Origin of the sequence: Paraplanobispora siamensis, from assembly GCF_016863175.1 — a bacterium.
Lineage (GTDB): Bacteria > Actinomycetota > Actinomycetes > Streptosporangiales > Streptosporangiaceae > Planobispora > Planobispora siamensis.
The window spans coordinates 112927-170339 of record NZ_BOOJ01000040.1; the positions used below are offsets into that span (position 1 = coordinate 112927).

A 57413-nucleotide genomic window follows, 5' to 3' on the forward strand; every position below is an offset into this window, starting at 1 on the left:
GCCGCCCGCTCCGCGACGGCGGGCCAGTCCGGATCGTTGCCCAGCCGGGAGGAGAAGTCGCTGAGAAGGTCGGCGATCTGCTCGGGAATCTGGCTGTAGGGGATGGGACGGTCCGCGAAGTCGCCGGCGATGGCGGCGGCGAGACCGATCACGGGATCCAGCGCTCGATATGCGTACAGAGATCCGATCGGATTCCAGGCTGGGCCTTGGCTGTCCATGCCGCACCGTCCTAAAAGAGCATTTTGCGGAGCGAGGAAACACCGATGGATGTAGACGCCGACGTACCCCCGCTGCACAAATATAAAGAGCGAGATGAATCAGGTGAAGCCCTCACGGAAAGAACGCCCGACGGGATGTGAGGGCGGGTCGCCTGGCCGAGATCCCTGCAGCGTGTCGGATTGCGGCACGGGGCCGGGCCGCTGGCGGTTCCAGCGTAGCAATGCGATGAGGAGGGCCGGCAGGGGGTCCGTCACGATTTTCATGGGGTGTTTGATTTGAGCTAATTGCGCCTTTTGTCCTTGCGTTCCGATGGTAATCAGAGATCTTTCCGGATAATGACATCTATTGATCTTGGCTGGTTTCCGGGTGACCCGGATCGGGCGGCCGCGGCCGGCTGTGCGCCGTCGTCGTCTCGCCCACGGTGGCCCGTAGACGAATGTTCTGGTACGTATGCGCGTATGGACTTGCTGCGCACTCCCGACGAGCGCTTCGCCGACCTGCCCGACTTCCCCTACCCGCCGCGCTACGTCGATCTGCCCGGCGGCCCGCGCATGGCCTACGTCGACGAGGGCGAGGGCCCCGTCGTGCTGCTCCTGCACGGTGAGCCGTCGTGGTCGTTCCTGTACCGGCACGTCATCCGGGTGCTGGTGGAGGGCGGCTGCCGGGCCGTGGCGCCCGACATGATCGGCTTCGGCCGCTCCGACAAGCCGGTCGCGATCGCCGATCACACCTACGCCCGCCACATCGCCTGGACGGCCGCGTTCGTCGACGCCCTCGGGCTCAAGGACGTCACGCTCGTCGGCCAGGACTGGGGAGGCCTCATCGGCCTGCGCCTGGCCGTGGCCGACCCCGGCCGCTATGCGCGGATCGTGGCCGCCAACACCGGCCTGCCGACCGGGGACTTCCCGATGCCTGAGACCTGGCTGCGCTTCCGCGAGGCCGTGCGCAGCGCGGGCGCGAAGTTCGACGTGCCGCGCGGCGTCCAGTCGGGCTGCACGGGCACGCTGCCGCCCGAGGTGCTGGCCGCCTACGACGCGCCCTTCCCCGACGAGACCTACAAGGCGGGCCCGCGGGCCATGCCGGGCCTGGTGCCCGCCGAGCCGGACGACGTCGAGGCCCAGCCCAACCGCGACGCCTGGGAGGTCCTGCGCGCCTGGGACAAGCCCTTCCTGGTCGCCTTCAGCGACCGTGACCCGATCACCGGCCCCATGGCGGGGGTGTTCCGGAGTCTCGTGCCGGGCGCGCGGGGGATCGACCATCCGGTGCTGGAGGGCGCCGGCCACTTCCTGCAGGAGGACGCCGGCGAGCGTCTCGGCCACGAGATCGTGCGTTTCGTCCGGACCTGACGGGCCGCGGTCGCGCGGCCCGCCACGGCCCGGTCGCGCCGCGCGCCGTACCGGCCCGTCTCAGGGCAGGTCCTGCAGCGCCGCCAGCGCCTGGTCGATGTAGTCGCCCAGCGGGCGCACCCGGCCGTCGAGGTGCCACTGCTCCAGCGAGCCGAAGTACACCCCGAACCAGTAGGCGCGGGCGGTGACGCGCGCCTGCGTGGCGGACATGCCCTTCTCGCGCAGCAGGTCGGTGAAGCGCCGGCTGCCCTCGTCCAGCGCGGCGTACACCGCGGCGCGTACCGCCGGCTCCTGCAGCACGTAGTGCATGCCGCGCCAGGGCGGTCCGGCGCGTACGGCGACCTCCTCCGGGGGCGGGTCGGTGACGGCGGCGACGATCCGCCGCAGGGTGCCGGGCAGGTCGTCCAGATCGATGTGGGGCTGTATCTGGTCGGCGCCGATGACCGCGTACGGGTCGGTGGTGAACAGCCCTTCCTTGGAGCCGAAGTAGCGGTAGAAGGTGCGCGGTGACACGCCCGCGGCGGCGGCGATCTGCTCGACGGTGACCTGTCCGTAGCCGTGCTCGTCGAACAGGTCTATCGCGGTGTCGATGATGTGGTGCGCCGCGGCCAGCCGGTTGCGCTCGCGAAGGGGCAGTGCCATCGCTCCAGGTTATCAAGCCATGTCATCTTGGCAATTAGTGACTTCTTGACAGAGTCTGCCAAAACGGAAGATGCTGTCTGCAGTCCCGATCTCCTGGAGGTTCCCGCCCATGCCGGTCCACGTCCTTGCCGGTCACCTGGTGATCGTCACCGCCCCGCTGGCGGCTCTGCTGGCCCTCGTCTACGCCTGGCGCCCCGCGGTACGGCGCGGCATGCGCCTGCCTCTGGTGGCCGCCGGGGTGCTGAACCTGGCCGTGGCCGTCTGGGCCGAGCAGGCCGGCTCCGCGCTGTACGAGGAGTTGACGGCGGCGGCGGATCGGGCCGGGCAGCAGCTGCCGCCGACGGTCCTGTCCCACGCCCATCAGGGCGACGCCCTGACGGTGTCCTCCTTCGCGCTGGCGGTGACCGTGCTGGCCGTCGTCTGGCGCTCTCTGGCACCCGGCCGCGAGCGCGGTGCCGGGTCGCTCATCGCCTCCGGCGTGCTGACCGCCGCGGTCGTCGCCGTGTGGGTTTTCACCGCCACCACCGTGGTCCAGGCGCTGCAGGCGGTGTGGTCCCACCACACCCTGTGGCAGAGCTGAGAGGGGAAGAGGACCGATGCCGATCCACCTCAGCGCCCCGTTCTACGCGATCAAGCGGTGGATGTACCGCCACGGCCGCCCCGGCAGGCTGGCGCGGGCCCTGATCCGGCTGGATGTGCTCCAGTTCGCCTGGGGCCGGCTCATGCCCCGCCGCGCCGTGGTCCTGGAGGTACGCGGCCGCACCAGCGGCCGGACCGTCGCGGTGCCCGTGGTCGTGGCCGATCACGGCGGCGGCCGGTACCTGGTCTCGATGCTGGGCGAGGACGCGAACTGGGTCCGCAACGTCCGCGCCGCCGGCGGCCACGCGGTCCTGCGCCGCGGCGGCCGCCGCACGGTCCTGCTGCGGGAGGTCCCGGTGGAACGGCGTGCCCCGATCCTGCGCCGCTATCTCGCCCTGGCCCCGGGCGCCCGCCCGCACATCGCGGTCAGCCGGCGTGCGCCGCTGGAGGCCTTCGAGGCCGTCGCCGCGCACCATCCGGTCTTCCGCATCGACCCGGCCCCGTCACCGGACTCCTGACAGGCCGCTCGCGGCGGGGCGGCGATCCCGTCTCAGAGGTCGGCGGGCTGGATGGGGAAGTTGGCGCGGAAGACGTTGTCGGGGTCGTAGACGCGCTTGACCTGCCGGAGCCGGGCCAGGTTGGCGCCGAACGCGTCGTGCAGGCGTTCGGGCCGGGGGTCGGTGTCGAAGGACAGGTAGAGGCCGTCGGTGTGCGGGGCGACCTCGGCGTCCCACAGGGCGTCGAGCGAGGCCTGGGTGGTGCCCATGGCGCTGAGCAGGAAGTTCTGGTGGCGGTGGGGGTAGGCGGTGGCGTCGGGGGCCAGGTCGTGGGCGGCGCCGCCGGTGGCGCGGATCTGCAGGAAGTGCGACAGCCCGGAGCGCGAGACCGTCTCGAACGCGCGCGTCACCTTGTCGTCGAGGTGGGTGACCAGGCCGGAGCGCACGGCGGGGTCCCCGCCGCCGGTGTAGTGCTTCTCGCCCGGCTGGACCACGCCGGAGTAGGGCATCACGTATCCCCGGTGGTCCAGGAGCGGCCCGGCCTCGGCGAGCCGCTCCAGCTCCCTGACCGCGGCCTCGGTGTCGCCGCCCGCGTAGAGGGACAGGAGCTGGGCGACCGCGCCGCGGCCGCGGGCGGCCGGGGACAGGATGAGGAAGCTGGTCAGCTCGCGGGGGGCCTGCTCCATGGCGGCGCCCCAGCGCCGGAGGAGCCCGGCGGTGTCACGGGCGTCGAGGACCATCTGGGAGAAGACGATGTCGCCGAGTTCCATCGCCTCGATCTCGACCCAGGTGACGACGCCGAGGTTGCCTCCGGCGCCGCGCAGGCCCCAGAACAGGTCGGGGTTCTCCTCGGGTGAGGCGTGCAGGATCCGGCCGTCGGCGGTGACGACCTGCGCGGCGACGACGTGGTCGACCGTCAGCCCGTACCTGCGGCCGAGCAGGCCGATCCCGCCCGTGGTGGCCAGGCCGCCCACCCCCACGCCGCCGTAGTCGCCGGAGCTGATCGCCCACCCGTGCGGCACGAGCGCCTCGGCGACCTCGCCCCAGGTGGCGCCGGCGCCCAGCCGTACCCGGCGGGTGGCCGGGTCGACGACCTCGACGGTGTCGAGCGCGCCGAGGTCGAGCACGATGCCGCCGTCGTTGGTGGAGCGGCCGCTGATCCCGTGCCTGCCCGAGCGGACGCCGAGCGGCACGTCCTGGGACCGGGCGTAGGCCAGTCCCTCGGCGACCTGCCCGGCCGTCCGGGGCCGCAGCACCAGCCCGGGCGATCCGGTACGGAGATAGTTGTGCCGCACCGACTCGTAGGCCCGGTCCCCGGGTTCGACGGCGTCGGCCGCCAGGCTAGCCGGCACCCCGCCGTAGTCGATCGCGTCGCGGCGCAGGGCGAGGGCGGCGGTTCCGCGGCGGGCGGCCGCGGGACGGGTGCCGGCGGCCGACCGCTCGCGCGCCACCGCCTCCCGGACGGCGGGAGCGATCTCCTGCCCGAAGATCTGGATGAACCGGGGATCGTCCGCCCCCAGGATGAACGTGCCGATGCCGTCCTCCAGCGCCAGCGCCGACAGCTCCTCCACCCACTGCCCGACCGGCCCCTGCAGGAAGCCCTGCGAGGTCTCGGCGACCGCGCCGCCGATGTTCAGCAGGCGGCGCACCTGGGCGGGGTCGCGCCCGGCCTCCTCGGCCGCCTCATCGATGATCTTGTTGCCGCGCCGCAGGTCGCCCTCCTGGAGATAGGCGAGCGAGGGCAGCCAGCCGTCGGCCTCACGCGCGAGCAGGCGCTGCATCCGCGGCTTGTAGGCGCCGACCCAGATCGGGATGTCGTGCGCGGGGGCCGGGCCGCGCTTGGCGCCGGAGACGCGGTAACGCGTGCCGTCCACCCGCAGGACACCGCGCCCGTCCGCGTCCCAGATGCCGCGGATGATCGCCAGAGCCTCCTCCAGCGCGGTCACGGACTCGCCCGGGGTCAGGCGGGTGCCGCCCATCGCCTCGATCGCGTCCCAGAAGCCGCCCGCGCCGATGCCGAGCGCGAACCGGCCGCCGGACAGCAGGTCGAGGGAGGCCGCGGAGCGGGCCAGCACCGCCGGGGGCCGCAGCGGCAGATTGAGCACGTTGCCCGCGATCGTGATCCGCTCGGTCCGCGCGGCCACCCACGACAGCAACGTCCAGGTGTCCAGGAATCCCGGCTGGTACGGATGGTCCTGGAAGGTCACCAGATCCAGCCCCGCGGCCTCGGAGGTCTGGGCGAGCCGTACCGGCGCCTGCGGATCCCGGTTCTGCGGGGTCAGGAAGCTGCCGAAGGTCAGTTCGTGGCCGTAGTCCATCGTGCCGGGCCTCTCTGGAGGAACGAGATAATCTGCCGCACAGACTATATTGGCTACAACTCATCGTGTTAGCAGCATATTTCCGGATATGGTGGAGGGCGTGACCACCCGCGACCCGGCCGGCCTCCCCGCCCCGCCCGCCAGCCCCTCCACGCTCGGGTGGTCCCTCGGCGTGCTGCTGCGGGAATGGAGCGACCGCGTCGAGAAGGTCTCGCGCGACCTGCCCCACGGGGTGCGCGGCTACCAGGTGCTCGCCGCCGTGGTCCACGACGCCCCGCCCACCCAGGCCTCACTCGCCGCCCGGCTCGGCATCGACCGCACCGTCATGACCTACCTGCTGGACAAGTTCGTGGAATGCGGCCTCGTCGAACGCCGGCAGGACCCCGTCGACCGCCGGGCCCGCCGCATCGTCCCCACCGGCCACGGCCGCGGCGTCCTGGCCGACCTGGACGCGGCCGTCGCACGGGCCGAGGACGAGCTCCTGTCCGGGCTCGCGCCCGAGGAGCGGCGCGTCCTTCTCGCCCTGCTCGAGCACGCCGCCTCCGGGACCGCGCCCGACGAGGACCGCTGCGCCGCCGTGGCCGGAACGATCGGGCCGCCGCGGCACGCCTGACCGGTACGGGGCCGGCCGGGACGTCGCCTCAGGCCGGGACGTCGCCTCACGCGGGGACGTCGTCCTCGTCCCACTCGATCTCGTTGACCACGTCGACCACGCCGTTGACCCGCAGCGCCATGCGCGCGGCGATCCGGGCCTCGCTGCCGTGCCGCATGTGACCGGCCATCGTCACCACGCCCCGGTCGACCGCGACCTCCACCCGGGAGGTGTCGGTCCACACGGAGTGGTCCAGGATGTTCTTGCGGATCTCCGCGGCGATCGTCGCGTCCGGCCGTACGAACACCTTGATCAGGTCATGACGGCTGACGATGCCCTGCAGGACCCCGTTCTCGTCGACGACCGGCAGGCGCTTGACGCCGTGCTCGTCCATCAGCCGCATCGCGTACACCACGGCGGACTGCGGGCGGGTGGTGACGGCGGGGGAGGTCATCAGCTCGGCGGCGGTCTCGCCGCGCGCCTTGTCCCGGCCCCATCCCTTCTCCTGGTTGAGGCGGTGGCGCAGCCGGGCACGCAGCGGCGGCCGGTAGCCCTCCCCGTAGTACTGCTCCTTGAACTCCTCCTTGCACAGCAGGTCCGCCTCCGAGACGACGCCTATGACGCGGTTCTCTCCGTCGACGACCGGCACCGCGCTCACGCCGTTGGCGATGAGCGCCTCGGCGACATCCTTGAAAGAGGCCTCACCGGTGACGGACGCCACCTCGTACGTCATGACCTCGCTGACCTTCACGCGCATCGTGCTCTCCTGTAACCCGTGGATTTCCCTCCCCCTCATTGCACCTCCGCCCCGGGGGTCACGGGCAGGGCCGTAAGTCCTCAACGGCCGGGCCATCGTGCTGTTTTCGCAGGTCTCCGACCTCATCGCGGCCCCCGCCGGGACAGGCGGGGGCCGCGATGAGGCGCGATCACATCTCGAAGACCAGCCGGGCCGGGACGGCGCTGCCGAGCACCTCGGCGAAGGAGTCGTTGATCTCGTCGAGCTTGCGGGTCTGGTAGATCACCCTGGTCCGCCCGGCGGCGTGCAGCCGGAAGACCTCGGCCAGGTCGGCGCGGGTGCCGACGATGGAACCGATCACGCTGATGCCGCCCAGCACGGTCTCGAAGATGGGCAGGCTCATCGCGTTGTCCTTGGGCAGGGAGACCAGCACCAGGCGGCCGCCGCGTCGCAGGCAGGCGTACGCCTGCTCCAGCACGCGCGGGCTGGCGGCCAGCACGATCGCCACGTCGACCCCGCCGAGCGCCTTGATCTCGGCGACCGGGTCGCCGGTGGCGGCGTTGACTGTGTGGGTGGCGCCCAGCTGCTCGGCCAGGCGGAGCTTGTCGTCGGTGATGTCGACGGCGACGGTCTCGGCGCCGAAGATCTGCGCGTACTGCTGGGCCAGGTGGCCCAGGCCGCCGATGCCGAAGACGGCGGCGCGCTCGGCCGGGCGCAGGCCCGAGACCTTCACGGCCTTGTAGGTGGTCACCCCCGCGCAGGTCAGGGGGGCCGCCTCGACGGGGGAGACCCCCTCGGGGACCGGGACGACGTAGTCGGCGTGCGCGACGGCGTACTCGGCGTGCCCGCCGTTGAGGGCGTAGCCGGTGTTCTGCTGGGACTCGCACAGGGTCTCGCGTCCGCTGACGCAGTACTCGCAGGTGCCGCAGGCGTACCCCAGCCACGGGATGGCCACCCGCTCGCCGACGGCCCGGCCAGTGACCGCCGAGCCGATCCCGGTGATGACGCCGACGCCCTCGTGGCCGGGGGTGAAGGGCGGCGTCGGCTTGACCGGCCAGTCACCCCGGGCGGCGTGGATGTCGGTGTGGCACAGACCGCTGGCCTCGATGCGGACGAGGACCTGGTGGGGCCCGGGCTCCGGAATGGGGATCTCCTGGATCTCCAGAGGCTGGTCGAACGCGGTGACGACGGCGGCGCGCATGTTCATGTCTTCTCGCTCTCCTCGATCTCGTCTCCGAGCCTCCGTCCGGACGGCCCGGCGGGGACAGGGCCGAAGGTCCTGGAGGAAGGTGCTGTTCGGCCCGGTCATCCGGTACGGCGGCAGCCCGGCGGGGTGGGTTCGAACCGGGACCGGCTCGGATACGTGATGAGGACATGAGATACCGGTCGCTCGTCGCCCCGCTGCTCCTGGCCGCCGCCGTCGTCGTGGCGGTGCCCGGTACGGCCTGCGCCTGCAGCTGCGTCGCCCTGGAACCGGCCGAGCAGGTGGAGAACGCGGAGACCGTCTTCACCGGGACGGTGGTGGCGGCCCGCCGGATTCCGGGAGACCGGTCCGGACCCACTCCGCCGATCGTCTACCGCCTGCGGCCGGACCAGGTCTACAAGGGGGCGCCGGCCGCCGAGGTCGAGGTGGCGACCAACCCCGACGGAGCCTCGTGCGGGTACGCCTTCACCGTCGGGTCCCGCTATCTGGTGTTCGCCAGGGGCGGGGAGTCCGGCATGTTCGCGACCGATCCGGGCGTGCCGCTGCACACCTCGCTGTGCGACGGGAACCGGCAGGTCCGCCCCGGTGACGGGCCGCTGCGCGGGGAGGACGGCGTCCAGGGCGGTGAGCCGCTCGGGCGGGATCTCCTGAGCGCGCTCGGTACGGCGAGGCCGCCGTCGACGGCTCCCGGGAGCCCGCAGGAGACGCCTTCCCCGGAGGCGACGGAGTCTCCTGAGACAGGACTTTCCCCGGAGGGGGAGCCTTCCCCGGAGGGGACGATGACCGCCTCTCCCGTGGCCGGCCGTACCGACGACGGGCCGTCCGTCCCCTGGGCCCCGATCGGCGGGGCCGCGGCCGCCGCCGCGCTCGCCCTGGCCGGACGGCGACTCCTGCGGCGCAGGGTACGGCGGGCCCCGGAGGGCTGATCGCATCGGATCGGCAACGGAGACCGGTGCCCCATGGACAACACGGGCTCCAGACGGAGATTCTGTCGCCCAAACCCCCAGCGGTAAGGATCGCCCGTGGATTCCGCTCTGACCAGTGTCTTCCTGCCCGCCGCCCTCGCCGTGATCATGTTCGGTCTCGGTCTCGGTCTGACCGTCGCGGACTTCCGCCGCGTCGTCGTCTACCCCAAGGCCGCCTTCACCGCCCTGGCCTGCCAGATCGTCCTGCTGCCGCTGATCTGTTTCGGGCTCGTGCTGGCCTTCGGCCTGGCCCCGGGCCTGGCCGTCGGCATGATGCTGCTGGCCGCCTCGCCCGGCGGCACCAGCGCCAACCTCTACAGCCACCTGTTCGGCGGCGACGTGGCGCTCAACGTCACCCTGACCGCGATCAACTCCGTCCTGGCGGTCTTCACGCTGCCGCTGGTCACCAACCTCGCCATCGCCCACTTCCAGGGTGGAAGCGGCCAGGTGGGCCTGCAGTTCGACAAGACCGCGCAGGTCTTCCTGATCGTCCTGATCCCCGTCGCGATCGGCATGGTGGTCAAGGCCCGGTTCTCGGCCTTCGCCGACCGGATGGAGAAGCCCGTCAAGATACTGTCCGCGGTGATCCTCCTCGCCGTGATCATCGGAGCGATCGTCAAGGAGGCGGCGAACCTCGGGGACTACATCGCCTCGGTGGGCCTGATCACGCTGGTCTTCAGCGTCATCAGCCTCACCGTCGGCTACTGGGTGCCCCGCCTGGCCGGAGCGGATCCCCGCCAGGCCATCGCCTCCTGCATGGAGATCGGCATCCACAACAGCACCCTGGCCATCACCGTGGCGATCAGCCTGCTGGGCAGCACCGAAGTCGCCATCCCGGCAGCCGTCTACGGCGTCCTGATGTTCTTCACCGCGGCGGCGGCGGGAGCGCTCCTGCGGCGACGCGTGGTGCGAGACGCGGACGTGCCCGTCTGAGGCCGCAGGCGACGCGGACCGCAGGTACCGGCGGCCGGCGGGCCGGGCCGACCGGCGACGCGGGACCTGGTCGTCAGCGATCGGGGGTCCGGCTGTCAGCGATTCTGCGGAGGACGGTCGACCTCCAGGAGGACGACCTGCGGCGGTACGGGCGCCTATCTTCCCCTGACCGAACCCGCACGCTCCGGTGCGGGCTGACACAGGGAAGGTCTCATGTCGGTTCTCTCCGACCCGCACGGGTTCCGCAGGCGGGCGGCCGGGCTCTGCCTCATAGTCGCACCGATCGTCTACGTCGCCGGCCTGCTGGTCGACCCGGCCATCCGGCAGGGCGGTGATCCCGTCGGGATCTACGGCGCCCACCCGGAGCAGGTCTCGGTCAGCGCCGCGCTCCTGCACTGGAGCTGGGTGCTGCTGATCCCCGGGATCATCGGGATGATCCACCTCGTCCGGGACCGGGCAGTGGTGCTCGGCCACATCACCGGCGGGCTGGCCCTGCTCGGCGTCGTGAACTTCTCCGCGCTGATGCTGGGCGACTTCTTCTACTCCATGCTCGAACGCGCCATGCCACCGGCCCAGGGATCGGCGCTCGGCGACGAGGCGCTGGCCGACCCCGGGCTCGTGTTCGGGTTCCAGATCCCGGGCTTCGCCGGGCTGCTGGGTCTGTTCGCCCTCGGGCTGACCCTGGCCTACGCCGGCCGGGCGCCGTGGTGGGCCCCCTTCGCGATGCTCCTGGGCATCTTCGGCGCGCCGATCTATCCGATCGGCACCGTCGTGGGCGGCTCGCTCTACCTGGCCGGGGCCGGCGTGATCGGGCTGCGGATGCTCCGCATGAGCGACACCGAGTGGGCCGGGGCGAGGCCGGTTCAGCCGGCCTCCACCGAGACGCGGAGCGGGAACCGGGCGGCCACGGCGTAACCACCGTCCGGCAGCGGGCCGGCGGACAGCTCACCACCGTGCGTCGCGGTGCGCTCACGCATCCCGATGAGCCCGTGCCCGCCGCCCGAACCGCGCCCGGCCGGATCCCCACGCTCCAGGCCCGAGCCGCCCAGGTCGTGACCGGCCGAGTCTCGACCGTCTGCACCGCGACCGGTCGGACCCTGGCCGTCCGGACCGCACGGCTCCCCGCCCGGATCGAGCCCGGCGGAGCCGGACACGGACACGGACCCGCCCGCCTCCGCCCCGTCGTTGACGACCTCCGCCACCAGCTCGTCGCGGCCGTAGGTGACGACGACGCGGGCACCGGCACCCCCGGCGTGCTTGCGCACGTTCGTCAGGGCCTCCTGGATCACGCGGTAGGCGGACAGGCCCACCTCCGGCGGCAGCGGTCGCGGTTCACCGGCGATCCGGAGACTGACGTCCAGCCCGGTGCCCCTGACCTGATGGACCAGCTCGTCCAGGCGGGCCAGGTCCGGACGGAAGGGCTCCGAGCCGTGATCTCCGCTGTCGCGCAGGACCCCCAGCATGAGCTGGAGCTCACGGATCGCCTCGCGTCCCGCCTCCTCGATCCCGGACAGCATGTCGCGCTCGCGTTCCCGCTCCGTGCCGAGCAGCATCCGCACCCCGCCCGCGTGCAGGGTCATGACGCTCACGTTGTGCGAGATGACGTCGTGGAGCTCCCGGGCGATCCTGGCGCGTTCCCCCTCCACCGCTCGCCGGGCCCGCTCCTCGCGCTCCACCTCCAGCCGAGTGGCGTGCTCGGTGAGCCGCAGCGTCTGGTCGATCTGGCGGCGCAGCAGGATGCCGCTGCCGTACGCCACGCCCACGAAGATCGCGCTGATCATGGTCTCGGCGACGTCGCCGCCGTTCAGCGTCAGCAGGAAGACGTACGCCCCCAGCACGCAGCCCAGTCCCATCGCCCCCTGAGGGCTGCGCAGCTCCCTCGCGCTGGCCACGGTGTGGATGAGGATCAGCATGGAGTAGAGATGCCAGGCGGCGTAGTACCCGTCATCCGTGACATGCCGTACGGCCAGGCCGATCGCGATCAGGACCAGCAACATGACCGCGGGAAAGCGGCGCCGCGCCAGCAGCGTCGTCCCGGCCGCGACCGCTCCCGCCGCCCACGGCACCGGGTCGTGGATCTGGCCGTAGTCCGGCCCCTGGCGGCCGAAGGACTCGACGAGCCCGGCGATCGTCACGGCAAGGGAGAGCAGCAGGTCCAGCCGGGTCGGCCGCCAGTGACCGGGTGCCGGCCTCAGCACGTCTGCTCCTTCGCCCCGGGCCGTACGATCCCGGTCTCATAAGCGAAGACGACCGCCTGCACCCGGTCGCGCAGGCCGAGTTTGTGCAGGACCCGGCCGGAGTGGGTCCTGACGGTCGCCTCACCGATGCGCAGCTCGTTCGCGATCTCGGAGTTGCACAGCCCCCGCCCCAGCAGGTGCAGCACCTGCGACTCCCGTTCGGTGAGCTCCGCCAGCTCGGGCGGGGTGACCGGCTCGGCCTGCGCGGCGAACGAGGCGATCACCCGTACGGTGGCCGCCGGGTCGATGAGCGCGTCCCCGGCCGCCGCGATCCGGATGGCCGAGACCAGCTGCTCCGGCGGGGAGCTCTTCAGCAGGAAGCCGTTCACCCCCGCGCGCAGCGACGCGTGCAGGTTGCCGTCGGTGCCGAAGGTCGTCAACATGACGATCTTCGGTGGGCCGGGATCCGCGAGCAGCAGCCGGGCGGCGCCGAGCCCGTCCAGGTGGGGCATCGCGATGTCCATCAGCAGCACGTCCGGCCGGAGCCGCCGGACCAGGGCGACAGCCTGCCGCCCGTCGGCGGCCTCGCCGACGACCTCGACACCGGGAGCCATCTCCACGACCAGGCGCAGCCCGGTGCGGATCATCGCCTGGTCGTCGGCGATGACCACTTTGATCGTCATGAGTGCTTCCGTCTCCCGTCACGCATACGGAGAACCTATGGAATCGGTGGCTGACCAGCACCCATCCGGAGCAGGACGCGCACCGGAGGCCGGGTCACCCGCAGTGCTGACCCGGCCTCCGCCCCGGGGAGGACGCGCGGGGCCCGGGCTCTGCCGGAACGGGAACCGGGCGGCCGCGGGAGGCGGAAGATCCAGGAGATGTGCCCTAACCGGGGAGGGCTCCCGCGGCGCGGTCGAGGGCTCCGCGCAGGGCCGTACCGGAGAAGGCGGGCAGCACCGCGGCCAGGTGGCCGTCCGGCCGGACCAGGTGAACGCCGTCGCCGCAGGCGCGCAGCGCACCGGTCACCACGCCTTCGGCGTCGATGTCGCTCAGGCCGTACACCTCGACGGGCACCGTGCCCGCGCAGGCCGAGCGGGCCGCCTCGACGCGGTCGGCGCGTGCGGTGAACACGACGAACCCCGAACCGAAGAGCCGCCTCAGCCGCGTCGGGCGCCCCGCCACGACCACCGGTCCGTCGGGGCAGATGACTCCCGGCACCGGCGGGCGTGCCATGCCCGGTTCGGTCGGCACGGGCTCACCGGAGGTGGTCAGGGGCGAGTCCGAGTACCAGTACGGCTCGGCCAGCTTGCCGGAGTCGATCTCGGCGCGGGCGGCGGGATCGGTCAGTGCCCGGGTGAGCGCCGAACGCCGTGCCTGCCGTCCGGCCTCGTCCTGCGGTACCAGGAAGGCCATGGTGTTCCCGGTGACCCTCAGGTTCTCCATGGCGGCGGCCCGCCGCTCCAGGCCGTAGCTCTCCAGCAGGGTCTCGCCGCCCAACGCGATCTTCCAGGCCAGGTTCTCGGCGTCCTGGATGCCGGAGTTCAGGCCACGGGCGCCGAAGGGCGCGTACAGGTGCGCGGCGTCCCCGGCCAGGAAGACCCGGCCGTCCCGGAAGCGGGAGGCGACCCGCTCGTGGAAGCGGTAGAGCGACCGCCAGACGATCTCGTACGGCCGGTCGCCGGTGATCCGGCGCACCATGGCGTCGATGTCGGCGGTGGCCGCGTCGAACGCGGGCGGCACCTGCCAGTCGATGCGCCAGACGGAGTCCGGGCACGGGTGGACCAGGACCTGCCGGCCGGGGTTCCACGGCGGGTCGAAGGAGAAGCGGCGCTCGTCGGGGAAGGGCAGCGCGGCCTTGATGTCGCAGATGAGGAACAGGTCGTCGAAGGACCGGCCGGGGAAGCCGATCCCGGCCAGCCGGCGGACGGTGCTGCGTGCGCCGTCCGCGCCGACCAGGCAGGTGCCTCGCACGCGCACCCGGCCGGTCGCCGTCGCGGCGTCGACCTCGACGCCGCCGGCGTCCTGGCGGTAGCCGGTGACAGAGTGACCCGGGTGGAGCTCGACCAGCGGCTCGTCCCGGGCCCGGGCCAGCAGGAACTCCTCCACCCGGGCCTGGGAGATGTTGATCCACGGCGGGAAGAGGCTTCTGCCCGGGGCCGGGAAGGTGACGGCGAACAGTTCCCGCTCCCGGTAGTAGGTGCGGCCGGTGGTCCAGGTGACGCCCTCGGCCACCATGTCCTCGGCGCAGCCGACGCGGTCGAGGACGTCCAGCACGTCGCGCTGGAAGCAGATCGCCCTCGATCCCTCCGCCTCCCTGTGCGGCCGGGCCTCCAGCACCGTGCTCGGCACCCGCCAGCGGGCCAGCAGCAACGCCAGCGTCAGGCCCACCGGCCCGGCTCCGGCGATCACGACTGCAGGGCGTTCCATACTTCCCGGTCCCTCTCGGCGGTCCAGATCACCGGGCGCTCGATGCCGGACAGCTCATCCCACAGGCGCGAGACGTTGAACGGCAGGCAGTGCTCGAAGATCGGCCAGCGGCCGTAGCGGGGCTCCAGGGCGGCGTGCACCGCCGCGAACGCCTCCTTGAGCGTGCCGCGCGCGGCGTGCACCCGGCCGGTCTCCTCCAGCATGGTGCGCAGGAAGGCGCGGGTCTGCTCGATGGCGGCCTCCACCGCGGGGCGGCCGCGGGCGACCGCTCCGCGCCCGCCGACGAGCGCCTCCGCGCCGAAGGCGGCGACGCGATCGAGCGTGGTCGTGGCCCACGGGCGGTGGAAGGCGTCGCCGGTGTACAGCGCGGCCTGGGCCTCGACCAGGTCCCCGGCGAACATGATCTTGTGACGGGGCAGCCAGGCCACGAGGTCGCCCTCGGTATGGCCGCGCCCGCAGTGGGCCAGGACCAGCTCGCCGCGGTCCCCGCCCAGGTCGACGGTGAGCCGGTCGGAGAACGTCACGGTCGGCCAGGTCAGGCCGGGGATCGAGTCCGGCTCCCGGAACAGCCGGGGCATCCGGCCCAGCTCGGAGGCCCAGTCCTGCTTTCCGCGCTCGGCGATGAGCCTGCGGGTGTTGTCGTGCGCGATGACCACGCCGGCACCGAAGGCCGAGGCGCCCAGGGTGCGCACCGCGTGATAGTGCGACAGGACCAGATAACGCACCGGCTTGCCGGTGTGCTCACGCAGCCGCTCCAGCCACGCGCCGGCGGCGACCGGGGTGGCCATGGCCTCGAAGCACACCAGGAAGTCCTCACCCTCGACTGCGCCGACGTTGGGGTCGCCCTCGGCGGTCAGGGCGTAGACACCGTCGGCGAGCACCTCCAGGGTCTGCTGCTTGTCGGCCAGGTCGGCGGAGGAGGCGAACGGCTTTGCAGTCATGAACGAGCTTTACATCTCACCATCGCCGATGGCCAGGGCACAGGCTTGCCGGTGTGGCGAGCGAACCCCCACCGGCCACACTCCGGCCACGCTTCCGGTCTCGGCCATCAGTGCGTACGGCCGCCGCCGGTCTTCAATGCGATGTGGGCGGTGGACGTCTCCCTGGGAGATCCGGCCCTCCGCCCAGGGAGACCCGGCCCTCCGCGTCCGGCGCGGAGAGCTCTTCGCGCCGGACGCGGGGGGTCACAGCCCCCGTCTGATCAACGGGTGCGGCGGACGGCCGCCAGGGTCGGGATCGCGGCGGCGGTCACGGCCAGCACCAGGCAACCGCCGACGACGGCGAGCACGATCGGCCACGGGATGACCAGCTCCACCGGTGCGCCGATCTGCCTGGTCATCGCGGAGCCCATACCCAGCAGCGCGGGCAGCGCGACCACCACGCCCAGCGCGGCGCCCAGCCCCGCCACGATCACCGACTCGGCCGTGACCGTCCCGAGCACCTGCCGGGGAGTGGCCCCCGACATCCGCAGCACCCGGAAGTCGGAGGCCCGGTCCACGGTGGACATCACCATCGTGTTCGCGATCGACAGGCCGGTGTAGCCCACCGCCATGCCGGCCAGGATCAAGGTGAAGATCCAGACCAGCCGGTCGTCCTCGGTGCGGGCCTGCCTCGCGTAGGCGCCGGGGTCGAGCACCCGCCCGCCGATCACCTCGTCCCGCACGCCGATCACCTCGTCCCGCACGGCGCCGTCGACGAGGATCTCCGGGGTCAGCGCCGAAGGGTCGTGGGACCGTACGGTGTCCCGGGACAGCAGGATGGGGGTCGGTGCGTCGGCGACGACGGCCGTCACGGGCAGCGTCTCGCTGCGGCCGTCCTCGAAGGTCAGCGGGAGCCGTGTCCCGGGCCGCCATCCGCGCTCGTCCGCCAGCCACCGCGCCACGATCACCCCTCCTCCGCCCGCAGCCTCGCGCTTTCCGCTCTCACCCGTGGCTTCGTGCTCTCCGCCTTCGCCCACGGCCTCGTGTTCTCCGTCCTCGTCCGTGGTCCCGTGCTCTCCTCCCTCGTCCGCACCGGCGGTCTCCGCAGGGCGGTCGTCGCCCTTCTCCGCCGTCTCCAGTGCGCCCTCGACGACCCGCAGCCGGTCCGCCGCACGGGTCAGCGTCTCGGAGGTGATCCCGGAGGCCTCCAACGGCGGCAGGCCCTCGGCGTACACCGTGGTCGGCAGCAGCGCGATCCCGTCCGCCGCGGCGACGGCGGCGTCCGACAGGCCGGGCGTGCCGTCCGGCAGGACGACCGCATCGGCCCGGACCGCCGTGGTGCGGTCCGTCGCGACCGCGGCCGCGGTCGTCTGGGTCATGCCGGTGACCAGCGTGGCGAAGCCCACCGTCACCAGCACCGGCGCGGTCGTGGCGGCGGTGCGCCGTACGGCCGCCAGCATGCCCTCGCGCACCAGCACGCCGGTGGCGCCCCGTGTCCGCGACAGCGGCCAGGTGACCACCCGCACGACCGGCGGGATGATCGCGGGGGCCAGCAGGGTCAGGCCCACGATCAGGGCCATCGCGGCGTACAGGGTGAGGTTCACGGCCGCGCCGGGTTCGGCCCCGGCCGTGGCCACGGCGCACGCGATGCCGGTCGCGGTGAACGCCGCTCCGGCGATCCACCGGGACGGGGTCATCGTCCGCCGCTCCACGCTCGCCTCACGCAGCGCCTCCAGCGGGCGTGCCCGGCCCGCCCTGCGGGAGGCCGACCAGACGGCGAGCAGGGCGACGACCAGACCGGCCGCGAACGAGGCGGCCAGCGGCCAGGCCTCGATCCGCACCGAGAAGCCCGGCGGCTCGAACCCCGCCTCGACCAGCAGGTCGCCGAGCACGGGCGCCAGCGCGGTCCCGAGCGCCACCCCGGCCACGGCGGCGACGGAGCCGACCGCCAGCGCCTCGCCGTACACCATCCGCCGCACCTGCCGGGGCGTGGCCCCGACCAGCCGCAGCAGGCCGAACTCCCGCCGTCGCTGGACCACGCCGAACGCGAACGTGGACGCCACCACGAAGATCGAAGCGAACCCGGCCAGGACGGTCATGCCCGTCAGGACCTGCGTGCCGATCCACCGGATCCGCTCGTCGCTCCTCGGCTCCAGCGCCGAGCGCGCGTCCCCGGACAGCACTTCGCCCCGGCCGCCGACGATCTCACGGGCCGCCCTCTCGATCTGTGCGAGGTCCGCTCCGGCCTCGGTGACCAGCCCGATGACCCGCACCCCACCGGACAGCCGGGCCGCCTCAGCGTCGGTCACGTGGAAACCGGGCGCGTCCAGGGTGCCGGTCACGGTGTACGGCGCGGGCCCGGCGGCGGTGAGCAGGGTGACCGGGGAACCGGGGGAGAGGCCGAGATCCCTGTCGAGCACGACCTCACCGGGTCGCTGCGGAGCCCGGCCCGCCACCGGCTCGTACGGCGCCAGCGCGGTGCTCGCCCAGCCGTACCCGCGCAGATCTGCGGGGACGGGACGGCCTGCGGCGACGGCCTGGGCGTAGAAGGAGCGGTCGGGCACGGCCGCCGCCACACCCGGGATCGCACGCAGGCGGCCGGTGAGCTCCGCGACGGTCTCCGGGGACCAGGGCCGATCCTCCAGGAAGAAGCCCTCGACCTGCTCGACGACCGGCGTGCGGACCAGCACGCCGGCCCCCGCGTATCTGTCCGGGACGTGAGGTGAGGCCGACACGTGGACCAGGGCCGTCATCGAGATGAGCGCCACCCCCAGGCAGAGGGTGACGAACGCCCCGGCGAACCCGCTCCACCGCCCCCGCACCGTCTCCAGGCCCATGCTCAGCACGACGCCTCCAGGACGGCCATGCGGGCCGCGATCGCCTCGGCGCCCAGCTCCCGCCTCACCGGGCCGGAGCCGCCGTCGCCCTCCCGGCCCCCGGGACCGGCGTCACGGACGGGGAGGTCGGCGGTGGCGAACTCGTCCACCACCCGGCCGTCGGCCAGCAGGAGCACCCGGTCGGCGTGGGCGGCGGCGACCGGGTCGTGGGTCACCATGATCACCGTCTGGCGCCGATGGTCGGTCAGGGAGCGCAGCAGCCGGAGCACGTCCCGTGAGGTCCTGCTGTCCAGCGCGCCCGTGGGCTCGTCGGCGAAGAGCACCGCGGGCCCGGTGATCAGCGCCCTGGCGATCGCCACCCGCTGCTGCTCCCCGCCGGACAGCTCGCCGGGCCGGTGCCCGGCCCGTCCCGCCAGGCCCACCTCGGCCAGCGCGGCGCGCACCTCCGTGCCCCGGGGCCGGATCCCGGCCAGCCTCAGCGGCAGGGCCACGTTCTGCTCGGCGGTCAGGGCCGAGACGAGGTTGAAGGACTGGAACACGAACCCGATCCGCTTCCTGCGCAGCAGCGTCAGGGCGGTCTCGTCCAGCGGGCCGAGGTCGGTCCCGTCAATGATCACTTTGCCGTCGGTGGGCCGGTCGAGCCCGGCCGCACAGTGCAGCAGGGTGGACTTGCCGGACCCGGAGGGGCCCATCACGGCGGTGAAGGTGCCCGCCTGGAAGGAGACGGTCATATCGTCCAGCGCGGTCACCTCGCCCGCCGCGGAGCCGTACACCTTGCGCACCGACCACAGCTGGACAGGCTCGGCCGCCGCCGCGCGGGGCGCGGTGGAAGGGGAAGTCGTCATGGGACAAGCCAACGGCGGACCGGCCCCCGGCGCACTGGCGGTGACGCGAGGAACGGGACTACACCTGGCACTACTGTGCAGCGCGTGCGGGACGGCTACGGTCGAAGCATGCATCCCCTTTCCGGCACCCCCCGCACCTCACCGCGGGAGACGGGCCGGGACACATGACCGGCGCCCGGACGCCCGGTTCCGGAGCCTCAGAGCCAGGCTTCACGAAGGTCGCGTCGGATTCCGCGTCCCCCGCGTCCGCCTCCGGGACTGCCGTGTCCGGCTGCGGAACGGCTGCGTCCGGCTTCATGGGCGTCGGGTCCGGGTCCGAGGGCGTCGTCCCGGGGGCGAGGGGTACGGCTCACCGCTCCGGCGGGGTGGCGGGGGGTGCCCGGACCGCGCTGGAGGCGATCACCGGGCGGCCGCTGAGTTTCCTGCGGTCCTCGTGGCCGTGGAGGTCCCTGGCGTACCTGTTGTCCGGTGCGCTGTTCGGAGCCTTCGCGCTGATCCTGATCGATGTCATGGTCATTTTCAGCGTCCCGGCGGCGGTGGCCGTCGGTGTGCTCATCGTCATGTGCGGCGGGTTCGTGATCGGACGGTTCGAGCGCTGGCGACTGCGGCTGGTCGACACCGCGCCCGTGCCGGACCCGCACGGGAAACCCCGCGATCCGGGTGCGCGCGCCTGGTTCCTCGCCCGGTTCGCCGAGCAGACCACCTGGCGGGAGTTCGGTTACGCGCTGGCCGCGCTGCTGGCCCTGTGGTGGATCGACCTGGGCGTGCTCGCCCTCTCCTGCTGGCTGCCCCTGACGCTCATCTCGGGGCCGTTCCAGCCGAGCCTGTCGCTGCCGCTGGGACTGCTCGCCACCGTGGCCGGGATCGTGATGCTGCCGGTCACGGCCTATCCCATAACGGCCTGGGCCGGGGCGAGGGCCGCGGTGGCCCGGGCGATCCTCAGCCCGCGCGACGCCGAGCTGATCGAGGTCGTCCGCTCCCGGGCCCGCCTGGTGGACGCCTTCGAGCTCGAGCGCCGCCGGATCGAGCGGGACCTGCACGACGGCGCGCAGCAGCGGCTGGTCGCGCTCACGCTGACGCTGGGCATGGCACGGCTCGATCTCGAGCCCGGCTCGCCCGCGGCCGGACGGGTCGCCGAGGCGCACGAGCAGGCCCTGCTCGCTCTGGCCGAGCTGCGGGAGCTGATCCGCGGCGTGCACCCGAAGGTCCTCACCGACCGGGGTCTGCCCGACGCGGCCGTCGACGTGGCCGGGCGCTCACCCGTCCCGGCCGAGGTCGACATCGATCTGCCCGGGCGGTTGCCCGCCCCGGTGGAGGCGGCGGCCTATTTCGTGATCAGCGAGGCGCTCGCCAACGTGGCCAGGCACAGCCGGGCGAGTCACTGCCGGATACGGGGTCGCCTGGTCGGAGAGAGGCTCCTGATGGAGATCCGCGACGACGGGATCGGCGGGGCCGACCCGGCCGGGGGGACCGGGCTGGCGGGGCTGGCCGACCGGATCGCGGTGGTGGACGGCAGGATGACGCTGTCGAGTCCGGCGGGAGGTCCCACCGTGGTGCGGGTGGAGATCCCATGCGGGTGACGCTTATCGGAGCCGGAGCCGGAGCCGGAGCCGGAGCCGGATCGCCGTGGTCATGGTCATGATCGCTGCGGGGGATATTCAATGATCATAATTGGGAGGGGTGTGCCGTGCGGGTGGTCCTGGCCGAGGACTCCGTTCTGCTCAGGGAAGGGCTGGCCGGGCTGCTGGAGCGCTTCGGCCACACCGTGGACGCCGCGGTGGCCGACGCCCCCGCGCTGGTCGCCGCCGTCGAGGAGCACGCGCCGGACGTCGTGGTGACCGACGTGCGGATGCCTCCGGGTTTCACCGACGAGGGTCTGCGCGCCGCCCTCACCCTGCGCCGGGCACGTCCGGAGTTGCCCGTCCTGGTCCTCAGCCAGTATGTCCAGCAGGCCTACGTCGAGGAGATCATGGGCCCGGGCATCGGCTACCTCCTCAAGGACCGGATCGGCCACGTGGCGGAGTTCGTCGACGCGCTGGAACGGGTGGCCGCCGGAGGCACCGTCGTCGACCCGGAGGTGGTCAGGCAGCTGCTGGCCAAAAGGCGCGACCCGCTCCAGCGACTGACCCCGCGGGAGCGCGAGGTCCTGGCCCTCGTCGCGGAGGGCCGCTCCAACGCCGCCATCGCCCGGGCTCTCGTGGTGACCGACGCCGCCGTCGCCAAGCACATCGCCGGCATCCTGGCCAAGCTCGACCTTCCCCCGGCCGAGGACGACCACCGGCGCGTCCTCGCCGTCCTGGCCTACCTCAGAGGCTGAGGCCGTACGGTCAGACGCCGAACGCGGCCAGCGTCGCCCAGGCCGCGCCGCCTCCGGCGACCACTCCGGCGACGACCTGGGCCGGGGTGTGGTGCCGGAGCCGTACCCGCGCCCAGCAGATCAGCGCCACGATCAGCCCGCCGGCGGCCAGGGCGGGTGCGGCGGGCAGCACGTGGGCCAGGAGCACCACGGTGCCCGTCGACACCGCCGCGTGGAAGGAGATCTTCCAGCGGAGGGTGATCGGGACCGTCAGGGCGAGCGCGGCCAGCATGGCGGTCACCGTGGCGACCAGCAGTCCGGGGGCGCCCAGCAGGGCCAGGAGCACCAGCGCGACCGACACCGCCCCCATCGCCACCAGCAGCGGCCTGGTCCGGCTCTCGCGGTCGACCAGGTGGTGGGAGTCCAGCCGCCCGGAGCGCACCCCGGCCAGGATCACCCCGGCCGGCACCCCGCCGCACAACGCCGAGGCCACCAGCCCCCAGCCCGCCCCCGGCCAGCCGCCGGTCAGCAGCCCGATCAGCGGCGGGAGCGCGATGACCAGCACCTGCGGGGCGAACACACCGGTCACCCACCGGGCGACCCGGGTGGCGGCGGGCTCCCGCACGCCGCCGGGCATGCCCGGCCTGAGGCCGCCCGCGCCGCCAGGCGTGGGATCCCCCGTGCCGGCCGCGGACGGGTCGGTGTCCGCGGCCGGGTCCCGGGCCGGTTCGTGGCCGGTCACCCGTCAGTCGTTGGCGTGCAGGGCGCTGTTGAGTTCCACGCCGGAGCCCCGGCGGGGGACGGCCTCGACGGCGCCGGTGGTGGAGTTGCGGCGGAACAGCAGGCCGGAGGCGCCCGACAGTTCGGCGGCCTTGACGACCTTTCCGTCGGGGAGGGACACCTTGGTCCCGGCGGTGACGTAGAGGCCGGCCTCCACGACGACGTCGTCGCCGAGGGAGATGCCGATGCCGCTGTTGGCGCCGAGCAGGCAGCGCTGGCCGACGGAGATGACCTGCTTGCCGCCGCCCGACAGGGTGCCCATGATCGAGGCGCCGCCGCCGACGTCGGAGCCGTCGCCCACGACGACGCCCGCCGAGATGCGGCCCTCGACCATGGACGCGCCGAGCGTGCCGGCGTTGAAGTTGACGAAGCCCTCGTGCATCACAGTCGTGCCCGAAGCCAGGTGCGCGCCCAGGCGGACGCGGTCGGCCTCGGCGATCCGGACGCCGGTCGGCACCACGTAGTCGACCATCCGCGGGAACTTGTCGACGCCGTAGACGGTCACCTGGCCGCGGCGGCGCAGGCGCAGGCGGGTCGCCTCGAAGCCCTCCACCGGGCACGGGCCGTGGTTGGTCCACACGACGTTGGACAGCAGGCCGAACACGCCGTCGAGGTTCTGCCCGTGCGGCTGGATCAGCCGGGCGGACAGCAGGTGCAGGCGGAGGTAGGCGTCGTGCGCGTCGGCCGGCGGCTCCGACAGCTTGGCGATGCCGGTCTCCACGGCGATCACCTCAACGCCGCGGTCCTCGTCGGGGCCGAGCAGCGCGGCGACCTCGGCGCCGAGGGCCTCCGCGGCCTCCTGCGGGGTCAGCCGCCGGGTGCCGGGGGAGGAGGGCTCTCCCAGCTGCGGGGAGGGGAACCAGGTGTCGAGCACGGTCCCGTCGGGGGTGATGGTCGCGATTCCGGTGCCGTGGGCACCCGAGGTCTGAGCTGCTGCGTTCACAGGGACGTTCACAGGGACCAAGAATAGTGACCTTCACCGGCCCGCAGGGGGACGGGCTCACCGCGGGGCGCCCCCGGACACCGGTAGCATCGGTTTCCTGACCACTCGATGAAGGAGCAACCGTGTCTGCCGTGCCAGAACTTCGTATCACCCTCGCCGGAGCCGAGCGTGTGGTGGCGGGGGGCACGACGTACGGCGAGGCCCTCGGCGCCGACGGCCGCTCCGTGGTCGCCGCCCGGGCCAACGGCGAGCTGAAGGACCTCGCGGCCCCGGTGGCCGCCGGTGACGTGATCGAGCCGGTCGAGGCCGGCAGCGCCGACGGCCGGGCCATCATCCGCCACTCCACCGCGCACGTCATGGCCCAGGCCGTCCAGGAGATCTTCCCCGAGGCGAAGCTGGGCATCGGCCCGCCCGTCGAGAACGGCTTCTACTACGACTTCGACGTCACCGCCCCGTTCACCCCCGAGGACCTCAAGCGCATCGAGAAGCGCATGCGCGAGATCGTCAAGCAGGGCCAGCTGTTCTCCCGTCGTCCCGTCTCCGACGACGACGCCCGCCAGGAGCTCGCCGCCGAGCCGTACAAGCTGGAGCTGATCGGGCTCAAGGGCGGCGCGGCCGACGAGGAGAGCGTCGAGGTCGGCGCCGGTCAGCTGACCATCTACGACAACCTCGACGCCAAGACCGGCGAACTGTGCTGGAAGGACCTGTGCCGCGGCCCGCACGTGCCGAGCACCCGGTCCATCCCGGCGTTCAAGCTGATGCGCTCCGGCGGCGCCTACTGGCGGGGCAGCGAGAAGAACCCGCAGCTGCAGCGCATCTACGGCACCGCCTGGGAGTCGCGCGAGAAGCAGGACGAATACCTGCACCTGCTGGAGGAGGCCGAGAAGCGCGACCACCGCAAGCTGGGCGCCGAGCTCGACCTGTTCTCCTTCCCCGACGAGCTGGGCTCGGGCCTGCCGGTCTTCCACCCCAAGGGCGGCGTGATCCGGAAGATCATGGAGGACTACTCCCGGCGCCGGCACGAGGAGGCGGGTTACTCCTTCGTCAACACCCCGCACATCACCAAGGACCACCTGTACAAGGTCTCCGGCCACCTCGACTGGTACGCCGACGGCATGTTCCCGCCCATGGAGCTGGAAGGCGCCAAGTACTACCTCAAGCCGATGAACTGCCCGATGCACAACCTGATCTTCAGGGCGCGCGGGCGGTCCTACCGTGAGCTGCCGCTGCGGCTGTTCGAGTTCGGCACGGTCTACCGCTACGAGAAGTCCGGCGTCGTGCACGGCCTGACCCGGGTGCGCGGCCTGACCCAGGACGACGCGCACATCTACTGCACCCGCGAGCAGATGCGCGACGAGCTGACCTCGCTGCTGCGCTTCGTGCTCGACCTGCTGCGCGACTACGGCCTGAGCGACTTCTACCTGGAGCTGTCCACCAAGGACCCGGTCAAGTTCGTCGGCACCGACGAGGACTGGGAGGAGGCCACCCAGACGCTGCGAGAGGTCGCCGAGTCGGAGAACCTGGAGCTCGTCCTCGACCCGGGCGGCGCGGCGTTCTACGGGCCGAAGATCTCGGTGCAGGCGCGTGACGCGATCGGCCGCTCCTGGCAGATGTCGACGATCCAGCTGGACTTCAACCTGCCGCAGCGCTTCGAGCTGGAGTACCAGTCGGCCGACGGCTCGCGCCAGCGACCCGTCATGATCCACCGGGCGCTGTTCGGCTCGATCGAGCGCTTCTTCGGCGTCCTGGTCGAGCACTACGCGGGCGCCTTCCCTCCCTGGCTCGCCCCGGTGCAGGCCGTCTGCATCCCGATCGCCGAGGCCCACGTGCCCTACCTGCAGGACGTGGCCAAGAAGGCCCGCGAGCGGGGCGTCCGGATCGAGGTCGACTCCTCCGACGACCGGATGCAGAAGAAGATCCGCAACGCGCAGAAGGCCAAGGTGCCGTTCATGCTCCTGGCGGGCGACGAGGACATCGCCAACGGCGCGATCTCCTTCCGCTTCCGCAACGGCGAGCAGAAGAACGGCGTCCCGGTCGACCAGGCGATCGACGAGATCGTCGGCGCGATCGAGCGCCGCGTCCAGGTCTGACCCGCCGAGGCGGCTTCCCGGACGACGACCGATGTCGCCCGGGAGGTCCGTGCCGCTCCCGTACGGCCCGCGCTTGCGTGAGGCGCGCCGTACTGTGAGGCGCGCCGTACTGTGAGGCGCGCCGTACTGTGAGGCGGGCCGTCGCACGAGGCGCGCCCTCCTGCGGGGGAGGCGCGTTGTCCGGTGGGCTGTGGTGGACTGGCGCCATGAACTCACCGGCAGTGCGCGCCGTCCTCGTGGTCCTGGCGGTGGCGGCGGTGCTGCTCGGGCTGGTGTGGGCCTTCCAGCGGCGCCTGATCTATCTGCCCGACCGCGGGCCGGTGCCGCCCGCCGCGCAGGTCCTTCCCGGGGCGCGAGAGGTGTCGTTCACCACCGACGACGGGCTGCGGCTCGACGCCTGGTTCGTGCCCGGCGAGCACGAGGTGACCGTGCTCGTCACCGGCGGGAACGCCGGCAACCGGTGGAACCGGGCGCCGCTGGCCCGCGCGCTGGCCGCGCACGGGCTGTCGGTGCTGCTGATGGACTACCGGGGATACGGCGGCAATCCCGGCAGCCCGACCGAGGAGGGGCTGCGCCTGGACGCGGAGGCGGCCCGGCGCTTCCTCGGCGACGTGCCGGTGATCTATTTCGGCGAGAGCCTCGGCGCGGCGGTGGCGACCCGCCTGGCCGCCGACCATCCGCCGGACGGGCTGGTGCTCCGCTCGCCCTTCACCGACCTGGCGGCGGCGGGACAGGCCAACTACCCGTTCCTGCCGGTGCGGGCGCTGCTGCGCGACCGCTTCCCGGTCGCCGAGCGGGTCGCGGGCATCCGGGTGCCGCTGGTGGTGATATACGGCACGGCCGACACGATCGTGCCGGCCGTGCAGAGCAGGGCGGTCGCCACGGCGGCCCCGGGCCCGGTCACGGTGGTCGAGATCCCCGGCGCGGGGCACAACGACATGGCGTTCCTGAACGGTCCCGAGACGGTGGGCGCCGTGACGGACCTCGCCGACCGCATCGCCGGCGCCCGCTGAGGGCGGCTCCGCCCAGAGGGCCCGCTCAGGAACACCTGGAAGGACCCGCTCAGGAGCGCCCCCGCGGAGACGACCGCCCGGCAGCACCGCCCCGGAGGCGATCACTCGGGAAGAGCGCCCTCCTCGGTCCCCGCCGGGCCCTCCTGACGGGTCTCACCCGGCAGGCGGACGTCGTCGACGGTGACGTTGACCTCGACCACGCGCATGCCCAGCATCCGGCTGACGGTGCGGGCCACGTTGGTCTTGACCTCGTTGGCCACGTCCATGACCGCGTGGCCGTACTCGGCCACGATCGTCACGTCCACGGCGACGGTGCGGTCCTGGACGTGGGCGCTGACCCCCTGGGGGCCGCGCCGGGCGCCGGTGCGCTCGCGGAGCGCGCCGATCGCCTCCGCGGGATCCTCGCCCAGGTCGGCGACCCCGGCGACCTCCAGCGTGGCCAGGGCGGCGACCTTCTCGACCACCTCGTCGGCAACCTTGATCCGGCCCTTCACCACGGCCGAGGACGTCGGCTCCGGGGTCGAGGCGACGGACATGCTCAGGGAGAACGGGCGGGGGGCTGCGGTCGTCTCGCTGACGATGGAGAGCTCCCGGGCCTCGGTCTCCTCGGTGGTCTCCTCGGCCGCGTCCTCGACGGAGAGGTCGGTCATGACGTGCTCCTCGGCTGTGTCTGTGGCACTCGCTGAATCCTGCCGGAAGTATGCCGTAAATGTCCGCTACTGCTGGACAAAACATCCCGACCAGGAGCCGCCAGAGGTCGCGGATCTGCCTCGCAATATGCTGGCCGCCATGAGCGACGAGCCGCAGCCGCAGGACGGGACCGGAGTGCCGGACGCGTTCGAGAGGCTCTGGACCCCCCACCGGATGGCGTACATCAAGGGAGAGAACAAGCCGACCGGCTCAGGGCCGGAGGACGGCTGCCCGTTCTGCGACATCCCGAAGCTGAGCGACGAGGACGGGCTGATCGTCGCCCGTGGCCGGTGGGTCTACGCCGTCCTCAACCTCTACCCCTACAACTCCGGTCACCTGCTGATCTGCCCCTACCGGCACGTCCCGGACTACACCGACCTGGACGGCGACGAGACCGCCGAGCTGGCCGGCTTCACCCAGCGCGGGCTGACCGCGCTGCGCAAGGCCAGCGGCGCGCACGGCTTCAACGTGGGCATGAACCTCGGCGTCGTGGCGGGCGCGGGCATCGCCGCCCACCTGCACCAGCACGTGGTGCCCCGGTGGGGCGGCGACACCAACTTCATGCCGGTGGTCGGCCGGACCCGGGTGCTGCCTCAGCTGTTGCGCGACACCAGGTCGCTGCTCGCCGGCTGCTGGCCCGCCGACGCGTAGGGTCCCGTACGGCGGCCGCGCAGGACCCCGACGCCCGCCGACAGCGTCAGCGGCACGGCCAGCGCCAGGGCCATGGACAGCACGGCCGCGCCCGAGTCGTTGACCAGCATGCCGACGACGCCGCTGACCAGGGTGCCGATCAGCCCGGCCCGCAGCGCGGGGGAGTACTCGAAGGCGGCCGGCAGCACTCCCGCGCTGGCCGCCCCGGGCCGCAGCAGGGCGTAGACGAGGAACGCGATCGCGACGATCACGATCGGCATGAGGTTGGGGTTGAGCAGCGTGCCCACCATCGCGCCGAACTTGCGGCCGATCACGTCCATCGCCTCCCCGCTGAACACCTGGCCGACGAACCGGCCCAGGTGGGTCTGGGAGGCGGGCGGGCGCAGATAGTCGAGGTAGGCGATCACCATCACGGTGACGCCGCCCGCCGCCACGAGCGCGCCCAGCTTGACGATCGACACGCGGCTGCCCGCCAGGAGCATCGCGGTCACCGCGATGCCCGGCACGAACGCGATCACGCCGCCGAAGTCGCTGCCCACCCCCGGCCAGCCGCCGAGGATCATCGCCGAGCAGCCGAGCACCGCCACGACGGCCACGGCCACGGCCTTGCGCCCGCCCCGGCGCGACAGCCGATGCGCGATCACCGAGGCCAGCAGCAGCACCGAGGTGGCGAACAGGGCGAAGGGGATGTTGCCCAGGCCGTAGTAGCGCGCCCCGACCACCGCCGTGTATCCCATCACGCTGTCGAGCTGCAGGGGCGTGCCGGCCAGCAGGTCACCGGCGAGCACCGCCGCGGTCACCCCCGTCACGATCGCCAGCGGGCCGAGCGGGCTGCCGCCCCGGGGCGCAGGCCGCTCGGAGGACGGCGCGGAGCCGTCCCGCCGCAGGCGCGCCCACAGCGCCGGTACGGCCAGCGCCACCACGGCCAGCAGGAGGGCGATGCCGACGATCCCGGCGGCCAGGGAGAGCAGGGGCGTGCCCGCGTGACGCCAGTCGGTGAGGTTGACCAGGTAGGTCGACACGGGCAGCGAGGCGAGGAAGACGGCGGCCGCGCGCACCAGGCCCAGCCCGCGCCCGCGGCGCAGCAGCAGGAAGGCGCCGAGATAGAAGAGCACCTGGAGGACGGCGACGGTGGTGAAGAACGCCCCGCCGATCTCCCTGATCGTCCGGCCCGCGACGTCGGCCGAGTTCAGCTCGGCCCGCGCCTGCTCGGTCCCGCCGGTACGGCTCTCGCTCACCTGCCAGGGCGACCCGACCAGTCCCTGAGGCGCGGGCAGGGCGGCCAGGGAGAGGATCGTGGCCGTGATGTCCGGCAGGATCGTGACGTCCTCGCGGTGGGTGGAGGCGGCGCCGAGGAAGCGCTCCTGCGCCTGCGCCGCCTGCCCGGCAGGTCGCATCATGGCCACCCGCAGGTGCGGCTGGGAACCGTGGTCGGACAGCCCCGCCAGCAGCACGGTGGCGTCCTCGGGCAGCACGCTGAGCACCGCCCCGGCCTTGACGTCGGCCCGCCGCAGCGCCGTCGCCCGCTCCTGGGCGGTCAGGGCCTCCTCCACCTGGGGGAGCCGGTCCCCGGTCAGGTAGGGCCGGATGAGGTCGTCCACGTCGACCGCGATCACCCCGCAGCGGGTGAGGGCCTCCGCGCGGATCTGCGCGGGGGAGGGGGCGTAGTGGTCCACCTTCCCGCCGCGGTCGGCCAGGGCCAGTGCGGCGCCCGGGCCGATCGCGAGCGTGCAGCCGCCGGCGGCGTGCACGGCCTCGCCGAGCGCGCCGGCGTTGCGCTGCCCGGCCGTCTGGAGCAGATAGTCGTAGGCGGGGATGAACGCCCCGCCGTCATCCGGCTCCGGCACCGGGGGCAGGCCGCAGCCGTACCCGACGGCGGACCTGACGCCCGCCGACACCGTCAGCCACGCGTCGTAGGGGCAGGTCACCCGGCCGACGGTGCGCACCGACAGCGAGCCGACGGCGCTCTGCCCGGCCAGCTGCCACAGGTTGGGGGTGCCCTCGGGGCTCAGGTCGCTCCACTGCAGACCGGGGACGCCGATCAGGACCACCCGCCCGCCCTCGGCGGCCGGAGCGCGTGTCACGGCCGGAGCGGGGACGGTGGCCTGCGCCGCCCCGGGCCACAGCACGCCCAGCAACAGCACGATCGCGAACAGCGTTCGCCTCACCGGTGACCTCCCGACCTTCGGCCGCATGCTGCCGTCGAATGCTCTGGCACCGTAGGGGAAGACCGGGCTCCCGTCCAGTGAACGGGCCAGACGGGCCTCAGGCGGGCGGCACGGGCGTCAACGGAGGTCTAGGGGAGCGCGGCCTTGGTCGCGGGGCTCTCGTTGTGCAGGCCGTCCAGGGCGGAGACCAGGTAGGTCCCGCGGACGCCCGCCGGCAGGGCGAAGGACTGGCGGGTCCCGCCGTTGTCGCGCACGATCGCGAGCAGGTTGCGGGCGTCGGCGACGGCGCACGAGTCCGCCTTGCCCGAGACGACCCGGTACACCGCGTAGTAGCGCGCGCCCCGCGAGGACTTCCACAGCAGGTTGGCGCCCTGGACCCGGACGTTGTCCGGCCGGTCGGGGGCGTTGCCCTCCAGGCCCTTCATCAGCGGCGGCATCGCCGGACGGGAGTACTGGCTCGCGACGATCTTGTCCATCACCCGCAGGGGGTTGGACAGCAGCTGCTTGGCGCTGAAGTAGACGTCGCCGCGGATCTCGGGGTACTTGCGGTTCAGGGTGAGGTGGGCGGGCAGCTCACCGGGCTTGGTCCAGGCGGGAGTGTCCTTGGCCCCGACCCGGTAGAGGGCCTGGCCGATGTACAGGTGCACGTCGGTGCCCCTGACCTGCTTGGCCCACCACGGCGCCAGCACGTTGTAGTCGGCGACGCGGAACCCGCGCGGCCAGTACAGCTGCGGCATGACGTAGTCGACCGTGCCCTCGCGGATCCAGTGGCGGGCGTCGGCGTAGATCGAGTCGTAGGCGGACATGCCGCTGGTGGCCGACCCGGCCGGGTCGTTGGAGGTGTTGCGCCAGATGCCGAACGGGCTGATGCCGAACTTCACCCGCTTCCTGGTCGCGTGCACGGCCTTGTCGACCTGGGCGACGAGCTTGTTGACGTTGGCCCGGCGCCAGTCGGCCAGCTTCGCCCCCCCGCCGTACCGGGCGAAGGCGGCGCCGTCGGCGAACTTCTTGCCGCCGCCGGGATAGGGGTAGAAGTAGTCGTCGAAGTGCACGCCGTCGACGTCGTAGCGCTTGACCACGTCCTTGATGACCTCGGTGACGTGGTCGCGGACCGCGGGCAGGCCCGGGTTGTAGTACAGGCGTCCCTCGTGCTTGACGACCCAGTCGGGGTGGACCTTGGCGGGGTGGGAGGCGGGCAGCTCGTTGAGGTTCGTGTCGTAGGCCGCGCGGTAGGGGTTGAACCAGGCGTGGAACTCCAGGCCGCGCTTGTGGGCCTCGGAGATCAGGAAGGGCATCGGGTCCCAGCCGGGGTCCTTGCCCGCCGTACCGGTCAGGAACTTCGACCACGGCTCCAGGGAGGAGCGGTAGAAGGTGTCGGAGGCCGGGCGCACCTGGACGAACACCGCGTTGAAGCGGCGCTTGGCCGCGGCGTCGAGGAGCTTGACGTACTCGGCCTGCTGCCGCTCGGGCGTCAGGCCCTTGCGGGAGGGCCAGTCGATGTTGTTGACGGTCGCGATCCAGACGCCGCGCAGCTGCCGCTTGGGGAACCTCGGGTCGATCGGGCACGAGGCCGCGGCGGCCACCGCCTCGGTCGTGGCCATGGCCTCGCCGGCCTCTCCCTGCGACGGCTTGGCTGCCCCGGAGCCCGGCCCGAAGGTGTAGGCGGCTGCGGCGGTGAAGGCGGCGAGGGCGGCGGCTGCGAGCAGAGGTCGTCCGGTGCGCATGGTCCTCAGTGTGGCATCGGCTTCGTGATGCTTTGGCCGAAAGAACGAAATGGTTCTGTGATGTCGTTGTGACACATGTGACTGGCGGGAGACGTGGGGCACGGGCCCGCGCCTCCCGCCGGGAGTCAGCCGGTCACCTTGTCGACCAGATGAGAGGGCAGCGGTTCATAGCGCAGGAAGGTGCGCTGGAAGGTCCCGGTGCCGTGCGACATGGACCTCAGGTCGATCGCGTACCGGGTGATCTCCAGCTCGGGCACCTCGGCCCGGACCAGGGTGCGCCCGACGCCGACCGGTTCGGTGCCCAGCACGCGGCCCCGGCGCGAGGACAGGTCGGACATCACCGAGCCGACGTAGTCGTCGGCGACCAGCACCGCCACCTCGTCGACCGGTTCCAGCAGCAGCGTCGGCACCTTGGCGGCGGCCTCCTTGAGCGCGAGCGCCCCGGCGATCTGGAAGGCCATGTCGGAGGAGTCGACCGAGTGGGCCTTGCCGTCGTAGAGCGTCACGCGGATGTCCACCATCGGATATCCGGCGACCACGCCGCGTGTCATCTGGGTGCGCACGCCCTTCTCCACCGACGGGATGAACTGGCGCGGCACCACCCCTCCGACGATCTTGTCCACGAACTCGAAACCCCCGCCTGAGGGCAGGGGTTCGACTTCCAGGTGGCAGATGGCGTACTGGCCGTGGCCGCCGGTCTGCTTGACGTTGCGGCCCATCACCTGGCATTTGCCGCCGAAGGTCTCGCGTAGCGGCACCCGCAGGTCGACTTTCTCGACCTCGACGCCGTGGCGTTTGCTCAGCCGGTCCAGCAGCACGTCGACGTGGGCCTCGCCCATGCACCAGAGCACCAGCTGCTTGGTCTCGGCGTTGTTCTCCAGCCGCAGGGTCGGGTCCTCGGCGGTCAGACGGTTCAGCGCCTGGCCGAGCTTGTCGTCGTCGGCCTTGGACCTGGCCTGGATCGCCACCGGCAGCAGCGGCTCCGGCATCGTCCAGGCGGTCATCAGCAGGGGGTTCTCCTTGTCGGAGAGGGTGTCGCCGGTCTCGGCGCGGGAGAGTTTGGCCACCGCGACGATGTCGCCGGCCACGCACTTGCCCGCGGGCCGCTGGACCTTGCCCAGCGGGGACGACAGGGCGCCGATGCGTTCGTCGACGTCGTGGTCCTCGTGCCCGCGGTCGGCCAGGCCGTGCCCGGAGACGTGCACGGTCATGTCCGGCCGCAACGTCCCGGAGAAGACCCGGACCAGGCTGATGCGGCCCACGTAGGGGTCGCTGGTGGTCTTGACGACCTCGGCGACGAGCGGGCCGTCGGGGTCGCAGACGATGCCGGACACCGGCTTGCCGTCGATCGTGGTGATCTCCGGCATGGGGTGCTCCATGGGCGAGGGGAAGCCCTGTGTGACGAGCTCCAGGATCTCAGCCGCGCCCACGCCCGTCCCGGCGGCCAGCACCGGGTAGAAGCCGCCGCGCGCGACGGCCTTCTCCAGGTCGTCGATGAGGACCTTGGTGTCGATCTGCTCGCCGGAGAGGTAGCGGTCCATGAGGGACTCGTCCTCGCTCTCCTGGATGATCCCCTCGATCAGGGCGTCGCGGTGCTCCTCGATCTGGCCCTGGTAGTCGGGGCCGGGCGCGTTCTCGGTCCGGGTGCCGGTGGCGTAGTTGTAGAACTTCTGCGACAGCAGACCGATCAGGCCGTTCACCTTGCCGTTGGTCACCACCGGCAGATAGAGCGGCGCCACGCTGTCTCCGAAGGCGTCCTGGCAGACGGTGAGGACCTCCTCGAAGTCGGCCCGCTGGTGGTCGATCTTGGTGATCACGACCGCGCGGGGCATGCCGACCGCCGCGCACTCCTCCCACAGCATCTTGGTCAGGCCGTCGATGCCCTCGGCCGCCGAGACGACGAACAGCGCCGCGTCGGCCGCCCGCAGGCCCGCGCGCAGGTCGCCGACGAAGTCGGCGTATCCGGGCGTGTCCAGGAAGTTGATCTTTATGTCGTTGTGGACGACCGGGGCCACAGTGAGGTTCACCGAGCGCTGCTGGCGCATCTCGACCTCGTCGAAGTCGCTGACGGTGGTCCCGTCCTCGATCCTGCCGGTCCGCTGGATCGTCTTCGTCGCCGCCAGGAGTGACTCGACCAGGGTCGTCTTGCCCGCTCCCGAGTGGCCGACCAGCACCACGTTGCGCACCATGTCAGGCCGGTCGGCCATAGGTGCCCTGCCGGCGGCTCCCGCAGCGCCTGTCGTTCTTTCCGCCATCTCGCCTCCCGTGTCGTTGCATGGGGGTCGTCGCGAGGGCGCGGTCGCACGCGGCCACGCCCTCGGGTCCGCTGCCGCGTCCGGACACCGCTAGGACGCGGTGTGTTCACCAAATACCCATGTGGCGAATATCACAAGGGGGCTGGCCGTATCGGCGCCGGATCACGCCGGACGCGCGTCCGGTGGCAGGTTGGCCTACGATCAGTAGCGCGATGCTGAAACTTCTGCGCCCCGCCGTCACCCGAGTCCTGACCCCCCTGGGCAGGGCGCTCGTAAAGCGGGGCATCGGCCCTGACGCGATCACCGCGGTGGGCACGCTGGGCACGGTCGCCGCGGCACTGTTCTTCTATCCCCGAGGCCAGCTGTTCGCGGGCACGATGGTGATCACGTTCTTCGTGCTGGCCGACCTCCTCGACGGCGTCATGGCCCGGATGACGGGGCCCGGCAGCGTCTGGGGGGCCTTCCTCGACTCGACCCTCGACCGGGTGGGCGACGCCGCGATCTTCTCGGGGATCCTGCTCTGGTTCGTCGTGAGCGACGAGATGGTGCTGGCCGGGGTGGCGCTGTTCTGCCTCGTGGCCGGGGCGCTGGTGTCCTACGTCAAGGCCAGGGCCGAGGGCCTGGGCCTGACGTGCGACGTCGGCCTCGCCGAGCGGCCCGAGCGCCTGGTGGTGGGCCTGGTCTCGATCGGCCTGTCCGGCCTCGGCGTGCCGTACATCCTGCCCGTGGGGCTGTGGCTGCTGGCCGTCGCCAGCGCGGTCACAGTCGTCCAGCGGCTCCTGCACGTCCGCCGCCAGGCGGCCTCCGCCCCGCCCCGACCCCTCCGCTGACCGGGAGAGCCATGATCGAGCTTGTCGAGATCATCAATAGACACAGCACCTTGGTCAGGCGACCGACGAAGGAGGGCGCATGACCGAGAAGCCGTCCCTGCAGGATCGTCTTGTCGCGGCCGGGTTCGGCGCGGGCTGGGCGATCGTCCCCCATATCCCCGAACGCCTGGCCTCCCGGGCCTTCGACGCCGCGGCCGACCGGCTGTGGAAGCGGCGCGGCAGGTCGGTGCTCCGGCTGGAGGCCAACCTCGCCCGGGTCAAGGGGACCTCGCCCGAGGATCCGGCGATCCGGGAGCTGAGCCGCCGGGGCATGCGCTCCTACTTCCGCTACTTCCACGAGGTCTTCCGCCTGCCGTCCATCCCGCGGGAGGAGGTCGTCGCCCGCATGCACGTCACCGGTGCGGAGCGGATCTTCGACAACCTCGACAAGGGGCGCGGCGTGGTGCTGGCCCTGCCGCACATGGGCAACTGGGACCAGGCCGGCGCCTGGCTCATCGGCGCCTCGGGGATGCCGTTCACGACCGTGGCCGAACGGCTCAAGCCCGAGTCGCTGTTCCGCCGCTACACCGCCTTCCGCGAAGGGCTCGGCATGGAGGTGCTCCCGCTGACCGGGGGCGACGGCCACAACTTCGGCACGCTGGCCCAGCGGCTGCGCGCCGGCCGGGCGGTGGCCCTGCCCGCCGAGCGCGACCTGACCGCCAAGGGGGTGGAGGTGCAGTTCTTCGGCGCCGCCACCCGCATGCCGGCGGGCCCGGCGCTGCTGGCCGTGCACACCGGAGCCGCCCTGCTGCCCGCGCTGCCGTACTTCCACGGCCGCGACTGGGGCCTGGACATCGCCGAGGAGATCGAGGTGCCCGCCGAGGGCACCCGCCAGGAGAAGGCGGCCATCGTCCTGCAGAGCCTGGCCATGGCCTTCGAGAAGGGCATCTCCGAGCACCCGGAGGACTGGCACATGCTCCAGCGCCTGTGGCTGGAGGACCTGGAGCCCAGGCCGGCGAGCGAGCGATGAGGGTCGGCATCGTCTGCCCGTACACATGGGATGTGCCGGGCGGTGTCCAGGCGCACATCCGTGACCTCGCCGAGGCGCTCATCGAGGACGGCCACCAGGTCGAGGTGATCGCGCCGGCCGCCGACGACGCGCCGCTGCCCTCCTACGTGACCCCGGCCGGCCGGGCCGTGCCCGTCCCCTACAACGGGTCGGTGGCGCGCCTGGCGTTCGGGTTCCTGTCGGCCAACCGGGTGCGCCGGTGGATCCGCGAGGGCCGCTTCGACGTGCTCCACGTGCACGAGCCGTTCGTGCCCAGCCTGGGCGTCCTGGCCTGCTGGGCGGCCAAGGGGCCGATCGTGGCCACCTTCCACGCCTCCTACCCGCGCTCGCGGGCGCTGTCGGTCTCGGCGCCGGTCCTGCAGAGCGCGGTCGAGAAGATCACCGGCAGGATCGCCGTGTCGGACGCCGCGCGCAAGACCCTCGTCGAGCACATGGGCGGCGACGCCGTGCTCATCCCCAACGGGGTGACGGTCAGCCGCTACGCCGAGGCCGAGCCGCTGCCCGGCTGGGACGACGGCGAGGTGATCGGCTTCCTGGGCCGGATGGACGAGCCGCGCAAGGGCCTGCCCGTGCTGCTGGAGGCCTTCGCGCTGCTGGCGCCGGAGCGGCCGCAGCTGCGCCTGCTGATCGCCGGTCCGGGCGACGCCGACGAGGTGATGGAGAAGGTCCCCGCGCGCTTCCGCGACCGGGTCGGCCTGCTCGGCATGGTCAGCGAGGAGGACAAGGTCCGCGCCTACCACTCGGTGGACGTCTTCTGCGCGCCGAACCTGGGCGGGGAGAGCTTCGGCATCGTGCTCACCGAGGCGATGTCCGCCGGGGCGGCGATCCTGGCCAGCGACATCCCGGCCTTCCGCAGGGTCCTGGACGACGGCCAGGCCGGCGCGCTGTTCGAGACGGGCGACGCCGCCTCGCTCGCCCGCGAGGCCGCGGCGCTGCTGGACGACCCCGCCCGCCGGGCCAAGCTGTCGGACGAGGCCCGCACCGCGGTGTGGAAGTACGACTGGTCCACGGTCGCGCGCGACGTCGTACGCGTCTACGAGACGGTGGCGAGCACGGGCGTGGTCGAGGAGGACGACAGACCGTGATCGAGCGAGCCGTAGACACAGCAGTACCGCGAACGCGGCCGACGGAGGAGGCCGTGAGTGAGCGGAGCGAGCGAGCCGTAGACACAGCAGTACCGCGAACGCGGCCGACGGAGGAGGCCGCGTGAGTACCACGTTGATCCTGGTGGTGGGTGCGATCGTGGTGCTCACCGCCGTCTACGTCTCCTGGCGGGCGGGCCGGCTGGACCGGCTGCACATCCGGCTGGAGCTGGCCCGCGAGTCCCTGGACGCGGCGCTGGTACGGCGGGCCGCCGTCTGCCTGGAACTGGCTGCCTCCCGCATCCTGGACCCCGCCACCAGCCTGGTGCTGGCCGCCGCCGCCCACGAGGCCCGTACGGCGGGCCCCGAGGAACGCGAGCACGCCGAGAGCGACCTGTCGCGCACCCTGCGCGCGGTGCTCGACCAGGAGCGCTTCCGCGAGAAGCTGGCCGAGACCGCGGCGGGTCCCGAACTGCTGGAGGAGCTCGACGCGGCGGTGGCCAAGGTCGTCTACGCCCGCCGCTTCTACAACAACGCCGTCGGCGTCACCCGCTCCGCCCAGCGGCGATGGCTGGCCCGGACCCTGCGGCTGGCCGGGCACACCGCCTACCCGGACTTCTTCGAGATCGACGACGACCCCCCGTCGGCGATGGCGGCCGAGTAGGCCCTGCGCGCCGGACCCGCCCGCACGGGTTCGGCGACCTGGCCGAAGCCGCGTATGTGACAACTCGGGCGAAGGTAAGCTCTTGGGGATTTCAGGCTTGATATGAGGAGATGAGCCGTGCGGGTCCCCAGGATGATCACCGTTACGCTGGCCGGAGCGGCGGTTCTGGCCCCGGCCGCGGCCTGCTCGTCCGAGGATCCCCCCGCCCCGGGCAAGGCCCCGCAGGCGGCCACCGCCCCGGCCGCCACCCCCACCGCCGAGCAGCCGACCCACCCCTTCACCGGACTGCCCGGCTCGGCCCGCCGTCCCGTGCTCGCGGTGAAGATCGAGAACACCGCCGCGGGCAAGCCCCAGCTCGGGCTCAAGAGCGCGGACATCGTCTACGTCACGCAGGTCGAGGCCGGTCTGACCCGGTTGATCGCCGTCTTCTCCTCGAAGATCCCCGCCAAGATCGGCCCGGTCCGCAGCGCCCGCATCACGGACCTGCGCGTCGTCCCGCAGTTCGGCAAGCCCGCCTTCGCCTACTCCGGCGCGCAGACCAAGATGCTCCCGCACATCGCGGCCGCCTCGCTGTTCGACGTCTCCGACAGCCGCGCCCCCGGGGCCTACTTCCGCCAGCCCGGCCGCTACGCGCCCTACAACCTGTTCGCCAACACCAAGCAGCTGCTGGCCGGGGCGCCCAAGGCGAGCAGGGCCAAGGACATCGGCTTCACCTTCGGGGAGGCCCCCGCCGAGGGCGGGACGCCCAGGAAGTTCTTCAACGTCAAGTACCCGGCCGCCCGCTTCACCTTCGGCTGGTCGGAGAAGGCCGGAAAGTGGCTGATCTGGCAGGACGGCAAGAAGGACATGGCCGCCGAGGGCGGCCAGCTCGCCGCCCCGACGATCGTCGTGCAGTACGCCAGGACCGTGCGCTCGGAGTTCCACGACAAGAACCAGAGCTACACGCCGCTGGTGCACACCGTCGGCAAGGGGCGGGCGGTCGTGCTCCGCGACGGCCAGGTGTTCAAGGCCAGGTGGTCGCGGCCCACGGAGAAGGACGGCACCGTCTTCACGACCGAGAGCGGCGAGCCGATGAACTTCGCCCCCGGGCAGGTCTGGGTCGTGCTGGCCGCGCCCAAGCCCGTGATTCCCTGAGTTCCGCGCCCGCCGCCGAGCCGTACATGATGTCCAACATGGGCGGGCGAGCGCGACAAGGTGGCATGTAAGGGAATAGGCGGACGACCGCCTACGATGAAGACGTGGTGGCCGCCGTTCTCCTGGTCGGCCCCGATCCGCAGCAACCAGCCGTCGTGAGGTAGAGACCGTGTCCAGCAGCACGCCCGAAGTCACCGAGACCACCGTCACCGGAACCGCCCGGGTCAAGCGCGGTATGGCCGAGATGCTCAAGGGCGGCGTCATCATGGACGTCGTCACCGCGGAGCAGGCAAAGATCGCCGAGGACGCCGGCGCCGTCGCCGTCATGGCGCTGGAGCGCGTGCCCGCCGACATCCGCGCGCAGGGCGGCGTCTCCCGGATGAGCGACCCGGACATGATCGAGAGCATCATCAACTCCGTCTCCATCCCGGTCATGGCCAAGGCCCGCATCGGCCACTTCGTCGAGGCGCAGGTGCTGCAGTCGCTCGGCGTCGACTACATCGACGAGTCCGAGGTCCTCACCCCGGCCGACTACGCCAATCACATCGACAAGTGGCAGTTCACCGTGCCCTTCGTCTGCGGCGCGACCAACCTGGGCGAGGCGCTGCGCCGCATCACCGAGGGCGCGGCCATGATCCGCTCCAAGGGCGAGGCCGGCACCGGCGACGTCTCCAACGCCGTCACCCACATGCGCACCATCCGCGCCGAGCTCCGCCGCCTGTCCTCCCTGCCCGAGGACGAGCTGTACGTCGCGGCCAAGGAGCTGCAGGCGCCGTACGAACTGGTGGCCGAGGTCGCCAAGACCGGCAAGCTGCCCGTCGTGCTGTTCACCGCGGGCGGCATCGCCACCCCGGCCGACGCCGCCATGATGATGCAGCTCGGCGCCGAGGGCGTGTTCGTCGGCTCGGGCATCTTCAAGTCCGGCAACCCGGCCCAGCGCGCCGCCGCCATCGTCAAGGCCACCACCTTCCACGACGACCCCGACGTCATCGCCAAGGTCTCCCGCGGCCTGGGCGAGGCCATGGTCGGCATCAACGTCGACGAGATCCCGGTCCCGCACCGCCTGGCCGAGCGCGGCTGGTAGCCGGAGGCCGTACCCCGCAGGGCCGCAGGGAGATCGGGCCCGCGGGAGGACCGGATCCGCAGAAAGATCAGGTCCGCAGAAAGATCAGGTCCGCAGAAAGATTCCGTCAAAGGCGGCGTCCCCTCGGGGGCGCCGCCTTTGACGTGTCCGGAAATTCCGCTCAACTGTCGTCACCTCCCGAAGCCACCGGCGCCCGCGCCCCGATCGCTCCGGGAGGACGAACCCCATGCCCCTGCTCACCCGGCGTTCCTTCCTCGTCACCGGGATCGCCGGTCTGGCCGGGACCGCCACGGCCACAGGCGCGGTCGCGAGTGCGGTCACGGGCTTCCCCGTCGCGGCCGCTGTCCCGGCCTCGCGCCTGCGCACCGACCCCTTCACGCTCGGGGTGGCCTCGGGCGACCCGGGCCCCGGCGGGTTCGTGATCTGGACCCGGCTGGCGCCCCGGCCGCTGGCCGAGGACGGCAGGGGAGGCATGCCCGCGCGGCCGTTCTCCGTGCGCTGGCAGATCTACGCCGACGAGAGGGGCCGCCGGGTCGTACGGCGCGGCGAGACGACGGCGGCGCCCGCCTGGGGGCACAGCGTGCACGTCGAGGTCGACGGGCTGCGGGCCGACCGGGACTACTGGTACCGCTTCAAGGCGGGCCGTCACGTGTCCCCGATGGGCCGGGCCAGGACCGCCCCGCACCGGACGTCGTACGGCTCCGGCCTGACGATGGCCTTCGCCTCGTGCGCGCAGTACGAGCACGGCTACTTCACCGCCTACCGGCGTCTGGCCGAGGAACGGCCCGACCTGATCCTGCACCTGGGCGACTACCAGTACGAGCACCGCGCCGGCGGCTATGTCATACCCGGAGGGAGCGTCCGCCTGCACGAGGGCCCGGAGACCGAGACCCTCGCCGACTACCGGCAGCGGCACGCCCTCTACAAGACCGACCCCGACCTGCAGGCCGCGCACGCGGCGGCGCCCTGGCTGGTCGTCTGGGACGACCACGACCTGGACAACAACTGGGCGGGCGCGGTGCCGGAGCGGCAGGGCGGCCCCCAGGCCCGCTTCCGCAGGCGCCGCAGGGCGGCCTTCCGGGCCTACTACGAGAACATGCCGCTGCGCCGCCGCTCCGTCCCGCGCGGTGCCGACATGCAGCTCTACCGGCGGGTCAGGTGGGGGCGGCTGGCCACCTTCCACATGCTCGACACCCGGCAGTACCGCAGCGACCAGGCCTGCGGGGACGGTTACCGCAACTGCCCGCAGGCCGCGGACCCGGCCCGCTCGATCATCGGCGGGGAGCAGGAGCGCTGGCTGCTGCGGGGCCTGCGCCACTCGCGGGCGCAGTGGGACATCATCGGCCAGCAGGTCTTCTTCGCCCAGCGCGACAGCGACACCGGTTCGGCGAAGATCACCAGCCAGGACGCCTGGGACGGCTACGTCACCTCCCGGCGGCGGATCACCCAGGGCTGGCTGGACGCCGGGGTACGCAATCCGGTGGTGCTCACCGGCGACGTGCACGCCCACTGGGCCGGGGATCTCAAGCTCGACTACGACGATCCGGCGGCACCGGCGGTGGGCGCGGAGCTGGTGACCTCCTCGATCAGCACCGGCGGGGACGGCGGCGACTCCGACCCGGCGACCCACCCGTTCCTGGCCGCGAACCCGCACCTGAGGTTCTACAACAACCAGCGCGGCTACGTGATCACCAAGATCGGGCGCGGCCTGCTCAGCGCGGACTTCAAGGTGCTGGCGCGGGTGACGCGGCCGGGCGCCCGGGCGTACACCAGGGCGAGGTTCCTCGTAGAGGACGGGATCCCCGGGGTCCGGCAGGCCTACCTGCGCCCGCCCGACGACCGGGCCGCGCAGGCCGCCGCGGAGGAGCAGGCCTGATCCGGTCCCGCGGCGGGGGAGCGGGCCGGGCCCGCGTCCGCGAGGGCCGGCCCCATCCAGCCGCCGGGTTCGGCTCCGCATCCGCCGGGGTCGGTCCCTCCGTCGGTCAGGTTCGGCCCCGTATCCGCCGGGTCCGGCCCCGTGTCCACGACAGATGCTGACTTTTCCACGTCGATCGGAGTTCATTCCCCTGTCATGATCCTCCGCCAGGCTACGGGTGCCCGCGCCTGATCATCCCGGGAGGCCCCCTTGTCCCAGCTCAGCCGCCGTTCGTTCCTCGTCACCGGCATCGCGGCGGGCGCCGTGGCCGGTGTCCCCGCCGCGCGCGCCGCCTCCGGGCGGGCGGGCGGCTCCCGGCCCTCCCGGGAGCTGAAGTCCGACCCCTTCACGCTCGGGGTGGCCTCGGGCGACCCCGACGCCGACGGCTTCGTGATCTGGACCCGGCTGGCGCCGCAGCCGCTGGCCGAGGACGGCATGGGGGGCGTGCCCGCGCGGCCGTTCCGGGTCCACTGGCAGGTCTACGCCGACGAGGCGGGCCGCAAGGTCCTGCGGCACGGCGTGGCCACGGCGGCGCCGGAGTGGGGGCACAGCGTGCACGTCGAGGTCGACGGACTCTTCTCCGACCGGGACTACTGGTACCGCTTCCGGGTCGGCCCGCACGTCTCGCCCATGGGCCGGGCCAGGACCGCCCCGCACCCGCTGGCGTACGGCTCCGGCCTGACGATGGCCTTCGCCTCGTGCGCGCAGTACGAGCACGGCCACTTCACCGCCTACCGGCGCCTGGCCGAGGAGCACCCGGATCTGGTGATCCACCTGGGCGACTACCAGTACGAGTACCAGCGTGACACCTACACGATCCCGGGCGGCAACATCCGTCACCACGAGGGCCCGGAGACCGAGACCCTCGCCGACTACCGGCAGCGGCACGCCCAGTACAAGACCGACCCCGACCTGCAGGCGGCCCACGCCGCGGCGCCCTGGCTGGTCGTCTGGGACGACCACGAGCTGGACAACAACTGGGCCGACGAGGTGCCGGAGAAGCCCGAGATCCCGCAGCCGGACTTCCCGGCCCGCCGCGAGGCCGCCTTCCGCGCGTACTACGAGAACATGCCGCTGCGCCGCGCGTCCGTGCCCAGAGGGATCGACATGCAGCTCTACCGGCGGATCCGGTGGGGACGGCTGGCCACCTTCCACATGCTCGACACCCGGCAGTACCGCAGCGACCAGGGCTGCGGCGACGGCTACGACGACTGCCCGGAGGCGGTCGACCCGGCCCGCTCGATCACCGGGCAGGAGCAGGAGCGCTGGCTGATCGAGGGCTTCCACCGCTCGCGGGCGCAGTGGGACATCATCGGCCAGCAGGTCTTCTTCGCCCAGCGCGACAACAACGCCGGACCCGCCAAGATCACCAGCCAGGACGCCTGGGACGGCTACGTCGCCTCGCGGCAGCGCATCACGCAGGGCTGGGTGGACGCGGGAGTGCGCAATCCGGTGGTGCTCACCGGCGACGTGCACGCCCACTGGGCCAGCGACCTCAAGCTCGACTACGACGACCCGACGACCCGCACGGTCGGCTCGGAGCTGGTCACCTCCTCGATCAGCACCGGCGGCGACGGCCGGGACTCCGACCCGGCGACCCACCCGTTCCTGACCATCAACCCGCACCTGAGGTTCTACAACAACCAGCGCGGCTACGTGATCACCAAGATCGGGCGCGAGCTGCTCACCGCGGACTTCAAGGTGCTGCCCCAGGTCACCCGGCCGGGTGCGGCGGCGCACACCAGGGCGACGTTCGTGATCGAGGACCGGGTGCCGGGCGTGCAGCAGACGTACCTGCGCCCGCTCGACCCCCAGGCCAGGACGCTGCCGCCGCAGGACCAGATCCAGGAGACGGTGGACCTGGAGACCAGGCGTCCCTGACGGGCGGAGACCGGCCGTCCCTGACGGGCGGACGGGCGTGAAGGCGGGGCGGTGGCCGTACGGCTGCCGCCCCGTTCCGGTTCGCGGGGGTGGTTCCGGTTCGCGGGGATGAAGACGAATGTCCGGCACGTTGAACAGCAGGGACTACCCTCTAAGGCGAATCTGACGAGCCGGACGAAAGGATGACCGTGCCCACGATCGGTGTGTTCGCCCTCCAGGGGGACGTACGCGAGCATGTGCGCTCGCTGGAGGAGGCGGGCGCGAAGGCGGTGCCCGTACGGCGGCCCGCCGAGCTCGATGCCGTCGACGGGATGGTCATCCCCGGCGGGGAGTCCACCACGATGTGGAAGCTCGCCGAGACCTTCGACCTGCTCGAGCCCCTGCGGATGCGGATCAAGAACGGCATGCCCGCCTACGGGTCCTGCGCGGGCATGATCATGCTCGCCGACCGGATCGAGGGCGGCATCGAGGGACAGCGGACCGTCGGCGGCATCGACATGACGGTCCGCCGCAACGCCTTCGGGCGTCAGGTCGACTCCTTCGAGGCCGACATCGACTTCGCCGGCCGCGGCGCGCTGCGCGCGGTGTTCATCCGCGCTCCCTGGGTCGAATCCGTCGGGCCGGAGGTCGAGGTGCTGGCGCTGGCCGAACCTGGGGATAGGATCGTCGCGGTCCGCCAGGGACCGCTGCTCGCCACGTCGTTCCACCCGGAACTCACTCCGGACGCGGGCGTGCATTCATACTTCGTTGAGATGGTTAGGGAGCTTTAGCCGATGTCGGGCCACTCCAAATGGGCGACGACCAAGCACAAGAAGGCCGCGCTCGACTCCAAGCGCGGCAAGCTGTTCGCCAAGCTCATCAAGAACATCGAGGTCGCGGCCCGGACCGGAGGTCCCGACCCGGACGGCAACCCGACGCTGTACGACGCCATCACCAAGGCGCGCAAGAGCTCGGTCCCGATCGACAACATCGAGCGCGCCCGCAAGCGCGGCGGCGGTCTCGAGGCCGGCGGCGCCGACTGGCAGACCATCATGTACGAGGGCTACGCCCCCGGCGGCGTCGCGGTGCTGATCGAGTGCCTCACCGACAACCGCAACCGGGCGGCCTCCGAGGTCCGCGTCGCGCTGACCCGCAACGGCGGCTCCCTGGCCGACCCCGGCTCGGTCTCCTACATGTTCAACCGCAAGGGCGTCGTGATCGTGCCCAAGGGCGAGCTGAGCGAGGACGACGTGCTGACGGCCGTCCTCGACGCCGGCGCCGAGGAGGTCAACGACCTCGGCGAGGCCTACGAGGTCGTCTCCGAGGCCGGTGACCTCGTCCCGGTCCGCAAGGCCCTGCAGGACGCCGGGATCGACTACGACTCGGCCGAGTCCAGCTTCATGCCGACCATGAACATCCAGCTCGACGAGGAGGGCGCCCGCAAGGTGTTCCGGCTCATCGACGCGCTGGAGGACAGCGACGACGTCCAGAACGTCTGGTCGAACGCCGACGTCTCCGACGAGGTCCTGGAGAAGCTCGACGCCTGATCCGGGGTGACACCCGCTGCCCGGCCCGAGAAGGGACGCCCCTTCCGGGATCCGGGCGGTCGGCGTGCGCGGGACCCTGCAGCTGAACGCTCCGGACCCCGTACCGGCATGCTGCACACCTCCTCCGGCCCGGCCTCCTCCGGCACGTTCCGCCGGGTACGGGGTGCCGGGCGGCCCTCCCGCGTGTACGGCATGCGGACCGGAGTCACGAAACATCCTCGACGACCGGGTATGCCGGACGGGTCCGAGGGTATGTGCGCGGGATCATGGGGAACTCGGATCTGATCTTCGCGGTGGCGGGCGTGGGCGCCCTGCTGGCGGCCATCCTGCCGCGGGTGCTCAAGCGGCGGCCCTTCTCGCTGCCGCTGGCGTGCCTGCTGGGCGGGCTTCTCCTCTACATCCTGCCGATCGGCCTGCCCCCGCTGGATCCGGTGACCCAGCGGACGGCGGTCGAGCACATCACCGAGATCTGCGTGATCATCTCGCTGATGGGCGCGGGGCTGGCGATCAACCGGCCCTTCGGCTGGCGCAGGTGGTCCTCGACCTGGCGTCTGCTGGGCGTGACGATGCTCCTGACCGTCGGCGCCGTCACCGTCGCGGCCCAGGGCCTGCTGGGCTGGCCGGTGGCCGCGGCCCTGCTGCTGGGGGCCGTGCTCGCCCCGACCGACCCGGTGCTCGCCTCGGACGTCCAGGTCGGTGAGCCGGTCGACTCCGAGAAGGCCGACGACGAGGTGCGCTTCGCCCTCACCTCGGAGGCCGGGCTCAACGACGGGCTGGCCTTCCCGCTCGTCTACGCCGCGATCGCGGTGGCCCTGGCCGGGGGCTCGGCGTGGGCCGGGGAGTGGGCGCTGGTCGACCTGCTCTACCGGTGCGGCATGGGCGTGCTCGTCGGCCTGCTGGCCGGCAAGGCGCTGGGCCGGATGTTCTTCCGCGCGCAGCGCCCCGACCTGCGGCTGGCCGAGCACCGCGAGGGCTTCGTCGCGCTGGCCGCGACCTTCCTGGCCTACGGCCTCACCGAGCTGGTGCAGGGGTACGGGTTCATCGCGGTGTTCGTCACGGCGTGCACCATCAGGGCCGCCGAGCGCACCCACGGCTACAACGGTGTGCTGCACGGCTTCATCGAGCAGATCGAGCGGTTGCTCACCGCCTGGCTGATCCTGCTGCTGGGCGGGTTCGTGGCCGGCGGCGGACTGGCCTGGCTCACCTGGCAGGGGGCGGCGACCGGGCTGCTGCTGCTCCTGGTGATCCGGCCGCTGACCGGCTGGCTGGGCCAGCTCGGCGGCCGGGCGGGCCCCCGCGAACGGGGAGTGATCGCCTTCTTCGGGATCCGGGGGATCGGCTCGCTGTACTACCTGGCCTACGCCCTGGGCCACGCGGACTTCGGCGTGCCCGCCCGGGAGATATGGGCGGTGGTGGGCTTCACGGTGCTGGTCTCGGTGGTCCTGCACGGCGTCACGGCCACGCCGGTGATGGCGAGGCTGGACCGGATGCGCGCCCGCGCGGCCGAGGGCACCAGCGGCGAGCCCGCCGCCCAGCACCTGTGAGGCCGGGGCGGAACTCCCGCCGTGCTCCATGCGCGTGCCGTCCGCAGGCGGTAGAGTCGGGCACCGAACAGGTGTTCGGCGGGTGGGAGGCAGGTCAGTGCGGGTGGCCGAGCTGCGGGTGATGGGGGTCGACCCGGGGCTGACCCGGTGCGGGCTCGGGGCGGTCGAGGGACGGCCCGGGGCGCCGCTGAACCTGGTCAAGGTGGGGGTCGTGCGCACCTCTCCCGACGACGAGATCGGGGCCAGGCTGGTGGCCGTCGAGGCCGGGATCGAGCAGTGGCTCGACGAGGTCAGGCCCGACGCCGTGGCCGTGGAGCGCGTCTTCGCCCAGCACAACCTCCGGACCGTCATGGGGACCGCGCAGGCCTCGGCCGTGGCCATCCTGTGCGCCTCGCGGCGGGGGCTGCCCGTGGCGCTGCACACCCCGTCGGAGGTCAAGGCCGCGATCACCGGCAGCGGCACGGCGGACAAGCAGCAGGTCGGCACCATGGTGACCAAGCTGCTCCGGCTGGACGCCATGCCCAAGCCCGCCGACGCCGCCGACGCCCTCGCGCTGGCCATCTGCCACGTGTGGCGGGGCGGCGTGCAGAACCGGCTGGCCGAGGCGGCGGCCCGCGCGGCCGCGGGCCCGGGTGCGACGGGCACGACCGCGGCGGCCTACTTCCGCGACCGCGCCGGATATTCGAGAGGAAGAAAGCAGTGATCGCCTCCGTGCGGGGACAGGTGACCGCGATCGCGCCCGACGGGGCGGTCGTCGAGGTCGGGGGGATCGGCGTGCTGGTGCACTGCACACCGGCCACGCTCGCGACGCTGCGCGTGGGGGAGGAGGCCCGGCTGGCCACCTCCCTGGTGGTCCGCGAGGACTCCCTCACCCTGTACGGCTTCGCCGACAGCGACGAGCGCCGGGTCTTCGAGCTGGTGCAGGGCGCCAGCGGGGTCGGGCCCAAGGTGGCGCTGGCCATGCTCGCCGTGCACACGCCGAACACGCTCCGGGTCGCCGTGGCGAGCGCCGACGTCAAGGCGCTGACCCGGGTCCCCGGCGTGGGCCCCAAGGGCGCACAGCGGATCATCGTGGACCTCAAGGACAAGCTGGGCGCCCCCGAGGAGGCGGTCAACGCCGCGCTCAACGGCCGCGCGGTCGTCTCCCCCTGGCGCGAGCAGGTCCATTCCGGCCTGGTCGGCCTGGGCTACTCCGCCAAGGACGCCGACGAGGCCGTCGCCGCGGTGAGCCCGCAGGCCGACGCCGAGCTGGCCGAGGGGCGCACCCCGCAGGTGGCGGTGCTGCTGAAGGCGGCGCTGCGGACGCTGAGCCTGCGGTGAGCCGGATGAACCGGGTGGGCCGGGGGAAGCGGGCGGACCGCGTGGGCCGGGGGCTTCGAGGAGCAGGCTGCGGGCGCCGCGGGAAGAACGCGCCCGTCCGGGTGGAGGCGGGCTGAAGTGGGTTCGGAACGCGATCTGGTGTCGGCCGAGGCCGAGGGCGACGAGCGGCTGATCGAGGCGGCGCTGCGACCCAAGCGGCTGGAGGAGTTCATCGGCCAGGCGCGGGTGCGCGAGCAGCTCTCGCTGGTGCTGCACAGCGCGCTGCGCCGCAACCGTCCGCCGGACCATGTCCTGATGAGCGGTTCCCCGGGGCTCGGCAAGACGACCCTCTCCATGATCATCGCGACGGAGCTGGGGGTGCCGCTCCGCATCACCTCCGGTCCCGCCCTGGAGCGGGCCGGCGACCTCGCGGCGATCCTGTCGACCCTCTCGGAGGGCGAGGTCCTGTTCATCGACGAGATCCACCGGATGGCCCGTCCGGCGGAGGAGATGCTCTATCTGGCGATGGAGGACTTCCGCGTCGACATCGTGGTGGGCAAGGGACCGGGCGCGACCGCGATCCCGCTGGAGATCGCCCCGTTCACCCTGGTCGGCGCCACCACCCGCGCCGGGCTGCTGCCCGCGCCGCTGCGCGACCGGTTCGGCTTCGTCGCCCACATGGACTTCTACGAGGCCGAGGAACTGGAGCAGGTGCTGCAACGATCCTCGCGGCTGCTCGGGCTGGAGCTGCCCGGCGACGCGGCCCGCGAGATCGCCGGGCGCTCCCGCGGCACACCGCGCATCGCCAACCGGCTGCTGCGCCGGGTGCGCGACTTCGCCGAGGTCCGGGCCGAGGGGGTCATCACCAAGGACGTGGCCGCGGCCGCTCTGAACCTCTACGAGGTCGACGCCCAGGGCCTGGACCGGCTCGACCGGGCGGTGCTGGGGGTACTGCTGCGCAGGTTCGGCGGCGGCCCGGTGGGCCTGTCCACGCTCGCCGTCGCGGTGGGGGAGGAGCCGGAGACGGTGGAGGTGGTCGCCGAGCCGTTCCTCGTCCGCCAGGGTTTACTGGCCCGCACCCCGCGGGGCAGGGTCGCCACGGCCGCCGCGTGGATCCACATGGGGCTGACCCCGCCGCCCGACGCCTTCGGCGCCTCGGTCGTGGCCGATCTCACCGATCAGGACGAGAACTCCTGACCTCCCCCTTTCCCGCCGCGATCGTATTGACTCCATCACGGATCGGTGACAACCATCTCAAAACGGGAACTTCCCCGCGTGCCAGATCGTGACTTCGTTGCCGCGCTCCGAACAGCTCGCCTAAACTCCGTGGCTTGGCTGGCTGTGTAGGCTGACGTGCTGAGCGGCGTGGCCGTATTCGACGTCCGGCGCCAGGCCGGTTTCTTAAGTGAAGGAGCGGCCCCATGGGCGGCAACTACTCAAGCCTTATCATGATCGCTCTAATGGTCGTGGTCTTCTACTTCCTGCTCATCCGCCCGCAGCGCAAGCGGCAGCAGGAGCAGATCCAGATGCAGAACTCCCTCGTTCCGGGGACGCGCGTCATGACCACGACGGGTCTCTTCGCGACCGTGGTGGCGATCGACGCCGACGACGTGATCCTGGAGATCGCCCCCGGTGTCGAGACCCGCTGGGTCAAGGCCGCGATCGGACGGGTGCTGACCCCGGTCGACGACGCCGAGGACACCACCCCCGAGGCCGTCGAGGACGTGACGGAGACCGCCGAGCAGCAGGGCGAGGACCAGGACTCCGCCAGCAAGAAGTCCTGACCACCTCGCCGACAATCCTCTATAGCCGAAAGAACTGACGACCAGTGGCCCGACCGACCAGCGGCCAGAGCAGACCGGGGCGCGTGCTCCTGCTGCTCGTGGCGCTCATTCTCGCCATGGGCGGGGTGATGCTCCTGAACAAGGCGTACACCCCGGAGTATGGCCTCGACCTCGCCGGCGGCACGACCGTGACGCTGCAGCCCATCACGCCGAACGGGAGCGCTCCTTCCGAGGAGAGCATCAACCTGGCCGTGAACATCATCCGGGACCGGGTTAACGGCACGGGCATCTCCGACGCCGAGGTCGCCAAAGCCGGTGACAACATCGTCATCTCCGTTCCGGGAGTGGGACAGGAGGAAGTCGTCAAGCTGGTCGGCACGACCGCGGAGCTGCGCTTCCGCCAGGTGATGGCGATCGCGGCGGGCGCGCCCGCGCCTCCGGGCGAGATGCCGACCCAGGCGCCGACGCCCGCCGCCTCGCCCACGGCCACCGGCGAGGGCCGGCAGAGCACGCCGAAGCCCTCGGCGACCGTTCAGCCGAGCCCGAGCGGCACGCCGGCCGGTCGCGGTCTGTCCTCGGCGCTGACCGATCCGAGCCCCGCCTCCTCGGCCAGGCCCAGCGGCAGCGCCGCGCCGTCGGCGCAGCCGAGCGTCCTGCCGACCGAGGACCCGATGGCGGGCGTCGACCCCACGGGCATCGACCCCGCGGTGCTCAAGGAGTTCGAGGCTCTCGACTGCTCCAAGAAGGACCGCGGCCAGGGCGCCCAGGACGACCCGAACAAGCAGTTCGTCGGCTGCAGCGACGACGGCAGCGCCAAGTACGTCCTCGACAAGGCGGCCGTGACCGGCACCGCGATCGACAGCGCCACCGTGGGCCAGGAGCAGAGCACCGGCGAGTGGCTCGTCCAGCTCTCCTTCAAGGGTGAGGGCCCGCAGCAGTGGTCCAAGGTCACCACGACGGCCTTCAACTCCCAGGCCCCGCGCAACCAGGTCGCCATGGTCCTGGACGGCGTGGTCATCTCCGCCCCGGTCATCCAGGAGCCCATCACCGGCGGCCGGGCGCAGATCTCCGGCAGCTTCACCCAGGTCACCGCCACCGAGCTGGCCAACCAGCTCAAGTACGGCGCGCTGCCGCTGAAGTTCGAGAAGAGCTCGATCGAGGAGGTCTCCTCGACCCTGGGCGCCGACCAGCTCCGCGGCGGTCTCATCGCCGGCGCCATCGGCCTGGCCCTGGTGGTCGTCTACTCGATGCTCTACTACCGCGGCCTGGGCGTCGTCTCGGTGCTGAGCCTCGGGGTGGCCACCGTCCTGACCTACCAGTCGGTGGTGCTTCTCGGCGACTACGCGGGCTTCCGCCTGTCGCTGCCGCACATCATCGGTCTGATCGTCTCGATCGGCATCACCGCGGACTCGTTCATCGTCTACTTCGAGCGGATCCGCGACGAGATGAAGGAGGGCCGCCGCTCGCTGCGCGCGGCCGTCGAGGTCGCCTGGGTCCGCGCCCGCCGTACGATCCTGATCGCCGACGCGGTCATGTTCATCGCCGCCGTAGTCTTGTACTTCCTGGCGGTCGGCGGTGTGGCCGGGTTCGCGTTCGCGATGGGCCTGACCACCCTGATCGACATCGTCGTGGTGTTCATGTTCACCAAGCCGTTCGTCGCGCTGCTGGCCCGCCTGAAGTTCTTCGCCAAGGGGCACAAGCTCTCCGGCCTGGACGCCGAGCGCATGAGCGTCCAGCCGGTCGCCGGCCCCAAGACCGTTTCCCAGGAGGCATGATGGCCGGCCTCGTTAGCCGCCTGTACCGGGGCGAGGTCAACGTCGACTTCGTCGGGCGCAAGAAGCTCTGGTACGGCCTGTCCGCCTTCCTGCTGGCGATCTCCATCGCCGGTCTGGTCATCAACGGGCTGAAGCTGGGCGTGGAGTTCACCGGCGGGTCCGTCTTCTCCTTCAAGGCCCCCGCGGCCAACATCGAGCAGGTCCGCAGCACCATCCTGGACGCCGGCGCGCACCAGGCGATCGTGCAGGAGACCAACAACGGCTGGCGGGTCACCACCGACAGCCTGCCCGCCGACCGGGTGACCTCGGTCCAGAAGGCGGCGGCCGCGGAGTTCGGCCTCCAGCAGAACGACGTCACCGTCCAGGTGATCGGTGCCTCGTGGGGCGGTCAGGTCGCCGACAAGGCCGTCATCGGCCTGATCGTCTTCATGCTGGCGATCATCCTGTACCTGACGATGGCCTTCGAGTGGAAGATGGCGCTGGCCGCCATCGTCGCGCTGGTCCACGACCTGGTGATCACCGCGGGCGTCTACGCCTGGTCCCAGTTCGAGGTCACCCCGGCGACCCTGCTGGGCTTCCTGACGATCCTCGGATACTCGCTGTACGACGCGGTCGTGGTGTTCGACATGATCAAGGAGGTCACCGCCAAGCTCGGCACGACCTCCAAGGTCACCTACACCCAGGCCGCCAACGACGCGCTGAACCACACGCTGATCCGGTCGCTGAACACCACCCTGGTGGCGATCCTGCCGGTGGCGGCGATCCTGTTCATCGGCACCACGCTGTTCGGCGCGGGCACGCTGAAGGACCTGTCGCTGGCACTGTTCGTCGGCATGATCGTCGGTACCTACTCCTCGCTGTGCGTGGCGACCCCGCTGCTGGTGACGATGAAGGAGCGCGAGCCGCGCTACCAGGCGATCGCCCGCAGGCTCGCCGCCACCGGCGGCGGGACCGGCGCCAAGAGCGGACGCCAGCCGGTGACGGCCGGCGCCTCCACCGGCGCCGCGGCCGACGAGAAGCGCAAGAAGAAGTAGATCCGGTGAGGACGATGCCTCCGCTCCCCGCACAGGGGAGCGGAGGCGTTTTCTCGGACGGTTTCCCCGGGGCACGTCCCGCGGAGCGGGACGGCTCCGCGCGACGCGCCCCGATCGGCGTTCTCCAGCAGGGATGTGACCATGAGTGACCTGAGCCGGCTGATCCGGGACCGGATCCGCGACGTGCCCGACTACCCGAAGCCGGGGATCCTGTTCAAGGACATCACCCCGCTGCTGGCCGACCCGGAGGCGTTCGCCGCGGTGACGGACGAGCTGGCGGGACTGCGCTCCGTGGACAAGATCGTCGGCATCGAGGCCCGCGGGTTCATCCTGGCCGCGCCGGCGGCCTACAAGGCCGGCGCCGGGTTCGTCCCGATGCGAAAGAAGGGCAAACTGCCCGCGGAGACGCTCGAGGCGTCATACGATCTAGAGTACGGCTCCGCCACCATCGAGGTTCACCGGGACGCCTTCGCTCCCGGCGAGCGCGTCCTCATCGTCGATGACGTGCTCGCCACCGGAGGCACGGCGCGCGCGGCGGTGGAGCTGGTCCGCAGGGCGGGCGCCGAGGTCGTCGCCGTCGCCGTGCTCATGGAACTGTCCTTCCTCAAGGGTCGAGACCGGCTCGACGGCGTCGAGCTGCATCCCCTGGTGATCGTCTGATTACCCCGGGCGGGCAACAGCCCGGGCCGGTCTGGATACACTGAGGGATCTGGACTCGAACGTGAGGAGTCTGAGTGCCCCGTGATGTGGTCGTGCCCGACGTGACCGCCGGCGGTGGCGGTCCCGACATGACCGTCCCGGCAGGCGATGCCGGTTCCGCCATGTCCGGAGCCACCGAAGAGAAACCGGCGGTGCGGCGAAGGATCGCCCGCTTTGGGGGGCAATGGGGTGGCGCCATGAACCCGGTGCTTGAACCGCTGTTCCGCACGGTCCGCGCGACCCATCCGAAGGCGGACCTGCGGCTGATCGAGCGTGCCTACGACGTGGCGGCCTATCACCACCGCGACCAGAAGCGTAAGAGCGGCGACCCCTACATCACCCACCCGCTGGCCGTGGCGACGATCCTGGCCGAGCTCGGCACCGACGACGAGACGCTGTGCGCCGCGCTGCTGCACGACACCGTCGAGGACACCGCCTACAGCCTGGACGAGCTGCGCGCGGACTTCGGCGACAACATCGCCCTGCTGGTCGACGGCGTCACCAAGCTCGACAAGGTCAAGTTCGGAGACGCCGCCCAGGCCGAGACCGTGCGCAAGATGGTCGTGGCGATGTCCCGCGACATCCGGGTGCTGGTCATCAAGCTGGCCGACCGGCTGCACAACATGCGCACCATGCGCTATCTGCCCGAGCACAAGCGGCAGCAGAAGTCCCGCGAGACGCTGGAGATCTTCGCCCCGCTGGCCCACCGGCTGGGCATGAACACCATCAAGTGGGAGCTGGAGGACCTCGCGTTCGCCATGCTCTACCCCAAGCGCTACGACGAGATCGCCCGGATGGTCTCCAAGCGGGCCCCGCGCAGGGACCTGTTCCTGCAGGAGGTCATCGAGAAGGTCTCGGCCGACCTGCACGAGGCCAAGATCCGCGCCGAGGTCAAGGGCCGTCCCAAGCACTACTACTCGGTCTACCAGAAGATGATCGCCAGGGACGTCGCCTTCGACGACATCTACGACCTGGTCGGCATCCGCGTCCTGGTCGACACGGTCCGCGACTGCTACGCCGCCCTCGGAACGATCCACGCGCGATGGAACCCGGTGCCCGGCCGGTTCAAGGACTACATCGCGATGCCCAAGTTCAACATGTACCAGTCGCTGCACACCACGGTGATCGGTCCCGAGGGCAAGCCGGTGGAGCTGCAGATCCGCACGCACGGCATGCACCACCGGGCCGAGTACGGCGTGGCCGCGCACTGGAAGTACAAGGAGGACATGACCACCTCCGGTCCGGGCGGGGCGAAGCTGAAGCCGGCCAGCGACATGGCCTGGCTGCGCCAGCTGCTCGACTGGCAGAAGGAGACCGCCGACCCGGGCGAGTTCCTGGAGTCGCTCCGGTTCGACCTGTCGGTCTCGGAGGTCTACGTCTTCACCCCGCGCGGGCAGGTGATCGCCCTCCCCGAGGGCGCGACCCCGGTCGACTTCGCCTACGCCGTGCACACCGAGGTCGGCCACCGCTGCATCGGCGCCCGGGTCAACGGGCGCCTGGTGCCGCTTGAGTCCCGGCTGGGCAACGGCGACACCGTCGAGATCTTCACCTCCAAGTCGCCGGACGCCGGCCCGTCCCGCGACTGGCTGAAGTTCGTCAAGTCCGGCCGGGCCCGCAACAAGATCCGCCAGTGGTTCTCCAAGGAGCGCCGCGAGACCGCGATCGAGGCGGGCAAGGAGGCCATCGGCCGCGCCATGCGCAAGCAGGGGCTCCCACTGCAGCGCCTGATGTCCGGAGAGTCCCTCCTGGCGCTCGCCAGGGACCTGCGCTACCCGGATGTCTCCTCGCTCTACGCGGCCGTCGGAGAGGGCCACACGGCCGCGCAGACGGTCGTGCAGAAGCTGGTGCAGTCCCTGGGCGGCGTGGAGAGCGCCGAGGAGGACATCGCCGAGGCCTCGGTCCCGACCAAGCTGCGCGGCCGCCCCCGCGGCGGCGGCGGCGCGGGCGTGATCGTCGCCGGCGACTCCGACGTCTGGGTACGGCTCTCGCGCTGCTGCACCCCGGTGCCCGGCGACGACATCGTCGGCTTCGTCACCCGCGGGCACGGCGTGTCGGTGCACCGCACCAACTGCCCCAACGTGGAGCAGCTGAAGTCCGAGCCCGACCGCCTGGTGGAGGTGGCCTGGTCGCCCGGTGACGACTCGGTCTTCCTGGTCGCCATCCAGGTCGAGGCGCTCGACCGCCCCCGCCTGCTGTCGGACGTCACCCGGACCCTGTCCGACCAGCACGTGAACATCCTGTCGGCGTCGGTGACGACGTCCCGCGACCGGGTCGCGATCAGCAAGTTCACCTTCGAGATGGGCGACCCCAAGCACCTGGGCCACGTGCTGAAGGCCGTGCGCAACATCCAGGGCGTCTACGACGTCTACCGCGTGAGCGGCGCCGGAGGCTGAGGCGCGGAAAGCCCGCGGGCGGGTATGGCGGTGCGGCTCCCCGATGGTGCGGGAGACCCGCGAGCGGGCGTGGTGGAGCCGGCGCGGGTGATGTGATCCGCCGCCCGGTGGGGTGTCCTGTCCCGCGGCGCCGGTACGGCGGAGCGGGACGGCACCCCTGGCGTCGTCGTACGGCGGTGCCGGTCTCGGGGACGCGCGAGCGGATGCGGTGAAGCGGTCCTCGGGTGATGTGGGGAAAGCCCGCGAGCGGGCGTGGTGGAGTCCGCGGGTGATGCGGCCCCTCGTCTCCCGGGTGCCCCGTCCGGTGGCGCCGGTACGGCGAGGAGGTTGACGGGCCTTCGGCGCCGCCGTGCGGCGGGACCCGAACCCGTCAGAGGACCGGAGGAGCCGTCAGGGGCCCATCAGAGAGCCGGAGAGACCCTCAAGGGTCGGAGGCCGCCGGGGGAGGAGAACCCCCCGGCGGCGCCGGATCAAGGAATCCCCGACCGGCGCCGGATCGGGGGATCCCCGGCGGTGCCGGACCGGGGAGCCCCGGCAGCGTCAGGTCAGGAGAACTCGGCGAGCGTGCGCTCGGCCTCCTCCAGCCAGGAACGACGGGCGGCCAGGGCCTCCTCGGCGTCCTTGGCGTCCTTGTCCTTGCCGGCGGCGCGGGCCTTCTCCAGGCGGGTCTCCAGCTGCTCGATGGACTTGCGCAGCTGGTCGACGGTGTTCTGGGCGCGGGCGCGGGCCTCGGGGTTGGAGCGCTTCCACTCCGCCTCCTCCGCCTTGCGGATCGTGTCGTCGATCTTGCGCAGCCCGCCCTCCAGGCGGTCGCGCTGCTCGCGGGGGACCGGGCCGGCCTCCTCCCAGCGCTCCAGGATGCCGCGCAGGGCGGTCCGGGCGGCGCGAGCGTCGGTGACCGGCAGGATCTTCTCGGCCTCGACCAGGAGCTGCTCCTTGATCTCGGCGTTGGCCGCGAGCGAGGCGTCCCGCTCGGCGAAGACCGCGGAGCGGGCCTGGAAGAACTGGTCCTGGGCGCCCTTGAACCGCGCCCACAGCTCATCCTCGACCTCGCGGGAGGCCCGGCCGGCGGCCTTCCACTGACGCATCAGCTCCCGGTAGGCCGAAGCGGTGGGACCCCAGTCGGTGGAGGAGGCCAGGGCCTCCGCCTCCGTCACGATCCGCTCCTTGACGGAGCGCACGCTCTCGCGCTGCTCGTCGAGCCCCGCGAAGTAGGCCTTGCGCCGCTTGGCGAAGGCCGTACGGGCGGCCGACAGGCGCTTCCACAGCGCCGCCTCGGTGACCCGGTCGATCCGCTCGGCGGCCTTCCACTCCTCCACCAGCTGACGCAGGCGCTCGCCGCCGGTCTTCCAGTGGGTCGTGGACTCGGCCACGCTCTCGGCCTCGGCGACGATCCGCTCCTTGACGCCCTTGGCCTCGGCGCGGGCCACGTCACGGGCGGCCTTGACCTCCTCGCGGCGCTGGGCGACCAGCTCCGTGAGGCTGTTCAGCCGGCCCAGCAGCGCGTCGAGATCGCCGACCGCGTGGGCGTCGGTGATCGCTTCCCGGAGCTTGACGATGGTGGCCTCGGCCTGAGAAGGGGGCAGGTCGGTGCCGCGGACGCGCTGCTCCAGGAGCGTGACCTGCCCGGCCAGCTCGTCGAATTTGCGGCGGAAGTAGGCGAGGGCCTCCTCCGGCTCGCCGGCCTGCCAGGACCCGACGGCCCGCTCTCCCTCAGCCGTACGCACGTAGACGGTGCCGTCGTCGTCTACCCGGCCCCACGGGTCGGTGCTCACCGTGTCCTCCCGCACTTTCATCAGCCTTTCCGGGACCGTGCGGTCCCGGGTCCGTATGCCTGTTTGTATTACGTCAGCTCTTGGCGGACATTGTCA

51 protein-coding genes (2 of these 51 only partly in view) are annotated in these 57413 nt (G+C 72.1%); 31 read left to right on the forward strand and 20 right to left on the reverse strand.

Translation table 11 applies throughout. The features are described 5' to 3' along the window. Positions 1-152: the 5' end (the start) of a hypothetical protein gene (locus Psi01_RS24630; RefSeq protein WP_204066456.1), read on the reverse strand. 778 nt of this gene lie to the left of the window's left edge; the window shows 152 of its 930 coding nt (coding positions 1-152); the start codon lies at positions 150-152; its stop codon lies off the left edge, out of view. Positions 153-677: 525 nt separating this feature from the next. On the opposite strand from Psi01_RS24630, the gene Psi01_RS24635 reads away from it, so the two are divergent. Then, a complete protein-coding gene (locus Psi01_RS24635) occupies positions 678-1565 on the forward strand; it encodes a haloalkane dehalogenase (protein ID WP_204066457.1) in 888 nt (295 codons plus the stop codon). 60 nt (positions 1566-1625) lie between these two features. Here the strand turns inward: Psi01_RS24635 and Psi01_RS24640 are convergent, their stop codons facing one another. Beyond that, complete coding sequence (locus Psi01_RS24640; protein WP_204066458.1) at positions 1626-2207, reverse strand: TetR/AcrR family transcriptional regulator; 582 nt, start codon at positions 2205-2207, stop codon at positions 1626-1628. A gap of 109 nt (positions 2208-2316) precedes the next feature. Between Psi01_RS24640 and Psi01_RS24645 the strand changes: the two genes are divergently transcribed. Together Psi01_RS24645 and Psi01_RS24650 are read left to right on the forward strand one after the other, a co-directional pair. Then, positions 2317-2787, forward strand: coding sequence for a hypothetical protein (locus Psi01_RS24645; protein ID WP_204066459.1), 471 nt, complete (start codon positions 2317-2319; stop codon positions 2785-2787). A gap of 16 nt (positions 2788-2803) precedes the next feature. After that, on the forward strand, positions 2804-3304 hold the full coding sequence (locus Psi01_RS24650) for a nitroreductase family deazaflavin-dependent oxidoreductase (protein WP_204066460.1): 501 nt from the start codon (positions 2804-2806) through the stop codon (positions 3302-3304). A gap of 32 nt (positions 3305-3336) precedes the next feature. Here Psi01_RS24650 and Psi01_RS24655 read toward each other — a convergent pair whose 3' ends face one another. After that, positions 3337-5601, reverse strand: a complete 2265-nt coding sequence (locus tag Psi01_RS24655; protein WP_204066461.1) for an LLM class flavin-dependent oxidoreductase — start codon at positions 5599-5601, stop codon at positions 3337-3339. Between the two features lie 100 nt (positions 5602-5701). Between Psi01_RS24655 and Psi01_RS24660 the strand changes: the two genes are divergently transcribed. Beyond that, positions 5702-6214: a MarR family winged helix-turn-helix transcriptional regulator gene (locus tag Psi01_RS24660; RefSeq protein WP_204066462.1), complete on the forward strand. Its 513-nt coding sequence runs from the start codon at positions 5702-5704 to the stop codon at positions 6212-6214. 46 nt (positions 6215-6260) lie between these two features. Here Psi01_RS24660 and Psi01_RS24665 read toward each other — a convergent pair whose 3' ends face one another. Both Psi01_RS24665 and Psi01_RS24670 read right to left on the reverse strand, forming a co-directional pair. Next, a complete protein-coding gene (locus Psi01_RS24665; protein ID WP_204066463.1) occupies positions 6261-6950 on the reverse strand; it encodes a CBS domain-containing protein in 690 nt (229 codons plus the stop codon). A 169-nt stretch (positions 6951-7119) separates the two neighbouring features. After that, entirely contained in the window at positions 7120-8136 is a 1017-nt protein-coding gene (locus Psi01_RS24670) for a zinc-dependent alcohol dehydrogenase (protein WP_239127985.1), read from the reverse strand. Between the two features lie 167 nt (positions 8137-8303). Here Psi01_RS24670 and Psi01_RS24675 point away from each other — a divergent pair, with 167 nt between their 5' ends. The 3 genes from Psi01_RS24675 to Psi01_RS24685 all read left to right on the forward strand — a co-directional run bounded on the left by Psi01_RS24675 (position 8304) and on the right by Psi01_RS24685 (position 10946). Further along, positions 8304-9059, forward strand: coding sequence for a hypothetical protein (locus tag Psi01_RS24675; protein ID WP_204066464.1), 756 nt, complete (start codon positions 8304-8306; stop codon positions 9057-9059). A gap of 96 nt (positions 9060-9155) precedes the next feature. After that, a complete protein-coding gene (locus Psi01_RS24680) occupies positions 9156-10031 on the forward strand; it encodes a bile acid:sodium symporter family protein (RefSeq protein WP_204066465.1) in 876 nt (291 codons plus the stop codon). A 213-nt stretch (positions 10032-10244) separates the two neighbouring features. Continuing rightward, on the forward strand, positions 10245-10946 hold the full coding sequence (locus Psi01_RS24685) for a hypothetical protein (RefSeq protein WP_204066466.1): 702 nt from the start codon (positions 10245-10247) through the stop codon (positions 10944-10946). Here the strand turns inward: Psi01_RS24685 and Psi01_RS24690 are convergent. The 7 genes from Psi01_RS24690 to Psi01_RS43505 form a co-directional block, all read right to left on the reverse strand. After that, positions 10895-12229, reverse strand: coding sequence for a sensor histidine kinase (locus Psi01_RS24690; protein WP_204066467.1), 1335 nt, complete (start codon positions 12227-12229; stop codon positions 10895-10897). The genes Psi01_RS24685 and Psi01_RS24690 overlap by 52 nt on opposite strands. Further along, entirely contained in the window at positions 12223-12891 is a 669-nt protein-coding gene (locus Psi01_RS24695) for a response regulator (protein WP_204066468.1), read from the reverse strand. The genes Psi01_RS24690 and Psi01_RS24695 overlap by 7 nt, the downstream gene beginning before the upstream one ends. A 205-nt stretch (positions 12892-13096) precedes the next feature. After that, positions 13097-14638 (reverse strand): FAD-dependent monooxygenase, encoded by a 1542-nt coding sequence (locus Psi01_RS24700; RefSeq protein WP_204066469.1) that lies wholly within the window; start codon positions 14636-14638, stop codon positions 13097-13099. Continuing rightward, positions 14617-15579, reverse strand: a complete 963-nt coding sequence (locus Psi01_RS24705; protein ID WP_204066470.1) for an MBL fold metallo-hydrolase — start codon at positions 15577-15579, stop codon at positions 14617-14619. The genes Psi01_RS24700 and Psi01_RS24705 overlap by 22 nt, the downstream gene beginning before the upstream one ends. Positions 15580-15839: 260 nt before the next feature. Next, positions 15840-18395 carry an FtsX-like permease family protein gene (locus Psi01_RS24710; RefSeq protein WP_239128001.1) on the reverse strand — a complete coding sequence of 852 codons (2556 nt, stop codon included), beginning with the start codon at positions 18393-18395 and terminating at the stop codon, positions 15840-15842. A gap of 2 nt (positions 18396-18397) precedes the next feature. After that, positions 18398-19240: an ABC transporter ATP-binding protein gene (locus tag Psi01_RS24715; RefSeq protein ID WP_204066472.1), complete on the reverse strand. Its 843-nt coding sequence runs from the start codon at positions 19238-19240 to the stop codon at positions 18398-18400. Positions 19241-19589: 349 nt separating this feature from the next. Beyond that, complete coding sequence (locus Psi01_RS43505; protein ID WP_239127986.1) at positions 19590-19757, reverse strand: hypothetical protein; 168 nt, start codon at positions 19755-19757, stop codon at positions 19590-19592. Here Psi01_RS43505 and Psi01_RS24720 point away from each other — a divergent pair. Further along, positions 19750-20820, forward strand: a complete 1071-nt coding sequence (locus Psi01_RS24720) for a sensor histidine kinase (protein ID WP_239127988.1) — start codon at positions 19750-19752, stop codon at positions 20818-20820. The genes Psi01_RS43505 and Psi01_RS24720 overlap by 8 nt on opposite strands. A gap of 107 nt (positions 20821-20927) precedes the next feature. Further along, positions 20928-21557 carry a response regulator transcription factor gene (locus Psi01_RS24725; RefSeq protein WP_204066474.1) on the forward strand — a complete coding sequence of 210 codons (630 nt, stop codon included), beginning with the start codon at positions 20928-20930 and terminating at the stop codon, positions 21555-21557. A 10-nt stretch (positions 21558-21567) separates the two neighbouring features. On the opposite strand, the gene Psi01_RS24730 is transcribed toward Psi01_RS24725, so the two are convergent. Together Psi01_RS24730 and dapD are read right to left on the reverse strand one after the other, a co-directional pair. Beyond that, positions 21568-22278 carry a hypothetical protein gene (locus tag Psi01_RS24730; RefSeq protein WP_239127990.1) on the reverse strand — a complete coding sequence of 237 codons (711 nt, stop codon included), beginning with the start codon at positions 22276-22278 and terminating at the stop codon, positions 21568-21570. A gap of 3 nt (positions 22279-22281) precedes the next feature. Further along, positions 22282-23271, reverse strand: a complete 990-nt coding sequence (gene dapD, locus Psi01_RS24735; protein ID WP_239127991.1) for a 2,3,4,5-tetrahydropyridine-2,6-dicarboxylate N-succinyltransferase — start codon at positions 23269-23271, stop codon at positions 22282-22284. A gap of 110 nt (positions 23272-23381) precedes the next feature. On the opposite strand from dapD, the gene thrS reads away from it, so the two are divergent. Both thrS and Psi01_RS24745 read left to right on the forward strand, forming a co-directional pair. Further along, positions 23382-25349: a threonine--tRNA ligase gene (gene thrS, locus Psi01_RS24740; protein WP_204066475.1), complete on the forward strand. Its 1968-nt coding sequence runs from the start codon at positions 23382-23384 to the stop codon at positions 25347-25349. Positions 25350-25555: 206 nt separating this feature from the next. Further along, positions 25556-26362, forward strand: a complete 807-nt coding sequence (locus tag Psi01_RS24745; protein WP_239127992.1) for an alpha/beta hydrolase — start codon at positions 25556-25558, stop codon at positions 26360-26362. 101 nt (positions 26363-26463) lie between these two features. Here the strand turns inward: Psi01_RS24745 and Psi01_RS24750 are convergent, their stop codons facing one another. Next, positions 26464-27012, reverse strand: coding sequence for an Asp23/Gls24 family envelope stress response protein (locus tag Psi01_RS24750; RefSeq protein ID WP_204066476.1), 549 nt, complete (start codon positions 27010-27012; stop codon positions 26464-26466). A gap of 139 nt (positions 27013-27151) precedes the next feature. Between Psi01_RS24750 and Psi01_RS24755 the strand changes: the two genes are divergently transcribed. Continuing rightward, positions 27152-27703 (forward strand): HIT family protein, encoded by a 552-nt coding sequence (locus Psi01_RS24755; protein ID WP_239127993.1) that lies wholly within the window; start codon positions 27152-27154, stop codon positions 27701-27703. On the opposite strand, the gene Psi01_RS24760 is transcribed toward Psi01_RS24755, so the two are convergent. The 3 genes from Psi01_RS24760 to Psi01_RS24770 form a co-directional block, all read right to left on the reverse strand. Beyond that, positions 27646-29871 carry a hypothetical protein gene (locus Psi01_RS24760; RefSeq protein WP_204066478.1) on the reverse strand — a complete coding sequence of 742 codons (2226 nt, stop codon included), beginning with the start codon at positions 29869-29871 and terminating at the stop codon, positions 27646-27648. The genes Psi01_RS24755 and Psi01_RS24760 overlap by 58 nt on opposite strands. Positions 29872-29999: 128 nt before the next feature. Beyond that, complete coding sequence (locus Psi01_RS24765) at positions 30000-31595, reverse strand: glycoside hydrolase family 10-like protein (protein ID WP_204066479.1); 1596 nt, start codon at positions 31593-31595, stop codon at positions 30000-30002. A 125-nt stretch (positions 31596-31720) separates the two neighbouring features. Beyond that, positions 31721-33850, reverse strand: coding sequence for an elongation factor G-like protein EF-G2 (locus tag Psi01_RS24770; RefSeq protein ID WP_204066480.1), 2130 nt, complete (start codon positions 33848-33850; stop codon positions 31721-31723). A 212-nt stretch (positions 33851-34062) separates the two neighbouring features. Here Psi01_RS24770 and pgsA point away from each other — a divergent pair, with 212 nt between their 5' ends. The 19 genes from pgsA (at position 34063) to Psi01_RS24865 (ending at position 55542) form a co-directional block, all read left to right on the forward strand. After that, positions 34063-34680 carry a phosphatidylinositol phosphate synthase gene (gene pgsA / locus Psi01_RS24775; protein WP_204066481.1) on the forward strand — a complete coding sequence of 206 codons (618 nt, stop codon included), beginning with the start codon at positions 34063-34065 and terminating at the stop codon, positions 34678-34680. Between the two features lie 79 nt (positions 34681-34759). Beyond that, the gene (locus Psi01_RS24780; protein ID WP_204066482.1) at positions 34760-35689 is read left to right on the forward strand and encodes a phosphatidylinositol mannoside acyltransferase; all 930 of its coding nucleotides are present in this window, start codon (positions 34760-34762) and stop codon (positions 35687-35689) included. After that, entirely contained in the window at positions 35686-36813 is a 1128-nt protein-coding gene (locus Psi01_RS24785) for a glycosyltransferase family 4 protein (protein ID WP_204066483.1), read from the forward strand. The genes Psi01_RS24780 and Psi01_RS24785 overlap by 4 nt, the downstream gene beginning before the upstream one ends. Before the next feature lie 121 nt (positions 36814-36934). Then, complete coding sequence (locus tag Psi01_RS24790) at positions 36935-37474, forward strand: hypothetical protein (RefSeq protein WP_204066484.1); 540 nt, start codon at positions 36935-36937, stop codon at positions 37472-37474. A 117-nt stretch (positions 37475-37591) separates the two neighbouring features. After that, a complete protein-coding gene (locus tag Psi01_RS24795; RefSeq protein WP_275424594.1) occupies positions 37592-38608 on the forward strand; it encodes a DUF3048 domain-containing protein in 1017 nt (338 codons plus the stop codon). 169 nt (positions 38609-38777) lie between these two features. Beyond that, positions 38778-39692 carry a pyridoxal 5'-phosphate synthase lyase subunit PdxS gene (pdxS, locus tag Psi01_RS24800; protein WP_204066485.1) on the forward strand — a complete coding sequence of 305 codons (915 nt, stop codon included), beginning with the start codon at positions 38778-38780 and terminating at the stop codon, positions 39690-39692. Between the two features lie 226 nt (positions 39693-39918). Continuing rightward, positions 39919-41568, forward strand: coding sequence for an alkaline phosphatase D family protein (locus Psi01_RS24805; protein WP_204066486.1), 1650 nt, complete (start codon positions 39919-39921; stop codon positions 41566-41568). A gap of 249 nt (positions 41569-41817) precedes the next feature. Continuing rightward, on the forward strand, positions 41818-43488 hold the full coding sequence (locus Psi01_RS24810) for an alkaline phosphatase D family protein (protein ID WP_204066487.1): 1671 nt from the start codon (positions 41818-41820) through the stop codon (positions 43486-43488). A 182-nt stretch (positions 43489-43670) separates the two neighbouring features. Then, positions 43671-44258: a pyridoxal 5'-phosphate synthase glutaminase subunit PdxT gene (pdxT, locus tag Psi01_RS24815; RefSeq protein WP_275424595.1), complete on the forward strand. Its 588-nt coding sequence runs from the start codon at positions 43671-43673 to the stop codon at positions 44256-44258. Between the two features lie 3 nt (positions 44259-44261). Next, positions 44262-45014 carry a YebC/PmpR family DNA-binding transcriptional regulator gene (locus Psi01_RS24820; protein ID WP_204066489.1) on the forward strand — a complete coding sequence of 251 codons (753 nt, stop codon included), beginning with the start codon at positions 44262-44264 and terminating at the stop codon, positions 45012-45014. A 266-nt stretch (positions 45015-45280) separates the two neighbouring features. After that, on the forward strand, positions 45281-46558 hold the full coding sequence (locus Psi01_RS24825; RefSeq protein WP_204066490.1) for a cation:proton antiporter: 1278 nt from the start codon (positions 45281-45283) through the stop codon (positions 46556-46558). Between the two features lie 112 nt (positions 46559-46670). Next, positions 46671-47261, forward strand: a complete 591-nt coding sequence (gene ruvC, locus Psi01_RS24830) for a crossover junction endodeoxyribonuclease RuvC (protein ID WP_239128004.1) — start codon at positions 46671-46673, stop codon at positions 47259-47261. Continuing rightward, complete coding sequence (gene ruvA / locus Psi01_RS24835) at positions 47258-47878, forward strand: Holliday junction branch migration protein RuvA (RefSeq protein ID WP_204066491.1); 621 nt, start codon at positions 47258-47260, stop codon at positions 47876-47878. The genes ruvC and ruvA overlap by 4 nt, the downstream gene beginning before the upstream one ends. 117 nt (positions 47879-47995) lie before the next feature. Continuing rightward, positions 47996-49054, forward strand: coding sequence for a Holliday junction branch migration DNA helicase RuvB (gene ruvB, locus Psi01_RS24840; RefSeq protein WP_204066492.1), 1059 nt, complete (start codon positions 47996-47998; stop codon positions 49052-49054). A 251-nt stretch (positions 49055-49305) separates the two neighbouring features. Continuing rightward, complete coding sequence (yajC, locus tag Psi01_RS24845; protein ID WP_239127994.1) at positions 49306-49641, forward strand: preprotein translocase subunit YajC; 336 nt, start codon at positions 49306-49308, stop codon at positions 49639-49641. Positions 49642-49724: 83 nt separating this feature from the next. Further along, positions 49725-51416: a protein translocase subunit SecD gene (secD, locus tag Psi01_RS24850; protein WP_204066494.1), complete on the forward strand. Its 1692-nt coding sequence runs from the start codon at positions 49725-49727 to the stop codon at positions 51414-51416. After that, positions 51416-52450, forward strand: coding sequence for a protein translocase subunit SecF (secF, locus tag Psi01_RS24855; RefSeq protein WP_204066495.1), 1035 nt, complete (start codon positions 51416-51418; stop codon positions 52448-52450). Before secD ends, secF begins: the two co-directional genes overlap by 1 nt. 141 nt (positions 52451-52591) lie before the next feature. After that, positions 52592-53110, forward strand: coding sequence for an adenine phosphoribosyltransferase (locus Psi01_RS24860; RefSeq protein WP_204066496.1), 519 nt, complete (start codon positions 52592-52594; stop codon positions 53108-53110). A gap of 161 nt (positions 53111-53271) precedes the next feature. Further along, positions 53272-55542, forward strand: a complete 2271-nt coding sequence (locus Psi01_RS24865; RefSeq protein WP_239128005.1) for a RelA/SpoT family protein — start codon at positions 53272-53274, stop codon at positions 55540-55542. A gap of 545 nt (positions 55543-56087) precedes the next feature. On the opposite strand, the gene Psi01_RS24870 is transcribed toward Psi01_RS24865, so the two are convergent. Beyond that, positions 56088-57317, reverse strand: coding sequence for a DUF349 domain-containing protein (locus Psi01_RS24870; RefSeq protein ID WP_239127995.1), 1230 nt, complete (start codon positions 57315-57317; stop codon positions 56088-56090). Positions 57318-57390: 73 nt separating this feature from the next. Continuing rightward, a protein-coding gene (locus Psi01_RS24875) for a peptidylprolyl isomerase (protein WP_204066499.1) crosses the window boundary here: on the reverse strand, positions 57391-57413 show its 3' portion. 829 nt of this gene lie beyond the right edge of the window; the window shows 23 of its 852 coding nt (coding positions 830-852); its start codon lies beyond the right edge, outside the window — the gene reads right to left on this strand; its stop codon occupies positions 57391-57393.

Bases quoted from the DNA above. Each gene is read 5' to 3' on its own strand.
- Psi01_RS24635 (WP_204066457.1), top strand. From the start codon at position 678: ATGGACTTGCTGCGCACTCCCGACGAGCGCTTCGCCGACCTGCCCGAC.
- Psi01_RS24640 (WP_204066458.1), bottom strand. From the start codon at position 2,207: ATGGCACTGCCCCTTCGCGAGCGCAACCGGCTGGCCGCGGCGCACCAC.
- Psi01_RS24645 (WP_204066459.1), top strand. From the start codon at position 2,317: ATGCCGGTCCACGTCCTTGCCGGTCACCTGGTGATCGTCACCGCCCCG.
- Psi01_RS24650 (WP_204066460.1), top strand. From the start codon at position 2,804: ATGCCGATCCACCTCAGCGCCCCGTTCTACGCGATCAAGCGGTGGATG.
- Psi01_RS24655 (WP_204066461.1), bottom strand. From the start codon at position 5,601: ATGGACTACGGCCACGAACTGACCTTCGGCAGCTTCCTGACCCCGCAG.
- Psi01_RS24665 (WP_204066463.1), bottom strand. From the start codon at position 6,950: ATGCGCGTGAAGGTCAGCGAGGTCATGACGTACGAGGTGGCGTCCGTC.
- Psi01_RS24670 (WP_239127985.1), bottom strand. From the start codon at position 8,136: ATGAACATGCGCGCCGCCGTCGTCACCGCGTTCGACCAGCCTCTGGAG.
- Psi01_RS24675 (WP_204066464.1), top strand. From the start codon at position 8,304: ATGAGATACCGGTCGCTCGTCGCCCCGCTGCTCCTGGCCGCCGCCGTC.
- Psi01_RS24685 (WP_204066466.1), top strand. From the start codon at position 10,245: ATGTCGGTTCTCTCCGACCCGCACGGGTTCCGCAGGCGGGCGGCCGGG.
- Psi01_RS24695 (WP_204066468.1), bottom strand. From the start codon at position 12,891: ATGACGATCAAAGTGGTCATCGCCGACGACCAGGCGATGATCCGCACC.
- Psi01_RS24700 (WP_204066469.1), bottom strand. From the start codon at position 14,638: ATGGAACGCCCTGCAGTCGTGATCGCCGGAGCCGGGCCGGTGGGCCTG.
- Psi01_RS24705 (WP_204066470.1), bottom strand. From the start codon at position 15,579: ATGACTGCAAAGCCGTTCGCCTCCTCCGCCGACCTGGCCGACAAGCAG.
- Psi01_RS24710 (WP_239128001.1), bottom strand. From the start codon at position 18,395: ATGGGCCTGGAGACGGTGCGGGGGCGGTGGAGCGGGTTCGCCGGGGCG.
- Psi01_RS24715 (WP_204066472.1), bottom strand. From the start codon at position 19,240: ATGACGACTTCCCCTTCCACCGCGCCCCGCGCGGCGGCGGCCGAGCCT.
- Psi01_RS24720 (WP_239127988.1), top strand. From the start codon at position 19,750: ATGGTCATTTTCAGCGTCCCGGCGGCGGTGGCCGTCGGTGTGCTCATC.
- Psi01_RS43505 (WP_239127986.1), bottom strand. From the start codon at position 19,757: ATGACCATGACATCGATCAGGATCAGCGCGAAGGCTCCGAACAGCGCA.
- Psi01_RS24745 (WP_239127992.1), top strand. From the start codon at position 25,556: ATGAACTCACCGGCAGTGCGCGCCGTCCTCGTGGTCCTGGCGGTGGCG.
- Psi01_RS24750 (WP_204066476.1), bottom strand. From the start codon at position 27,012: ATGACCGACCTCTCCGTCGAGGACGCGGCCGAGGAGACCACCGAGGAG.
- Psi01_RS24755 (WP_239127993.1), top strand. From the start codon at position 27,152: ATGAGCGACGAGCCGCAGCCGCAGGACGGGACCGGAGTGCCGGACGCG.
- Psi01_RS24765 (WP_204066479.1), bottom strand. From the start codon at position 31,595: ATGCGCACCGGACGACCTCTGCTCGCAGCCGCCGCCCTCGCCGCCTTC.
- Psi01_RS24770 (WP_204066480.1), bottom strand. From the start codon at position 33,850: ATGGCGGAAAGAACGACAGGCGCTGCGGGAGCCGCCGGCAGGGCACCT.
- pgsA (WP_204066481.1), top strand. From the start codon at position 34,063: ATGCTGAAACTTCTGCGCCCCGCCGTCACCCGAGTCCTGACCCCCCTG.
- Psi01_RS24780 (WP_204066482.1), top strand. From the start codon at position 34,760: ATGACCGAGAAGCCGTCCCTGCAGGATCGTCTTGTCGCGGCCGGGTTC.
- Psi01_RS24785 (WP_204066483.1), top strand. From the start codon at position 35,686: ATGAGGGTCGGCATCGTCTGCCCGTACACATGGGATGTGCCGGGCGGT.
- Psi01_RS24805 (WP_204066486.1), top strand. From the start codon at position 39,919: ATGCCCCTGCTCACCCGGCGTTCCTTCCTCGTCACCGGGATCGCCGGT.
- pdxT (WP_275424595.1), top strand. From the start codon at position 43,671: ATGACCGTGCCCACGATCGGTGTGTTCGCCCTCCAGGGGGACGTACGC.
- Psi01_RS24820 (WP_204066489.1), top strand. From the start codon at position 44,262: ATGTCGGGCCACTCCAAATGGGCGACGACCAAGCACAAGAAGGCCGCG.
- Psi01_RS24825 (WP_204066490.1), top strand. From the start codon at position 45,281: ATGGGGAACTCGGATCTGATCTTCGCGGTGGCGGGCGTGGGCGCCCTG.
- yajC (WP_239127994.1), top strand. From the start codon at position 49,306: ATGATCGCTCTAATGGTCGTGGTCTTCTACTTCCTGCTCATCCGCCCG.
- secF (WP_204066495.1), top strand. From the start codon at position 51,416: ATGGCCGGCCTCGTTAGCCGCCTGTACCGGGGCGAGGTCAACGTCGAC.
- Psi01_RS24860 (WP_204066496.1), top strand. From the start codon at position 52,592: ATGAGTGACCTGAGCCGGCTGATCCGGGACCGGATCCGCGACGTGCCC.
- Psi01_RS24865 (WP_239128005.1), top strand. From the start codon at position 53,272: ATGTCCGGAGCCACCGAAGAGAAACCGGCGGTGCGGCGAAGGATCGCC.